General features: G+C 66.3%; 53 protein-coding genes (2 of these 53 cut by a window edge). 30 read left to right on the top strand and 23 right to left on the bottom strand.

The genetic code is table 11. The features are described from left to right. Together P1U75_RS13310 and P1U75_RS13305 are read right to left on the bottom strand one after the other, a co-directional pair. Positions 1-480, bottom strand: partial view of a rod shape-determining protein gene (locus P1U75_RS13310; protein WP_300244189.1) — the beginning only. 567 nt of this gene lie to the left of the window's left edge; only the first 480 of its 1,047 coding nucleotides appear in the window; the start codon lies at positions 478-480; the stop codon falls past the left edge of the window. A 178-nt stretch (positions 481-658) separates the two neighbouring features. After that, positions 659-2,233 carry a 2-isopropylmalate synthase gene (locus tag P1U75_RS13305; protein ID WP_300244187.1) on the bottom strand — a complete coding sequence of 525 codons (1,575 nt, stop codon included), beginning with the start codon at positions 2,231-2,233 and terminating at the stop codon, positions 659-661. A gap of 479 nt (positions 2,234-2,712) precedes the next feature. On the opposite strand from P1U75_RS13305, the gene P1U75_RS13300 reads away from it, so the two are divergent. Together P1U75_RS13300 and P1U75_RS13295 are read left to right on the top strand one after the other, a co-directional pair. Further along, positions 2,713-3,993, top strand: a complete 1,281-nt coding sequence (locus tag P1U75_RS13300; RefSeq protein ID WP_300244185.1) for an FAD/NAD(P)-binding oxidoreductase — start codon at positions 2,713-2,715, stop codon at positions 3,991-3,993. A gap of 209 nt (positions 3,994-4,202) precedes the next feature. After that, positions 4,203-5,030, top strand: a complete 828-nt coding sequence (locus tag P1U75_RS13295; RefSeq protein WP_300244183.1) for a class I SAM-dependent methyltransferase — start codon at positions 4,203-4,205, stop codon at positions 5,028-5,030. Between the two features lie 94 nt (positions 5,031-5,124). Here P1U75_RS13295 and P1U75_RS13290 read toward each other — a convergent pair whose 3' ends face one another. Further along, the gene (locus tag P1U75_RS13290) at positions 5,125-6,471 is read right to left on the bottom strand and encodes a 2-isopropylmalate synthase (protein WP_300244309.1); all 1,347 of its coding nucleotides are present in this window, start codon (positions 6,469-6,471) and stop codon (positions 5,125-5,127) included. Positions 6,472-6,694: 223 nt separating this feature from the next. Here P1U75_RS13290 and P1U75_RS13285 point away from each other — a divergent pair, with 223 nt between their 5' ends. From P1U75_RS13285 to P1U75_RS13275, 3 genes are all read left to right on the top strand, one after another. Then, positions 6,695-8,353, top strand: a complete 1,659-nt coding sequence (locus tag P1U75_RS13285) for an NAD+ synthase (protein WP_300244181.1) — start codon at positions 6,695-6,697, stop codon at positions 8,351-8,353. A 103-nt stretch (positions 8,354-8,456) separates the two neighbouring features. Continuing rightward, positions 8,457-9,389 (top strand): DMT family transporter, encoded by a 933-nt coding sequence (locus P1U75_RS13280; protein ID WP_300244179.1) that lies wholly within the window; start codon positions 8,457-8,459, stop codon positions 9,387-9,389. Positions 9,390-9,422: 33 nt separating this feature from the next. After that, positions 9,423-10,754, top strand: a complete 1,332-nt coding sequence (locus P1U75_RS13275) for an FAD-binding oxidoreductase (protein WP_300244177.1) — start codon at positions 9,423-9,425, stop codon at positions 10,752-10,754. 38 nt (positions 10,755-10,792) lie between these two features. On the opposite strand, the gene P1U75_RS13270 is transcribed toward P1U75_RS13275, so the two are convergent. Then, a complete protein-coding gene (locus P1U75_RS13270) occupies positions 10,793-11,725 on the bottom strand; it encodes an MBL fold metallo-hydrolase (RefSeq protein ID WP_300244175.1) in 933 nt (310 codons plus the stop codon). A gap of 188 nt (positions 11,726-11,913) precedes the next feature. Between P1U75_RS13270 and gltX the strand changes: the two genes are divergently transcribed. After that, positions 11,914-13,239: a glutamate--tRNA ligase gene (gene gltX / locus P1U75_RS13265; protein WP_300244173.1), complete on the top strand. Its 1,326-nt coding sequence runs from the start codon at positions 11,914-11,916 to the stop codon at positions 13,237-13,239. 18 nt (positions 13,240-13,257) lie between these two features. Here gltX and P1U75_RS13260 read toward each other — a convergent pair whose 3' ends face one another. After that, complete coding sequence (locus P1U75_RS13260; RefSeq protein WP_300244171.1) at positions 13,258-13,827, bottom strand: gamma-glutamylcyclotransferase family protein; 570 nt, start codon at positions 13,825-13,827, stop codon at positions 13,258-13,260. Positions 13,828-13,932: 105 nt separating this feature from the next. Here P1U75_RS13260 and P1U75_RS13255 point away from each other — a divergent pair, with 105 nt between their 5' ends. Continuing rightward, positions 13,933-14,379: an Rrf2 family transcriptional regulator gene (locus P1U75_RS13255; protein ID WP_300244169.1), complete on the top strand. Its 447-nt coding sequence runs from the start codon at positions 13,933-13,935 to the stop codon at positions 14,377-14,379. A 4-nt stretch (positions 14,380-14,383) separates the two neighbouring features. Here the strand turns inward: P1U75_RS13255 and P1U75_RS13250 are convergent, their stop codons facing one another. After that, positions 14,384-16,912, bottom strand: a complete 2,529-nt coding sequence (locus tag P1U75_RS13250) for an FtsX-like permease family protein (RefSeq protein WP_300244167.1) — start codon at positions 16,910-16,912, stop codon at positions 14,384-14,386. Then, on the bottom strand, positions 16,909-17,604 hold the full coding sequence (locus tag P1U75_RS13245; protein ID WP_300244165.1) for an ATP-binding cassette domain-containing protein: 696 nt from the start codon (positions 17,602-17,604) through the stop codon (positions 16,909-16,911). The genes P1U75_RS13250 and P1U75_RS13245 overlap by 4 nt, the downstream gene beginning before the upstream one ends. A 48-nt stretch (positions 17,605-17,652) precedes the next feature. On the opposite strand from P1U75_RS13245, the gene P1U75_RS13240 reads away from it, so the two are divergent. Further along, positions 17,653-18,294: an arylesterase gene (locus P1U75_RS13240; RefSeq protein WP_300244164.1), complete on the top strand. Its 642-nt coding sequence runs from the start codon at positions 17,653-17,655 to the stop codon at positions 18,292-18,294. Positions 18,295-18,391: 97 nt separating this feature from the next. On the opposite strand, the gene P1U75_RS13235 is transcribed toward P1U75_RS13240, so the two are convergent. From P1U75_RS13235 to P1U75_RS13220, 4 genes are all read right to left on the bottom strand, one after another. Continuing rightward, positions 18,392-18,598: a cold-shock protein gene (locus tag P1U75_RS13235; protein ID WP_300244161.1), complete on the bottom strand. Its 207-nt coding sequence runs from the start codon at positions 18,596-18,598 to the stop codon at positions 18,392-18,394. 159 nt (positions 18,599-18,757) lie between these two features. Then, positions 18,758-19,291: a DUF4329 domain-containing protein gene (locus P1U75_RS13230; RefSeq protein WP_300244159.1), complete on the bottom strand. Its 534-nt coding sequence runs from the start codon at positions 19,289-19,291 to the stop codon at positions 18,758-18,760. 16 nt (positions 19,292-19,307) lie between these two features. Continuing rightward, positions 19,308-19,874 (bottom strand): L,D-transpeptidase, encoded by a 567-nt coding sequence (locus tag P1U75_RS13225; RefSeq protein ID WP_300244157.1) that lies wholly within the window; start codon positions 19,872-19,874, stop codon positions 19,308-19,310. 99 nt (positions 19,875-19,973) lie between these two features. Next, on the bottom strand, positions 19,974-20,324 hold the full coding sequence (locus P1U75_RS13220; RefSeq protein WP_300244156.1) for a DUF3147 family protein: 351 nt from the start codon (positions 20,322-20,324) through the stop codon (positions 19,974-19,976). 114 nt (positions 20,325-20,438) lie between these two features. Between P1U75_RS13220 and trxC the strand changes: the two genes are divergently transcribed. Then, positions 20,439-20,864, top strand: a complete 426-nt coding sequence (trxC, locus tag P1U75_RS13215; protein ID WP_300244154.1) for a thioredoxin TrxC — start codon at positions 20,439-20,441, stop codon at positions 20,862-20,864. A gap of 164 nt (positions 20,865-21,028) precedes the next feature. Here trxC and P1U75_RS13210 read toward each other — a convergent pair whose 3' ends face one another. The 4 genes from P1U75_RS13210 to ettA all read right to left on the bottom strand — a co-directional run bounded on the left by P1U75_RS13210 (position 21,029) and on the right by ettA (position 25,041). Next, positions 21,029-21,721 carry a hypothetical protein gene (locus tag P1U75_RS13210; protein WP_300244152.1) on the bottom strand — a complete coding sequence of 231 codons (693 nt, stop codon included), beginning with the start codon at positions 21,719-21,721 and terminating at the stop codon, positions 21,029-21,031. Positions 21,722-21,783: 62 nt separating this feature from the next. After that, positions 21,784-22,164 carry a hypothetical protein gene (locus tag P1U75_RS13205; RefSeq protein ID WP_300244150.1) on the bottom strand — a complete coding sequence of 127 codons (381 nt, stop codon included), beginning with the start codon at positions 22,162-22,164 and terminating at the stop codon, positions 21,784-21,786. A gap of 196 nt (positions 22,165-22,360) precedes the next feature. Continuing rightward, positions 22,361-23,491: a DUF4238 domain-containing protein gene (locus tag P1U75_RS13200; protein ID WP_300244148.1), complete on the bottom strand. Its 1,131-nt coding sequence runs from the start codon at positions 23,489-23,491 to the stop codon at positions 22,361-22,363. Then, complete coding sequence (gene ettA / locus P1U75_RS13195; RefSeq protein WP_300244146.1) at positions 23,386-25,041, bottom strand: energy-dependent translational throttle protein EttA; 1,656 nt, start codon at positions 25,039-25,041, stop codon at positions 23,386-23,388. The genes P1U75_RS13200 and ettA overlap by 106 nt, the downstream gene beginning before the upstream one ends. Before the next feature lie 204 nt (positions 25,042-25,245). Between ettA and P1U75_RS13190 the strand changes: the two genes are divergently transcribed. The 3 genes from P1U75_RS13190 to dacB all read left to right on the top strand — a co-directional run bounded on the left by P1U75_RS13190 (position 25,246) and on the right by dacB (position 28,322). Next, positions 25,246-26,070: a siderophore-interacting protein gene (locus P1U75_RS13190; protein ID WP_300244144.1), complete on the top strand. Its 825-nt coding sequence runs from the start codon at positions 25,246-25,248 to the stop codon at positions 26,068-26,070. Positions 26,071-26,131: 61 nt separating this feature from the next. Beyond that, complete coding sequence (locus P1U75_RS13185) at positions 26,132-26,749, top strand: nicotinate-nucleotide adenylyltransferase (RefSeq protein ID WP_300244142.1); 618 nt, start codon at positions 26,132-26,134, stop codon at positions 26,747-26,749. 79 nt (positions 26,750-26,828) lie between these two features. Next, positions 26,829-28,322: a D-alanyl-D-alanine carboxypeptidase/D-alanyl-D-alanine-endopeptidase gene (gene dacB, locus P1U75_RS13180; protein WP_300244140.1), complete on the top strand. Its 1,494-nt coding sequence runs from the start codon at positions 26,829-26,831 to the stop codon at positions 28,320-28,322. 22 nt (positions 28,323-28,344) lie between these two features. Here the strand turns inward: dacB and P1U75_RS13175 are convergent, their stop codons facing one another. Next, a complete protein-coding gene (locus P1U75_RS13175) occupies positions 28,345-28,713 on the bottom strand; it encodes a tellurite resistance TerB family protein (protein ID WP_300244307.1) in 369 nt (122 codons plus the stop codon). A gap of 177 nt (positions 28,714-28,890) precedes the next feature. On the opposite strand from P1U75_RS13175, the gene P1U75_RS13170 reads away from it, so the two are divergent. After that, a complete protein-coding gene (locus P1U75_RS13170; RefSeq protein WP_300244138.1) occupies positions 28,891-30,465 on the top strand; it encodes a lysine--tRNA ligase in 1,575 nt (524 codons plus the stop codon). 468 nt (positions 30,466-30,933) lie between these two features. Further along, entirely contained in the window at positions 30,934-33,219 is a 2,286-nt protein-coding gene (locus tag P1U75_RS13165) for a glycosyl hydrolase family 28-related protein (RefSeq protein ID WP_300244136.1), read from the top strand. 6 nt (positions 33,220-33,225) lie between these two features. Here P1U75_RS13165 and P1U75_RS13160 read toward each other — a convergent pair whose 3' ends face one another. Then, complete coding sequence (locus tag P1U75_RS13160; RefSeq protein WP_300244134.1) at positions 33,226-33,711, bottom strand: pyridoxamine 5'-phosphate oxidase family protein; 486 nt, start codon at positions 33,709-33,711, stop codon at positions 33,226-33,228. A 40-nt stretch (positions 33,712-33,751) separates the two neighbouring features. Beyond that, positions 33,752-34,417, bottom strand: coding sequence for a hypothetical protein (locus tag P1U75_RS13155; protein WP_300244132.1), 666 nt, complete (start codon positions 34,415-34,417; stop codon positions 33,752-33,754). Between the two features lie 128 nt (positions 34,418-34,545). Here P1U75_RS13155 and parA point away from each other — a divergent pair, with 128 nt between their 5' ends. From parA to P1U75_RS13130, 5 genes are all read left to right on the top strand, one after another. Continuing rightward, the gene (gene parA / locus P1U75_RS13150; RefSeq protein ID WP_300244130.1) at positions 34,546-35,205 is read left to right on the top strand and encodes a ParA family partition ATPase; all 660 of its coding nucleotides are present in this window, start codon (positions 34,546-34,548) and stop codon (positions 35,203-35,205) included. 29 nt (positions 35,206-35,234) lie between these two features. Next, a complete protein-coding gene (locus P1U75_RS13145; protein WP_300244128.1) occupies positions 35,235-35,555 on the top strand; it encodes an antibiotic biosynthesis monooxygenase family protein in 321 nt (106 codons plus the stop codon). Between the two features lie 178 nt (positions 35,556-35,733). Further along, positions 35,734-36,141: a universal stress protein gene (locus P1U75_RS13140; RefSeq protein WP_300244125.1), complete on the top strand. Its 408-nt coding sequence runs from the start codon at positions 35,734-35,736 to the stop codon at positions 36,139-36,141. 36 nt (positions 36,142-36,177) lie between these two features. After that, entirely contained in the window at positions 36,178-36,762 is a 585-nt protein-coding gene (locus tag P1U75_RS13135) for a rhodanese-like domain-containing protein (protein WP_300244123.1), read from the top strand. Between the two features lie 298 nt (positions 36,763-37,060). Next, positions 37,061-38,125, top strand: coding sequence for a Hint domain-containing protein (locus tag P1U75_RS13130; protein WP_300244121.1), 1,065 nt, complete (start codon positions 37,061-37,063; stop codon positions 38,123-38,125). Between the two features lie 108 nt (positions 38,126-38,233). Here P1U75_RS13130 and P1U75_RS13125 read toward each other — a convergent pair whose 3' ends face one another. Beyond that, positions 38,234-39,088, bottom strand: a complete 855-nt coding sequence (locus P1U75_RS13125; protein ID WP_300244119.1) for a class I SAM-dependent methyltransferase — start codon at positions 39,086-39,088, stop codon at positions 38,234-38,236. Positions 39,089-39,504: 416 nt separating this feature from the next. Here P1U75_RS13125 and rpsD point away from each other — a divergent pair, with 416 nt between their 5' ends. Then, on the top strand, positions 39,505-40,125 hold the full coding sequence (rpsD, locus tag P1U75_RS13120) for a 30S ribosomal protein S4 (RefSeq protein ID WP_300244116.1): 621 nt from the start codon (positions 39,505-39,507) through the stop codon (positions 40,123-40,125). Between the two features lie 88 nt (positions 40,126-40,213). On the opposite strand, the gene P1U75_RS13115 is transcribed toward rpsD, so the two are convergent. Continuing rightward, complete coding sequence (locus P1U75_RS13115) at positions 40,214-40,675, bottom strand: Lrp/AsnC family transcriptional regulator (RefSeq protein ID WP_300244113.1); 462 nt, start codon at positions 40,673-40,675, stop codon at positions 40,214-40,216. 102 nt (positions 40,676-40,777) lie between these two features. On the opposite strand from P1U75_RS13115, the gene P1U75_RS13110 reads away from it, so the two are divergent. The 7 genes from P1U75_RS13110 to P1U75_RS13080 all read left to right on the top strand — a co-directional run bounded on the left by P1U75_RS13110 (position 40,778) and on the right by P1U75_RS13080 (position 49,608). After that, positions 40,778-42,211 carry an aminotransferase class V-fold PLP-dependent enzyme gene (locus P1U75_RS13110; RefSeq protein WP_300244111.1) on the top strand — a complete coding sequence of 478 codons (1,434 nt, stop codon included), beginning with the start codon at positions 40,778-40,780 and terminating at the stop codon, positions 42,209-42,211. 62 nt (positions 42,212-42,273) lie between these two features. Further along, on the top strand, positions 42,274-43,356 hold the full coding sequence (gene hisC / locus P1U75_RS13105) for a histidinol-phosphate transaminase (protein WP_300244109.1): 1,083 nt from the start codon (positions 42,274-42,276) through the stop codon (positions 43,354-43,356). Beyond that, entirely contained in the window at positions 43,353-44,282 is a 930-nt protein-coding gene (locus P1U75_RS13100; protein ID WP_300244106.1) for a prephenate/arogenate dehydrogenase family protein, read from the top strand. The genes hisC and P1U75_RS13100 overlap by 4 nt, the downstream gene beginning before the upstream one ends. Further along, positions 44,279-45,157 carry an extensin family protein gene (locus P1U75_RS13095; protein WP_300244103.1) on the top strand — a complete coding sequence of 293 codons (879 nt, stop codon included), beginning with the start codon at positions 44,279-44,281 and terminating at the stop codon, positions 45,155-45,157. The genes P1U75_RS13100 and P1U75_RS13095 overlap by 4 nt, the downstream gene beginning before the upstream one ends. A gap of 62 nt (positions 45,158-45,219) precedes the next feature. Then, the gene (locus P1U75_RS13090) at positions 45,220-45,750 is read left to right on the top strand and encodes a gamma-glutamylcyclotransferase (protein ID WP_300244100.1); all 531 of its coding nucleotides are present in this window, start codon (positions 45,220-45,222) and stop codon (positions 45,748-45,750) included. Positions 45,751-45,819: 69 nt separating this feature from the next. Next, a complete protein-coding gene (locus tag P1U75_RS13085; protein WP_300244098.1) occupies positions 45,820-47,013 on the top strand; it encodes a biopolymer transporter ExbB in 1,194 nt (397 codons plus the stop codon). A 3-nt stretch (positions 47,014-47,016) separates the two neighbouring features. Next, positions 47,017-49,608 carry a peptidoglycan -binding protein gene (locus tag P1U75_RS13080; RefSeq protein WP_300244096.1) on the top strand — a complete coding sequence of 864 codons (2,592 nt, stop codon included), beginning with the start codon at positions 47,017-47,019 and terminating at the stop codon, positions 49,606-49,608. A 16-nt stretch (positions 49,609-49,624) separates the two neighbouring features. On the opposite strand, the gene P1U75_RS13075 is transcribed toward P1U75_RS13080, so the two are convergent. From P1U75_RS13075 to gloB, 3 genes are all read right to left on the bottom strand, one after another. Beyond that, complete coding sequence (locus tag P1U75_RS13075; protein WP_300244094.1) at positions 49,625-50,587, bottom strand: M23 family metallopeptidase; 963 nt, start codon at positions 50,585-50,587, stop codon at positions 49,625-49,627. Further along, complete coding sequence (clpA, locus tag P1U75_RS13070; protein WP_300244091.1) at positions 50,587-52,911, bottom strand: ATP-dependent Clp protease ATP-binding subunit ClpA; 2,325 nt, start codon at positions 52,909-52,911, stop codon at positions 50,587-50,589. The genes P1U75_RS13075 and clpA overlap by 1 nt, the downstream gene beginning before the upstream one ends. Before the next feature lie 218 nt (positions 52,912-53,129). Further along, positions 53,130-53,897 (bottom strand): hydroxyacylglutathione hydrolase, encoded by a 768-nt coding sequence (gene gloB / locus P1U75_RS13065; RefSeq protein ID WP_300244089.1) that lies wholly within the window; start codon positions 53,895-53,897, stop codon positions 53,130-53,132. A gap of 74 nt (positions 53,898-53,971) precedes the next feature. Between gloB and P1U75_RS13060 the strand changes: the two genes are divergently transcribed. From P1U75_RS13060 to atpA, 3 genes are all read left to right on the top strand, one after another. After that, complete coding sequence (locus P1U75_RS13060) at positions 53,972-54,706, top strand: class I SAM-dependent methyltransferase (RefSeq protein ID WP_300244086.1); 735 nt, start codon at positions 53,972-53,974, stop codon at positions 54,704-54,706. Positions 54,707-54,997: 291 nt separating this feature from the next. Next, positions 54,998-55,558, top strand: a complete 561-nt coding sequence (locus tag P1U75_RS13055) for a F0F1 ATP synthase subunit delta (protein WP_300244084.1) — start codon at positions 54,998-55,000, stop codon at positions 55,556-55,558. Then, a protein-coding gene (atpA, locus tag P1U75_RS13050) for a F0F1 ATP synthase subunit alpha (protein WP_300244081.1) crosses the window boundary here: on the top strand, positions 55,559-56,212 show its 5' portion. Its footprint extends 885 nt past the window's final position; the window shows 654 of its 1,539 coding nt (coding positions 1-654); its start codon is at positions 55,559-55,561; its stop codon lies off the right edge, out of view.

Genomic DNA, 56,212 nt, shown 5'->3' with positions numbered 1-56,212 from the left:
CGAGCCGGTCGGATCGGTGATCGGCATGCCGGCGCCGATGGCGGCGGCGATGGGCTCGGCGATCAGTCCCGCGCGGCGGGCGCCCGCCGACAGCACCGACTGGCGGATGGCGCGTTTTTCCACCGGGGTGGCGCCATGCGGCACGCAGACGATGATCTTGGGCTTGGAGAAGGTCGAGCGTTTGTGCACCTTGCGGATGAAATGCTTGATCATCTCCTCGGCGGTGTCGAAATCGGCGATCACGCCTTCGCGCATCGGCCGGATCGCCTGGATCGAGCCGGGCGTGCGGCCCAGCATCAGCTTGGCATCCTCGCCGACCGCCAGCACCTTCTTGACGCCGTCCTTGATGTGATAGGCGACCACTGATGGCTCTGACAGGATGATGCCGCGGCCCTTGACATAGACCAGGGTCTTCGCCGTACCGAGGTCAATGGCCATGTCCGAAGAGAACAAGCCGCCGAAATTTCCGAACACCGACATTTATGTGCGATCCTGTAGAGTACTGCGCATTGGTCCACGACTCCCCGAGGGGGGTGGACCACAGCCTTATAGGCCTCCGCACGCATGGGTGAAAGGGCGGATTTCGGACGCTACAGCGCCTTTCCGCCTGCGACCGCCGGCCCCGGCACGGGCGCTGCCTGCGCCAGGGCCGGCGGGATCAGTCCACGTCCTTGTAGGAGACTTCGCGCGCATCGGCGCCCGGGCCGGCCTTTTCCCGCCGCACCAGCAGCCGGTTCAGGGCGTTGACATAGGCCTTGGCGCTGGCCACCACGGTATCGGTGTCGGCCGATTGCCCGGTGCCGATGACCCCGTCCTCTTCCAGCCGTACGCTCACCGTGGCCTGGGCGTCGGTGCCCTCGGTCACTGCGTGCACCTGGTAGAGCTGCAGTCGCGCCTCGTTCGGATAGAGCGCGCGCACCGCCTTGAAGGTGGCGTCGACCGGCCCGTCGCCGTTCTCGGTCGCGATCGCCTCCTTGCCGTCGATCTCCATTTCCAGCACCGCCTCGGCCGGGCCGCCGGTGCCGCAGAGCACCTTGAGCGACACGATCTGGAGCCGGTCTCCGGCCTGGTCCGCGGTGGTGCCGACCAGGGCAACGATGTCCTCGTCGTAGACCTCCTTCTTGCGGTCGGCCAGTTCCTTGAACCGCACGAAGATGTCCTTGAGCTGGTTGTCACCCACCTCGTGGCCGAGCTGCTTGAGCTTGTCGCGCAAGGCGGCGCGGCCGGAATGCTTGCCCAGCGGCAGGCTGGAGCCGGACAGGCCGACGTCCTCGGGGCGCATGATCTCGAAGGTTTCGACGTTCTTGAGCATGCCGTCCTGGTGGATGCCCGATTCATGGGCAAAGGCGTTCTTGCCGACGATCGCCTTGTTGAACTGGACCGGGAACCCCGACACCGTGGAGACCCGGCGCGAGATGTGCATGATCTTGGAGCTGTCGACCCCGGTGGACCACGGCAGGACGTCGTGGCGCACCTTGAGCGCCATCACCACCTCTTCCAGCGCGGTGTTGCCGGCGCGTTCACCCAGTCCGTTCACGGTGCATTCGATTTGACGCGCGCCGCCGGCCACCGCCGCCAGCGCGTTGGCTGTCGCCATACCAAGGTCGTTGTGGCAATGGGTGGCAAAGACCACGTCGTCGGCGCCGGGCACAGTTTTGATCAGGCGCCGGATCAGGTTGGCGCTCTCCTCCGGGGCGGTGAAACCCACCGTGTCGGGGATGTTGATGGTGGTGGCGCCGGCCTTGATCGCGATCTCGACCACCCGGCAGAGGTAATCCCACTCGGTCCGGGTGGCATCCATCGGCGACCATTGCACGTTGTCGCACAGGTTGCGGGCGTGGCTCACGGTCTCGTGGATCTTCTCGGCCATCTCGTCCATGCTCAGGTTCGGGATGGCGCGGTGCTGTGGCGAGGTGCCGATAAAGGTGTGGATGCGCGGCTGTGCGGCGTGTTTCACGGCCTCCCAGCAGCGGTCGATGTCGGTCGCGCTGGCGCGGGCCAGCCCGCAGATCACCGCGTTTTTCGAGTTTGCCGCGATCTCGCGCACCGCCCTGAAATCTCCCTCCGAGGCGATCGGGAAACCCGCCTCGATGATATCCACCCCCATCTCATCGAGCAGGCCGGCGATCTCCAGCTTCTCGTCATGGGTCATGGTGGCGCCGGGGCTCTGCTCCCCGTCGCGCAAGGTGGTGTCGAAAATCAAGACACGGTCTTGTTTCGGTGCGTTGGTCATGTCGGTATCTTTCTTGTCTGTCCTAAAGCCTATGGCGCGCAGGCATCCTCCTCTGAGCGGGCGCGCCGATTGGCACGCTCAGAGGCGGATTAGGATCAGTAGGCCACGCAGCGACGCACCGCGGAACGCGGGGGCGGTCGGGATATGTGCCTGGCTGGTCATGAGGCGCAATCTATACCCGGACCTTGGCGAAAGAAAACCCAAAATGATGGGCGAACCCCTAATTCTCGCTCGGGGCGTGGGGAGGGTGGCAACGCGGGCACAGTGCCGATTCTGCCTTGTGTGCCAATGCGTGCAATTTGATCCATGTCAGATCTATCGATTTTTGAATATGTTAATGTGACCGATATCTTTCCCGGCTTGGTTGCGCCGACTGTGACCTGCGCGGCCATCGCGGGAAGGTGCGCGCTGCCCTGCGCGGCGCTGCATGACGGCCCGGGAGGGGGAGCCGGGGCCACCATTCAGGAGGAAAGACAGATATGGCGCATGTGGTTGTTCTGGGGGCCGGTTTGGGCGGCACGATCCAGGCCTATGAGCTCAAGGAAACGCTGGGCCGGGATGACAAGATCACCGTGATCTCGAACAAGCCCTACTTCCAGTTCACACCGTCCAATCCATGGGCCGGGGTCGGCTGGCGCAAGCAGGACGAGATCACCATCGACCTCGCCCCGGTGATGGCGCGGCGGAAGATCGACTTCATCTGCGATGCGGCGGTCAAGCTGGATCCGAAGGCGAATGTCATCCACCTCGAAAGCGGCCGCGAGGTCAGCTACGACTACCTGGTGATCGCCACCGGACCCGACCTCGCCTTTGACGAGATCGAGGGCTTTGGCCCCGATAAGCACACCCATTCTGTCTGCCATATCGAACATGCGGCGGCCTCTGGCGACAAGTGGGATGCGTTCTGCGCCAACCCCGGCCCAATCGTGGTGGGCGCGGTGCAGGGGGCGTCGTGTTTCGGGCCAGCCTATGAATACGCCATGACCATCGACACCGATCTGCGCCGCCGCAAGATCCGCGACAAGGTGCCGATGACCTTCGTCACGCCGGAACCCTATATCGGCCATCTCGGCCTGGGCGGGGTGGGCGATACCAAGGGCATGCTGGAAAGCATCATGCGTGAGCGGTCGATCCGTTGGGTCACCAATGCCAAGACCGAGAAGTTCGAGGCCGACAAGGTCCATGTCGTGGAGCATGACGAGGACGGCAACCCGAAGAAGACGCATGAGATCCCCTTTGCCTATTCGATGCTGCTGCCCGCGTTCCGCGGCATCCCGGCGCTGATGGGGATTGAGGGGCTGGTCAACCCGCGCGGATTCGTCATCGTCGACGAGTATCAGCGCAACCCGGCCTATCCCAATATCTTCGGTATCGGCGTCTGCATCGCCATCGCGCCGAAGGAGCCCACCCCGGTGCCCACCGGCGTGCCCAAGACCGGCTTCATGATCGAATCCATGGTCACCGCCACGGCCCACAACATCCCGTTGGTCATGAAGGGCGAGGCGCCGCGCGAGGTGGCGACCTGGAACGCGCTTTGCCTGGCCGACTTCGGCGATGGCGGCGCGGCCTTCCTTGCGATGCCGCAGAACCCGCCGCGCAACGTCAACTGGGCCGCCAAGGGGCGCTGGGTGCACTGGGCCAAGCTGGCCTTCGAGTGGTACTTCATGCGCAAGGTGCGCCGCGGCGTGAGCGAGCCGTTCTACGAGAAGTTCATCATGCGGTTCATGAAGCTCACCAAGCTGAAGGAGGGCAAGGGCTGAGGCCGAGCCCGCTTGCGGCGGTGCAAGGTGGCGGAAAAGCGAATTCCGGCATGCCGCGTTGCGCGCGTGCCGGGAGCTGCTCCGCTTTGCAACCGCTCCCTTTCAGTCATGGTCAGCTTTGAGCCCAGAGCGGACTGGAATGTAAAGATTGCTTTTCGGCAAGCTACCCAGCAGTCTGCATTATCCGTCATATGTGGGGAGCAGCCTAGATGGACTGGAACGCTCTTGCGCATCCGTGGATCGAACACGAAGACCCCATCGAAGCGGCGCATAGTCCCATAAAGGACGGTTTGCTTGGCCGTGCGGCACTTAAGGTTGGCGAGAGGGTTCTTGACATCGGTTGCGGCTCCGGCGCTCTCTCACTTGATGCCGCGGATCAAGTTGGTCCCGATGGAAGCGTGATCGCATTCGATATTGCCGAGGCCTTTATTTCTCACTTGACGGAACGTGCTAGCGACCGGGTTCACGTAAAGCCGGTTCAGGGTGATGCGCAGCACTATGATTTTTCCGGCGCCGACTGCGACGCTGTCGTATCTCTTTTTGGAACCATGTTTTTTGAGGATCCGAAAACAGCCTTCGCAAACATCTGCAAAGCACTTTCGGCAGGTGGTCGGATGGTGTTTGTCACGTGGGCAGGCCCACAGCACAATCCTTGGTTCTCGGTTCCTGGGCGCGCTTTAGCGAAGGCTCTGCCTGAGATGCCCAAGCCCGACCCGTCAGCGCCCGGTCCGTTGGCGTTCGCCAATATCGAAATGGTGACGAACCTATTGTCTGAGTCCGGCTTTCAAAATGTGTCAGCGGAGGAAGTCGACACTCACCTAACGCCGATTGGTGCCGCGGCAGACATCACCGCGATGATGCTCGCAATAGGTCCATTTCGAGGGGCAATCTCCAAGTTTGGCGAGCCGGAAGCCGAAAACGCCCTACTGGAGATCATCGAGGCAAGCATGATCGACGGTTATGGCGCCTTTGCCGCCGAGGACAGTATTAAGGTGCCTGCCCGTGTAATTTTCTACACGGCGTCGCGGGTGGCGTAGCAAAGCTCGCTTTGTCCGCATTGCGGACGTTGTTCATAAGGCTGCATTGGAGCCCCCCAGCGTCCCTGCTTGTGCCTCGGGCGCGCGCCAAACCTCACCCGTCGGTTTTCAGCGCCCCGTTCTCCCACTTACCGCTGGCCTCCTGCCCGGTGGCATAGCGCATGGTGCCCTGGCCCTGCCGCTTGCCGTTCTTGAAGGTGCCCTCGTAGATATCGCCGTTGGCATAGGTGGCCATACCCTGGCCGCTGATCTCGCCCTCGGCCCATGTGCCCTTGTAGCGGAACCCGTCGGCCATCACGATCTCGCCCGTACCATCGCGCTGACCGTCGACGAACTGGCCGGTATAGACCGAGCCGTCGGCATAGGTCGCGGTGCCCTGGCCGTGGCGCTGGCCGTCCTGCCATTCGCCCTCGTAGCGGTAGCCGTCGGCATAGGTCATTACGCCGAAGCCGTGGTTTTTGGCGTTCTTGAACGCCCCCTTGTAGACGATCCCGTTGGCATAGGTGGCGGTGCCCTCGCCGTCGATCACCCCGGCGGTCCAGGCGCCCTCGTAGGTCGAGCCGTCGGGATAGGTGATCTTGCCCTCTCCATCGGCCAGGTCGGCGCGGAACTGCCCCTCGTAGACCGAGCCGTCGGGATAGGTCACGCGACCCTCGCCCTCGATCTGCCCGGCAACCCAGGAGCCGGTATAGAGATAGCCGTCGGCGCCGGTGAAGGTGCCTTGTCCGTGGCGGCGGTCGTCGGCGAAGGCGCCCTCGTAGGCATCGCCGTTGGCATAGGTCACCTTGCCCGTGCCCTCGCGCCGCCCGGCGACCAGATCGCCCGTATAGACGTCGCCATTGGGCTGGGTCAGCGTGCCGGTGCCACTGATCTGCCCGTCGGCCCAGGTGCCGACATAGGTCAGCCCGTCCGGCATGGTCAGCTTGCCCTCGCCGTGGCGCTGGCCGGCGACGATCGCGCCGTCATAGATGGCGCCGTCGGGATAGGTGATCACGCCCTTTCCCTGTTTCTCGCCATCGACCCAGTCGCCCCGGTATTCGTAGCCGCCGGGGCTGGTCATCACGCCGAAACCGTTGTGCTGGGCGTTCTGGAACCCGCCCTCGTAGCGCACGCCATTGGCATAGGTGGCCACGCCCTGGCCATTGATCACCCCGTCGACCCAGTCGCCCTCATAGGTGCCGCCGTCGGAAAAGGTGATCTTGCCCAGCCCGTTCGGCTTGCCCTTGGCGAACTCGCCCTCGTAGACCGAACCGTTGGGGAACCGCGCCACGCCCTGGCCGCGGATCTCGCCATCGACCCAGTCGCCGGAGTATTCGTAGCCGTTCGGCAGCCGATAGGTGCCGGTGCCGTGCTGTAGCCCGCCGCGAAAGGTGCCCTCGTAGACGCCGCCGATGTCGTCCTCGGTGGTCAGAACCTGAGAGTCCTGCGCCGACGCCGGCATCGGTGCCGTCAGCGCCAGACCGGATGCCAGCGCAAATATCGAGCCAAGATGTTTCATAAGATGTCCTGCCGCCCCCTCGTGCCGCAACGCGCCGCTGCGCCCCGCAAAGCCATTAGAAACTAGGCGAGGGTGCGGGTTCAAGCAACGTCTTTTGCGCCTCATGGCTTTCCCTCGGCACCCGATCTGGTAAACGGCTTCAAACAGCACTTGGACCGAGGGCAGGATGACCGACCGTTTCCGCGTGACGCTGGCGCAGCTGAATCCCGTCATGGGCGACCTGGAGGGCAACGCGGCCAAGGCGCGCGACGCCTGGGCGCAGGGGCGCGATGCCGGCGCCGACCTGGTTGCGCTGCCCGAGATGTTCATCGTCGGCTACAACCCGCAGGACCTGCTGCTGAAGCCGGCCTTTCAATCGGCGGCGATCGAGGCGGTGCGCAGGTTGGCGGCGGACTGCGCCGACGGCCCGGCGCTGGCCGTCGGTGGCCCCTGGATCGAGGGGACGCAGCTGTTCAACGCCTATTTCATCCTCAAGGGCGGCAAGATCGCCAGCACCGTTCTCAAGCACAACCTGCCGAACGAGATGGTGTTCGACGAGGTGCGCATCTTTGACTCCGGTCCGCTCGGCGGGCCCTATTCGGTCGGCAACACCCGGATCGGCAGCCCTATATGCGAGGATGCCTGGCACGAGGAGGTTTCCGAGACCCTGGTCGAGACCGGGGCCGAGTTCCTGATCGTGCCGAACGGTTCGCCTTACTATCGCGGCAAGCATGATACGCGGCTCAATCACATGGTCGCCCGCGTGGTCGATACCGGCCTGCCGGTAATCTATCTCAACATGGTGGGCGGGCAGGACGACCAGGTGTTCGACGGCGCCAGCTTCGGCCTCAACCCGGGTGGCGAGTTGGCCTTCCAGATGCCGCAGTTTGACGAGGCGGTGACCCATGTGGACCTGCACCGCACGCCCGAGGGCTGGCGCATCCTGCCGGGCGAGGAGCATGTCCATGCCTCGGAATGGGAACAGGATTACCAGGTGATGGTGATCGCGCTGCGCGATTACATGGCCAAGACCGGATTCTCCAAGGTCCTGCTCGGCCTATCGGGGGGCATCGATTCGGCCATCGTCGCCGCCATCGCCGCCGATGCGCTGGGCCCCGAGAACGTGCGCTGCGTGATGCTGCCCTCGGAATACACCAGCCGCGAGAGCCTGGAGGACGCCGAGGCGGTCGCCATGGCGCTGGGCTGCCATTACGACTATGTGCCGATTTCCGAAGGGCGCGCAGCGATCACCAACACGTTGGCGCCGCTGTTCGAGGGGCGCGACGCGGACCTGACCGAGGAAAACATCCAGTCGCGCCTGCGCGGGCTGCTTCTGATGGCGATGTCCAACAAGTTCGGCGAGATGCTGCTGACCACCGGCAACAAGTCCGAGGTCGCGGTCGGCTATGCCACCATCTACGGCGACATGGCCGGGGGGTACAATCCGATCAAGGATCTGTACAAGACCCGCGTGTTCGAGACCTGCCGCTGGCGCAACGAGACCCACCGCGACTGGATGAAGGCCCCGGCCGGCGAGGTGATCCCGCAGCGGATCATCACCAAACCGCCAAGTGCCGAGCTGCGCCCGGACCAGAAGGACAGCAACAGCCTGCCCGAGTATGACGAGCTGGACGCGATCCTCGATATCCTGGTCGACCGCGACGGCTCGATCGCCGATTGCGTCTCTGCCGGCTTTGACAGGGCCACCGCGAAAAAGGTCGAGCATCTGCTCTACATCAGCGAATACAAACGCTTCCAGTCCGCCCCTGGCGCGCGGCTGACCAACCGGGCGTTCTGGCTTGACCGGCGCTATCCCATCGTGAACCGCTGGCGCGACCCGTCATGAGGCGGGTGCGTCGCGCTTGACTCGCGCGTTGGGTTGCCTATCACTTTTGGCACCACTGGCACTGGTTGAAAGGGCCCTGAACCTCTGCAGGAGTCCTTTTCCCGTGACCCAGATCCCCGAAATAATCCAACCCGCCCCGCGCCCGGCACCCGCACCGTCGGCGGCGCTGCTGTGGTTGGCGGTGGTGTTGATCGGGCTGTGCTGGGGGTCCACCGGACCGCTGTCAAAGCTGGCGGTCTCCACCGGGCACAGCCCGGTCGGGATCACCTTCTGGAACACCGCCATCGGCGCCACGCTGCTGACCGTCCTGCTGATCCTGCGCCGCCGCAAGCTGCCGCTGGACCGGCGCCATCTGGTGTTCTACCTCGGTTGCGGGCTGCTGGGCACCGCGCTGCCCAACAGCCTGTCCTACGGCGCCTACAGCCATCTTCCGGTCGGCATCATGGTGATGCTGATCTCGCTGGTGCCGATGATGACGCTGCTGGTCGCCTGGCCGTTCGGGATCGAGCGTCCGACGCCGCGCCGCCTGCTGGGGCTGGCGCTGGGCGCATTGGCGGTGGGCATGATCGTGCTGCCGGGCAGCAGCCTGCCCGATCCGTCGCAAACAGTCTGGCTGATCGCCCCGATTGTCGTGGCCTTGTCCTATGCCGGCGAGAATGTCTTCATCGCCAGGTCCGACATGCGCCACCTCGGCCCCTTCACCACCATGTGCGGGCTCAGTTGGGGCGCGCTGTTGCTGCTGGTGCCGACGATGGTGGTCTCCGGTGGCTGGTTCGACATTACTGCCTTCGGCCCGCCGGAGCTGGCCACCTTCGGCATCTCGTTGCTCCACCTGGTGGCCTATTCCGGCTTTATCTGGCTGATCGGCCACGCCGGGCCGGTGTTCGCCGCGCAGGTGGGCTACGTGGTGACCGGCACCGGGGTGCTGCTGGGTGTCATGATCTACGGCGAGACGCATTCAGCCTGGGTCTGGGCGGCGCTCGCGGTGATGGTGTCGGGGCTGGCGCTGGTGCAACCGCGCCGGCAAGAAACCTGATGCGGCCATCACCGTTGGCGCTATAGTCCGGCCATGCCCGGACCGACCCTCGATCCCGTTCAATCCGATATGCGTCTGCCTGACCGCACCGACGCGGTGGTGATCGGCGGCGGCATCATCGGGGCCTCGACCGCGCTGGAACTGGCCGAACGCGGGCTGTCGGTGCTCTTGTGTGAAAAGGGCCAGATCGGCGGTGAGCAATCGAGCCGCAACTGGGGCTGGGTGCGGCTGTCGATGCGCGACCCGCGCGAGATCCCGCTGATGCTCGAGGCGATCCGCCTCTGGGAGGGGCTGGAGGCGCGCACCGGGCGGCGCACCGGCTACCGAAAAAGCGGTATCCTCTACACCTCGAGCAGCGCCAGATCCGTTGGCCAGCGCGCCCGCTGGGCCGAGAACCTCGCCCCATACCGGGCCGAGGCGCGGATGCTGTCGGGGGCGGAACTGGACGCGCTGCTGCCCGGTCACCGGATGGCGCTGAAAGGCGCGCTTTACACCCCCGGCGATGGCCGGGCCGAGCCGCAATGGGCCGCGCCCGCGATCGCGGGGGCAGCGCGGGACGCGGGGGCCGTGGTTATGACCGGGTGCGCGGTGCGCAGCCTCGACATGGTGGCGGGACGGGTTGCGGGCGTGATCACCGAGCGCGGGCGGGTGGCCTGTGACGCGGTGGTGCTGGCGGGCGGGGCATGGTCTCGGCTTCTTGCCGGTAATGCGGGGGTGCATCTGCCGCAACTCAAGGTGCTGAACACGGTGATGCGGACGACGCCGGTCGAGGGTGGGCCGGAAACCGCGCTCTGGACCGACGGGTTCGCGATGCGCAAGCGTGCCGATGGCGGCTTTACCGTGGCCTCGGGCACCGAGAACACCGTCGATCTGGTGCCCGACAGCTTTCGCCTCGCCCGGGCCTTCCTGCCGGCGCTGCGCCATGAATGGTCCAGCCTGCGGTTCCGCCTGTCCGGGCGTTGGGGCGAAGAGGCGGGGCAGGCGCGGCACTGGCGCCCCGACGAGATCACGCCATTCGAGGCCTGTCGCATCCTTGACCCGGACCCGTCGCCGCGCGCGCTGCGTGCCAGCTGGGCGGCGGCGCGGCGGGCCTTTCCTGTGCTGGAGCGGGCGGAGGTGGCGCAAAGCTGGGCCGGGCTGATCGACGTCACCCCGGATGCTATCCCGGTGATCTCGGGCGTCGATGCTCTGCCGGGGCTGCACATCGCCACCGGATTTTCCGGTCACGGCTTCGGCATCGGGCCGGGGGCCGGGCGGCTGATGGCCGATCTCGTCACCGGCGCCGTCCCGGTCGTGGACCCCTCCGCGTTTCGCCTGTCGCGGTTCACCGATGGCAGCCGGGTGCGCCCCGACCCCGGGTATTGAGGGGCGCCTGCGCGGCGCCCCCGGCGTGGAAAGACCGCCTACATCATCTGGTAGCTCACCGGCACGAAGCGGAACCCCTCGCCGCGGGTCTCGACGTAGCCGGCGGCGGGGAAGGGCATGTGATAGCCGATCATCGGCACCCGGTCGGCGGCCAGCATACCCAGTACCTTGCGGCGCGCGGCGGTGGCGGCGGCTTTGTCCATGTCGAATTGCACCTCCCACTCGGGGTGGGCGAAGGACCAGACGTAGTGGTTGGCGAGGTCCGCGGCCAGCACCAGCCGCTCCCCCGCGCTATCCAGGTGGAACGACATATGCCCCGGCGTGTGGCCGAAGCTGGCCAGCGCGGTGATCCCCGGCACCACCTCGGCCCCGTCCTCGACAAAGGTCATCTTCTCGGCCAGCGGTGTGACGTTGCTGGCCACCAGGTCGCCGACCCGGTTGCCGGCCTCCATCCTGGCCCAGAAATCGTATTCCACCCGGCCGGTGACATAGCGCGCGTTGGCAAAGGTCGGCGCGCCATCGGTCATCATCCCGCCGATGTGGTCGGGGTGCATGTGGGTCAGCACCACAACGTCGATCTGGTCGGGGGTGACCCCGGCCTCGGCCAACGCCCGGGCGATGCCGCCCTGTCCCAGCCCGGTGTCGAACAGGATCTTCTGGCCGCCGACCTCGACCAGGGTTGGGGTAAAATAAAACTGCGCCATGTTGGCGGGAATGAAATTCTCGGCCGATACCTTGGCAAACTCCTCATCGCTGGCACCACCGCCAAAGATCGCCTGGGCGCCCTCGCGCGGCAGGCTGCCGTCCAGAAGCGTGGTCACCGACATTTCGCCCAGGCGGAACGCCCGGGCGTGCGGCATCGCGGATTTGCCGGCATGGGATCCGGCTGCGGCGGGGAGGGTCGCGGCGGCGGCCAGCGGAAGGGCGGCGGCCCCGGTCAGGGCGGCGCGGCGGGTCAGTCTGATGGTCATGAAACGTCTCCTTGTTGAAATCTCCCGAACAAAATAGCGCGAAAGCCGGGCAAGACCTGTGCAAATCCGCACGCGAAATTGTGTGAAATTGCATAAGGGCAGGTATGGGCGCCCTATCCCAGCCGGGCGCTGGCAACTGGACAATTCCGCGCCCCTGTGACAAACGCGCGGCAACAGGAGACGCCCCCATGACAACCACCCGTTTCGCCCCGTCGCCCACCGGCTATATCCATGTCGGAAACCTGCGCACCGCGCTGATGAACTTCCTGATCGCCCGCAAGGCCGGCGGCACCTTCATCCTGCGCATCGACGACACCGACCAGGAACGCTCCAAGCAGGAATACATCGACGGAATCCAGCAGGATCTGGAATGGCTGGGGATCACCTGGGACCGGATCGAATACCAGTCCAGGCGCCTTGACCGCTATGCCGAGGCCGCCGATCGCTTGCGCGAGATGGGTCGCTTTTACGAGGCGTTCGAAACCCCGACCGAGCTGGACCTCAAGCGCAAGAAGCAGCTCAACATGGGCAAGCCGCCGGTCTATGACCGCGCCGCGCTGTCGCTGTCCGATGCCGAGAAGGAGGCGCTGCGCGCCGAACGCGGCAACGGGGTCTGGCGTTTCAAGCTGGATCACCAGCGGATCGAATGGACCGACGGCATCCTCGGCGATATCTCCATCGACGCCGCCAGCGTCAGCGACCCGGTGCTGATCCGGGGCGACGGGCAGGTGTTGTACACCATCGCCTCGGTGGTGGACGATACCGAGATGGGGGTGACCAACGTGGTGCGCGGATCGGACCACGTCACCAACACCGCCACCCAGATCCAGATCATCGAGGCGCTGGGTGGCGCCGTGCCCCATTTTGCCCATCACAGCCTGCTGACCGGCCCGCAGGGCGAAGCGCTGTCGAAACGACTGGGCGTGCTGTCGTTGCGCGATCTGCGCGACCAGGGGGTCCAGCCGATGGCGCTGCTGTCGCTGATGGCGCGGCTGGGCTCCTCCGACCCGGTGGAATTGCGCAGCGACATGGACGAGCTGATCGAGGGGTTCGACATCGCCCGCTTCGGCGCGGCGCCGACCAAGTTCGACGAGAACGACCTGTTCCCGCTGACCGCGCGGTATCTGCAATCGCTGCCGCTCTCGGCGGTGAAGGACAGTGTCGCGGCGGCGGGTGTGCCCGAGGATCTGGCCGAGCCGTTCTGGCATATGGCGCGGGAGAACATCACCACCCTGAACGACCTGGAAGAGTGGTGGACCCTGTGCCGCGACGGCGCCGAGCCGCTGATCGACGAGGCCGACAAGGATTTCATCGCCGAGGCGATGGAGATGCTGCCCGAACTGCCGTTCACCGAAACCACATGGTCGGAATGGACCGGGGCGGTGAAACAGGCCACCGGGCGCAAGGGCAAGGGGCTGTTCATGCCCCTGCGCAAGGCGCTGACCGGCCGGGAACGCGGCCCGGAAATGGCCACGCTGATGCCGCTGCTGCAAAAGGTTCGCGGGCGCGGGTGATCTGCCGAAGGGGGCCGGTCAGGCCCCCTCGACGATGCGCGCGCCGATCTTGCCCAGCCGGTCGTCGACAAAACCGGTTTCCTCGGCGCGCAATTGCTGGTGACGCGGATAGCGCGGTGCGGCCCGGTCGTTCAGGATCGGCGCATCCCAGCCGTCGGTGGTGGAAAAGAACCGCACGGCGCCCGCTTCTCCGAACTCGCGCAGATAGCCCTGAACCACCACGTCGAGATAGCTCAGCAGGATCGGATAGGCCCGGCTGGGCGGCTGGTGGCGATGCGCGGGCACGGCATAGACCGCGATCTCGATCTCGTGCTTGACGAAATGGGTCACGCTTTCAGTCGCGGGCACCCGGTCATAGGCCCATTCGCGTTCGTCCAGCTTGCCCCAGTCGCCGCCCGGCACATGGGCGATCATCCCCTCGATCTCGGTCCGCGGATCGGGAATCGCGGTCAGAAAGGCCACCTCGCGCAGGTCGGTATGCCGCCAGGCCCGCCGCCAGCCCTTCAGCCGTGCCGGGCGCGGATCGGAAAAATCATGGGTGGCGGCGTTTACAAGGCTTCCGTAGCCGAAGAAGTAGGGGTCTGCCATGTGCGGTCGTCCAGTTTGCCGAGTATTCCAATTGATGTATGTCAAACCGGTTTTTTCGAAAAGGTGCAATAACACCGGAACATTTCTGCAGAGGGGGCCACGATTGTGCGCATCACCAAACGGACCAACATCGCCATTCGGCTCTTGATGTATTGTGCCACCCATCAGGAGCGTCTGGTGACCAAGGCCGAAATCGCCGGGAGCTGCAACGTGTCGGAAAATCATCTGGCGCAGGTGATCAACCAACTCAGCCAACTCAACTACTTGCGGACCCAGCGCGGCCGTAACGGCGGCATGAGCTTGGCGCGCCCGGCCGAACAGATCCGCATCGGCGAGGTGTTCCGCCTGCTTGAGGGCGGTCTGCCGCTGGCCGAGTGTTTCGCCGATGCCGACAACACCTGTCCGCTGGTGTCGGCCTGCCGGTTGCGGCTGGCCCTGATCGACGCGGCGCAGGCCTTCTATGCCTCGCTGGACGAGGTCACGCTGGATGCGCTGATCTGCGACAACATCGACCTGATGAAGCTGTTGCAGCCGGTCACCTGCGGGCGGTAACCGCTCACTCCTGCGCGCGGAGCACGCGCGCCGGGCGCGCGGCCAGGGGGCGCCAGGCGAACAGCAGCCCGGCGGCCAGCGTGGTCAGAACCCCGCCCAGCACGATGGCCAACGCGGCTGGCCAGATCACCGTGAAATCGGTTTCCAGAACCTGTCGGGTCACTGCCCAGGATCCGGCGATGCCCGCCCCCAGCGCCACCAGACCGGCGGCGGCCCCCAGGAGCGCGCTGCGCAGGGCGAAGCTCAGCAGGATGCGGCGGCGTGACGCGCCCAGCGTCTTCAGCACCGCCGCCTCGTAGGTGCGCGCGCCGACGCCGGCCGCCGCCGCGCCGATCAGCACCAGGAACCCTGTGACCAGCGAAATCCCGGCCCCCCATGAGGTCGCGGCGGCAATGCCCGCCAGCACGCCCGACACCCGGTCGATGGCGTCGCGGACGCGAATCGCGGTGATGTTCGGAAACCGCCCGGCCAGATCGCGCAGGATCGCGGCCTCGGCCTGCGGTTCGGCGTAGACCGTGGCGATGAAGCTGTGCGGCGCGCCGGCCAGCGCGGCGGGGTTCATGGTGAGGATGAAGCCCATTCCGGCGGTCGAGAAATCGACCTCGCGAAAGCTGGTGACGGTCGCGGTGATGTCGCGGCCCAGCACGTTGACGGTCATCGTATCGCCCAGCGAAAGGCCGATCTCGGCGGCCTCCTCGGCGGCAAAGCTGATCTGCGGCGGGCCGGTGTACCCCTCGGGCCACCATGCCCCGTCGGTGATCCGCGTGGTCTGGCCGGGCCGGTCGGCATAGGTCACGCCCCGGTCGCCGCGCACAACCCAGTGATCGCCGGCCACCTCGCGCGCGGGCCGGTCGTTGATCCGGGTGATGACCCCGCGCAGCATCGGCGCGGTCTCAAGACGCGAGACGGCCGCATCGTTTTCCAGCCGCTCGCGGAAACCGGGCATCTGGTCCTTCTGGATGTCGACGAAGAAATAGGAGGGGGCGACCTCGGGGAGGTTGCCCGAGATCGCGTTGCGCAGGTTGCCGTCGATCTGCCCGACCGCCGAGAGTACCGACAGCCCCAGCCCCAGCGACAGCACCACCGATCCGGCGCCCTCCTGCCGCGAGGCGATGGCGGCCAGCGCCCAGCGCAGCGCCGGGTGGCCGTGCGCGACGTGCGCGCCCCTGCGGGCCAGGTGCCGCATCAGACGCGCCGCGAGGGTGAGAAGCGCCAGCGCCCCGGCGATGCCGCCGGCGGTCCAGAACGTCAGCCTCGGCGCGCCGTTGAACCAGGCGGCCAACCCGATCAGCAGCGCCAGCGCGGTGCCGATCACCAGCAGGTATCGCGGCGCGGGCAGCAGCCGCGCCGAGGAGAGCGCCTCGCGGAACAGCGTGGCGGCGCGCACCTCCTCGGTGCGGGCCAGCGGCCAGAGGGTGAAGATCAGCGCGGTGAGAAACCCGTAAAGCGCGGCCTCGCCCAGCGGGCGGGGGTAGAGGGTGAAGACCGCCGGCACCGGCAGTTGCGCCCCGATCAGCGGGCCGAGCAGCACTGGCACTCCGCCGCCCAACACCAGCCCCAGCGCGATGCCCAGCACCGACAGCGCGCCGATCTGGATGAAATAGGTCTGAAAGATGGTGGCCCGGTCCGCCCCCAGCGTGCGCAGCGTGGCGATCACCTGCGTCTTGTCCGCGAGGTAGGCGCGCACCGCCGCCGAGACGCCGACGCCCCCGACGGCAAGGCCCGAGAGCCCCACCAGCACCAGGAAGGCGCCCAGTCGCCGGACGAACTCGGCGACGCCCGGCGCGCCGTTGCGGGCATCGCGCCAGCGCAGGCCCGAGGCCTCGAACCGCGCCTTCGCCGCCGTCTCCAGCGCCGGCAGGTCCGCGCCCCCGGGCAGGTCGAGCCGGTACTTGGTCGAAAAGAGCGTGCCCGGCGCCAGCAGGCCCGAGGCGTCGAGCGCCGGGGTGGCGACGATCGTGCGCGGGCCGAGCGAGAATCCCGCCGCCGCGCCGTCAGGCTCGCGCTCCAGCGCCGCCATCAGAACGAACTCCTGCAGGCCGAGCTTGAAACGGTCGCCGGGCGCCATCCCCAGCCGGTCGATCAGCACCCGCTCCATCACCGCGCCCGGCACGCCGTCGCGCCCGGCCAGTGCGGCGTCCAGCGGCATCTCGGGCGTGAGCGTCACCGACCCGATCAGCGGATAGGCCCCGTCCACTGCCTTGACTTGGGTCAGCGCCCGGTCCGCCTGTCCGTCTTGCTCCACCACCGCCATGGAGCGGAAATCCACGATCTCGGAGGTGCGGGCGGCGGTCCCGGCTATCCAGGCCCGTTCCGCGTCGCTGGCGAACCGATAGGTGAACTCCATCTCGGCGTCGCCGCCCAGAAGTGCCGCGCCCTCGCGCGCCAGCCCCGCCTCGATCGCGGCGCGGACCGAGCCGACGGCGGCGATGGCAGCCACCCCCAGCGCGAGACAGGCGAGGAAAATGCGAAAGCCCCGTAGCCCCCCGCGCAGTTCTCGCCGGGCAAAGCGGGCCGCCAGCGACAGGCTCATTCCGCGGCGTCCCGCGCGGCATCCCCGTCGATCCGCCCGTCGCGCAACCGTACCACCCGGTCGCAGCGGGCGGCCAGGTCCGGCGCATGGGTGACCAGTACCAGCGTCGCGCCGTGACGGTCGCGCAGATCGAACAGCATGTCCATGATCGCGCGGCCGTTGGCCTCGTCGAGATTGCCGGTGGGCTCGTCGGCGAGAAGGATCTTTGGCCGTGGTGCTGCGGCGCGGGCCAGCGCCACGCGCTGTTGCTCACCGCCCGACAACTCCGACGGGTAATGCCCGGCGCGTTGGGCCAGCCCCACCGCCGCCAGTTCCGCCTGCGCCCGGTCAAAGGCGTCGCGATGCCCGGCCAGTTCCAGCGGCGTCGCCACGTTCTCAAGCGCGGTCATGGTCGGGATCAGGTGAAACGACTGGAACACCACCCCCATGTTGTCGCGGCGAAACCGCGCCAGCGCGTCCTCGTCCATCGCGGTCAGGTCCCGGCCCAGCGCGGTGACTGTTCCGCCGGTGGCCTGCTCCAGCCCGCCCATCAGCATCAGCAGCGAGGATTTGCCCGAGCCGGAGGGGCCGATCAGCCCCAGCGTCTCGCCCGGATGCACGTCAAGGGTGATGCCATGCAGGATATCGACCCGCCCGGCATTGCCATTCAGCGACAAAGAGGCATCTTTGAGCGAAAGCACGGGGTCGGTCATGGGCCATCCTGTCCTGGGTGTCATTAGGGATATGGAGCGTGGGGCGTCATGCGCAAGTTCTTCGTCGGATTGATCTTTTGTCTTTCAGCCCCCTGGGCCATGGCGGCGCCGGTGACCATCGCCGCGCTGGGCGACAGTCTGACGCAGGGGTACGGGCTGCCGGAGTGGGAAGGCTTTGTGCCGCAATTGCGGGGCTGGCTGGCGGACCACGGTGCCGATGTCCGGCTGATCAATGCGGGCGTTTCCGGCGACACGACGGCGGGGGGCGCCGCGCGGGTCGGCTGGACGCTGACGCCCGAGGTTGACGCGATGATCGTGGCGCTGGGCGGAAACGACCTGTTGCGCGGCATCGCCCCCGAGGTTGTGCGCGCGAACCTCGAGGTCATCCTGCAAGAGGCGCAGCAGGCGGATGTGGCGGTGCTGCTGATCGGCATGCAGGCGCCGGGCAACTACGGCCCGGACTACAAGGCCGCCTTCGACGCGGTCTATCCGGACCTGGCCGAGACCTATGGCGCGCTTTACGCCGAAAGCTTCTTTGCCGGGCTGGAGGGGCTGCGCGACGATCCCGGCGCACTGACCCGCTACATGCAGCCCGACGGCATCCACCCCAGCGCCGAGGGCGTGGAAAGGATCGTCGCGGCGCTGGGGCCGAGGGTGCTGGAGCTGGTGGCGCGCGCCGCGGAGAAGTGACGGCGGGAACCGCGCGGCGCAAACGAAAACCCCCTCCCGGCCTGCGCCGGAAGGGGGCTGAATTCCTGTCGCCGGCCCCGGGGGCCGACCGTCAGGCTCAGGCCAGGGCCAGGTTGATCGCCGATTCGCGGCCGTCACGGCCAGCTTCGATGTCGTAGGTCACTTTCTGGTTGTCGGCCAGGCCGGTCAGGCCCGAACGCTCAACGGCCGAGATGTGCACGAACACATCCTTGCCACCGGATTCCGGTGCGATAAAGCCGTAGCCTTTGGTGGTGTTGAACCATTTGACGGTGCCGTTTGCCATCGTCTTTTCTCCTGTTTTTGTCTGCCCGCGGGATGCGGCAGGTCGGCTCGGTCGTAGCAAGATCGAAGACTGAGCCTTGGAAGAGGAGCAGTAGTGTCGATAGCGTAACGTTGCGCAAACACCATTATGCTTGTTGAGATTCGGTTCAAGAAAAATCAGTTATTCCCATGCATCCAGCGCCAGAAGTTGCGCGTAGGACAGCCGTTCTGCGATCTCCCCGTCGTCGCCGGCGTGAAAATCCGGGTCCTGCGGCAGACAGCCCGGACCGCAGATCTCAACCGCCAGCATCGCCTTGCTGTCGATGTACCAAAGCCGCCCGCCGGGCGTTGCGACATAGCCAACGACCCCCTCGCGCCGGTCGCTGCGCATGTCGAGCGCGGTGGGAAACTCCGCCGGAATCGAGGGGTCGTAGGCGCCGTGGGTATGCAGCGAGGCGATCAGGCCGAACCCCTCGCCGGGCACCTTGGGGGTGCAGCCGTTGTGGTGGCCGCGCAGGATCTTGGTGAAACCCGGCGCGCCATTCCCCCGCCGCCCGAGATAGCCGCAATACTCGTAGCCCGCCGCAAAGGACAGATGCTGGATCGGGGCCAGCCGCTGTTTCAGCATCTCGATCTCCGCCGAAGACGGCGGGGAATAGGGCGGCAGCGGCTCCAGCACGATGGCGAGCACAACCAGGGCGGCGGTCAGGATCACCGCGGAGTCCGGGCGGTCACAGCACCGTCACCACGGTACCCACCGGCACCCGGAGGTAGAGGTCCGCAACATGCGAGTTCAGCATTCGGATGCAGCCGTTGGACCAGGATTGGCCGATGCTCTCGGGCTGGTTGGTGCCGTGGATGCGGAAATAGGTATCGACCCCGTTCTGGAACAGGTAGAGCGCCCGCGCCCCAAGCGGGTTTCCCGGCCCGCCGGGCTGGACATAGTCGTTGTTGGCAAAGCGCGCGAAGGTGCGCGGCGAGCGTTCGATCATCTCGTCGGTGGGGCGCCAGGTCGGCCACTCCTTCTTGACGTCGATGGTGGCGGTGCCCCGGAATTCCAGCCCGGCCTTGCCGACGCCGACGCCATAGCGGATCGCCTTGCGCTCCTCGGTCACCCAGTAAAGGTAGTAGGAACGCGGCAGGATCAGCATTTGCCCTGGAGCGAAGTCGCGCTTGATGCGGACATATTGCGGTGTGGGATCGAACCCGTTTGCCTGCGCCGGGGCAGCTTCGGGCCAGAGCATCGGAAGCGTGGCGGCGGTGGTCGCGGTGGTCAGAAAGGTGCGGCGTGTCAGCATGTTTCAATCACTCAAACAAAAAAGGGTTTCCCACCATTCTTCCGCAGTGGGCGGACAGGTCAATCGCTTTGCGCGGGTCTCACGCGGATGTAAGCGCGGTCAGAGCCGGATGCCCAGCCGTGCAGCGGCCATCGTGGTGATCAGGTAGAGCACGACGGTCAGCAGGCAACCCGCCGCCAGCGCCCACCAGAACCCCCAGCCGCGGTTGAGCAGCGCCGGGATCAGCAGGAACATCGGCAACGAGGGCAGGACGTACCAGAAGGTGGCCTGGGCGTGCGCGGCCATGTGCTGCGGGTCGGGCTTGTCGCGCCAGAGCCAGATCATGCCCAGAACCGAGATCAGCGGCAGCGAGGCGATCAGCGCTCCAAGCCCCGGCGCGCGCTTGGCCACCTCGGAGACGATCATGATAATTAACCCTGAAATCAGGGCTTTGGCGATCAGGTATCCCATGGGATGACTGTGCCGCAGGAGGTGCCGAGAGGCAACCCAAAGCCGCGCTCTTGTCACCGGAGGCGCGAAAACCCATATCGGTTCTTGAATGTGAATTTCGTCAAGGAGGCAAGGATGGCGGGCAAGAAACTGACCTGTCTGGAATGTGGTCAGGTGAACCGGGTGCCGGAGGAGAAGCTGGCGGCGGGGCCGAAATGCGGCACCTGCGGTGCGGCGCTGATCTCAAGCAAGGCGGTGGAGGTCGATGCGGCGACGCTGGCCAAGGCGGCAAGGAACGACGAGCTGCCTCTGGTGGTGGATTTCTGGGCCCCCTGGTGCGGCCCCTGCCGCATGATGGCACCTGAATTTTCCAAGGCTGCCAACAGCTTGGCGGGAAAGGTGCGGCTGGTGAAGCTGAACACCGAAGAGCACCAGGCCGCCGGCATGACATACGGCATTCGCGGCATTCCGACGATGGTGGAATTCACCGGCGGGCGCGAGGTGAAGCGGCAGTCGGGGGCGATGCGCGAGGACCAGATCGTAAATTGGATCGGCGCCTGATCGTCCTCGAACGGGGGAGTTTGACGCCCGTTCTGTACAATTCGGCCCCCTGCGCGACCCGCGTCCCCGGCCGGATTGGGGAGTTTGCGGGCGGTTTTGTACGATCGGACCCGCGTCCCGGTCGCGCAACGCGGGAAAGCGTTTAAATACGGTAAATCCGCCCCTCAGAACGAGACCGCCGCGACCAGTGCGGCGGGCGCGACCGGCACCATCCGGCCGTCCGCTCCCCGCCGCAGGAGTCCGCGCAGCGATTTGCCCGATCCGGGAATCCCGGCCTCGGCGGCGGCGCGGTCGGCCTCGGAGACCCGGTCGGTTTTGCATTCCCCCTGCACCGTCCAACGCTGGTAAGAGATCGGCCCGGCCACCGCGCCGGCTATCACCCGCGGGGCGACATCGTTTTCCCGAACTTTGCCGCTGGCGATCAGCGCCTTGATCGCCTCGGCGATGATTTGGGCGCTTTCAATGAATTCCATCTCCGCGATCCGGCGCTCTTCCTGCGTCGGGGTGCCGTCGGTCAGGCAGTGGCGGGCGACGAAGAGCCAGTCGTGGATCATGTAGGCGGGCGCGTAGCCCCAGGGCGCGAAGCCGCGAAAGAGCTGCCCGGCGCGCGGGATCGAGCCGCCGTCGGTATAGATCATCTCGGGCTGGATCACGCGCGGCGTGCCGGTGGCGCGGACCAGCCGCAGCGGATCGCGCGGATTGGGGACATAGACGAATCGCCCGTCGCCCGATGATCCGCCCTCACCCACCCACATGACGAAGAGCGAGCCCTTGAAGCGGCCCGCCGGGGTGGCGCCGTAATCGACCTGCCCGCAGGCGGCGAACAGCAGGCAGAGCAGGAACGCAAGGCGGGGCATGGCGATCTCCGGCGGGTGTCGGACAACTGTGCCGCAGATCGGGGGCCGGTGAAAGGGGGCGGTCAACCCCGCGCGCGGCCGGGATAGGCCAGCGAGGTCAGCGCCGCCAGCAGCGCGGCGGCCCCGGCGGCGGTGCCGATCCAGCCCAGGAACCAGAGCCGACCGGCCATCACGTTTTCGGCGTAGGAGGCCGCAAACTCGGCCTTGCCCCAGGTGGCGGCGGCAAAGGCCGCGGCGGCGATCAGCGCGAAGAGGATGATGCGCGGCCCGGCAGCGAGGCCGGACAGTGCTGCGAGCGCGGCCAGCAATAGCCCGGCAGGGGCGCCGAGCAGGATCACCTGCGCGGCCCACCACGGGTGGGCGCCAAGGCTTTCGGTCAGGCCGGTCTGGGCGGCGAGCGCCATCAGCAGGGCGGCGGGGATCAGGGCGGGGAGATGTCGCATGGGTCGGCTCCGTCTGTGGTTCAGTGGAGATAGGCGGTGCGGATGACGGGCGAAACCGGGCTCACGCAGGGGTGAGGGGATGTGTGGGGGGAGGCCGGGTCTTCGGCGGCCCCGCTTGGGCCATGTTTCCGGCGCGCCCCAAGCGAAAGAAGTCAATTGGCTTTCCAGTTCCGCAGAACTGGTCATGCGGTAGGTGCTACGCGGAAAGAAATCCGCTGACAGAATCCTTGATTGTCGAAGTGATAATGTTGCCGACGTTTCTGCCGATAAATTTCGTACGTCTTCTTAGGAACTTTTCTTCGGAAGGGTATACAAAGAACTCATATGAGCAAGAAATAGGCCCGGCCAATGGATCAAGTTTTCGGATGTCTATTGGGAAAGGGGAGTTGACGAGTAAGAGCTCCGGCGAGATTGGGAGGATTGTTGCGACTTTCGCTGGAGACCAAGAAACGCCGCCAATCGCACGTAGGCGATTATCCAAATAGTACACCATGCAGTCACCTAAAACGGATTTACGATTTGATAACCTAACCAGTTTAAAATTGTTCTTTCCAAATTTTTCAGCTAATGCGTCAGGTGCAGACGTTTTTCGTAGGGCTTTGAGGTGGGCGTTCCGGGAAAAATCCTCGGGACGATGCTGAACCATATCTATCATTGCAGAAAGCGCTGGAATCTCTCCGATATTGAAATACTCAAAAAACTTCTTTGGATTCTCGTGTAGCATATCGGCAACCCAAGAAAAATCTTCGCCGGGAGGGGTGTGTTTTCTAATGTCGTCATAGAGGAAGTTTGGGTTATCTCTAATTAGTGCTTCCAGAAGGGTGAAAATTGAGTGTTTTGAGTTAACTATACTCTTCATCTCTTCCCAAAATAGATCCATCGCCATTGCGATTTCCATTCTTAGAAGTTTGGATCTAACACTACAATGAGCCAAAAGATATGCGGCGATCTCGTGATCGTTTTTTTCGTCATAGTTGCCTTGGGTCAGGCGATTGTGGAATGGTGCGAACTCATGCTCTAACTTCGAGATCTCGATTTCCACTGAGTTCTCATCGGGTTTCGTATAAAAGTGCTTTTCACCGCCAATGCCCTTAATATTTGCTCCAAAAACACGATCTTTTTGGTAGGAGAACGCATAGCGTTCCCCTTTCTTGTTCTCATTCGAAAAGCCTCGCATTAAAAAGCGAGGAAGATGGTGTTGGTTCGTTGGTATTGGCGTGCTCAGCGTGAAAACTTCTTGTATTTCAGCCGCTTGGGTTCCAGCGCATCGGCCCCCAGTCGGCGTTTCTTGTCCTCCTCGTAGTCGGTGAAGCCGCCTTCGAACCATTCCACATGGGCGTCGCCCTCGAAGGCGAGCATATGGGTGCAGATCCGGTCGAGGAAGAAACGATCGTGCGAGATCACCACGGCGCAGCCGGCGAAATCGACCAGCGCGTCTTCGAGCGCGCGCAGGGTTTCCACGTCGAGGTCGTTGGTCGGTTCGTCGAGCAGCAGGACGTTGCCGCCCTCTTTCAGCAGCCGCGCCATGTGGACCCGGTTGCGTTCGCCGCCCGACAGCAGGCCGACCTTTTTCTGCTGGTCGCCGCCCTTGAAGTTGAAGGCCGAGCAATAGGCGCGGGAATTCATCTGGGCGTCGCCCAGTTCGATCACCTCGGCGCCGCCGGTGATCGCCTCCCACACGGTGTCCTCTGCCTTGAGGTCGTCGCGCGACTGGTCGACGTAGGACAGCTGCACCGTGTCGCCGTAGGTGACGGTGCCGGCGTCGGGCTCCAGCTGGCCGGTGAGCATGCGGAACAGGGTCGATTTACCCGCACCGTTGGGGCCGATCACGCCGACGATGCCGCCGGGCGGCAGCGAGAAGCTCAGATCCTCGATCAGCTGCTTGTCGCCCATGTGTTTCGACAGGTGCTCGACGTCGATCACCTTGGAGCCGAGTCGCTGGCCGTTGGGGATGACGATCTGGGCGCGGGCGATCTTTTCGCGCTCGGACTGACCGGCCATCTCGTTATAGGCTTGGATCCGGGCCTTGGATTTCGCCTGCCGCGCCTTGGCGCCCTGGCGCATCCAGTCCAGCTCGCGCTCCAGCGTCTTTTGCCGGGCCTTGTCCTCGCGCGCCTCGTGCTGCAGGCGCTTGGCCTTCTGTTCCAGCCAGGCAGAGTAGTTGCCCTCGTAGGGGATGCCGCGGCCGCGGTCGAGCTCGAGGATCCAGGAGGTGATGTCGTCGAGGAAGTAGCGGTCGTGGGTGACGATCAGGATGGTGCCCTTGTACTCGACCAGGTGCTGTTGCAGCCAGGCGATGGTTTCGGCGTCGAGGTGGTTGGTCGGCTCATCGAGCAGCAGCATGTCGGGCGCCTCGAGCAGCAGCTTGCACAGCGCCACCCGGCGGCGTTCGCCGCCCGAGAGGGTGGCGACATCGGCGTCGTCCGGCGGGCAGCGCAGCGCCTCCATCGAGACGTCGATCTGGCTGTCGAGATCCCACAGGTTCTGGCTGTCGATCTCGTCCTGCAGCTGGGCCATCTCGTCGGCGGTCTCGTCGGAGTAGTTCATCGCCAGGTCGTTGTAGCGGTCGAGGATGGCCTTTTTCCCGGCCACGCCCAGCATCACGTTGTCGCGCACCGAGAGGCTTTCATCAAGCTGCGGTTCCTGCGGCAGGTAGCCGACCTTGGCGCCCTCGGCGGCCCAGGCCTCGCCGGAGAAATCGGTGTCGATCCCGGCCATGATGCGCATCAGGGTGGATTTACCCGACCCGTTGACGCCGACGACGCCGATCTTCACCCCGGGCAGGAAGTTGAGATGGATGTTCTCGAAACACTTCTTGCCCCCGGGGTAGGTCTTGGACACCCCGCTCATGTGATAGACGTATTGATAGGCGGCCATGGGGGTACTCCGGTATTGGAATGGGAAGAGCGCGCGGTGCGCGGTTTGGCCCTAGATAGTGGTCCGGGGCGGCGCGGGCAAGCGCTGAGCGCAGGGGCTGTGCGGGCGGTTCTGCGCGGCGATCCGCGCGCGGGGGTTGAAGTCTGACAGATTTAATCGGAAATAAGGGCGAGGCGCAGGTTCGCGCCACAGGAGATATGCCCCATGCCCGCCGCCCCCGGTCCCGTCCTGCCCGATCTCAAACGTCCCGCCCGGGGCAAACCCGGGCCGCGTCTGGTCACGGTGGTGGCGAGCCGCCGGATCACGCCCAACATGATCCGGCTGACCCTGACCGGGCCGGAACTGGCCGACGTGCGCCCGAAGTGCGAGGGGGCCAACTGCAAGATTTTCCTGCCCGGGGCGGGGCAGGGGCGCGACGATTTCGCCCGCCAGCTCAAGGACGGGCCGCGCCCCGTCGTGCGGACCTACACGGTGCGGCACTGGCGGCCGGACGTGCAGGAGCTGGACGTGGATTTCGTCGATCACGGGCTGGAAGGCCCGGCGAGCGCCTTTGCCAACAGGGCGCGGCCGGGGGATTTCTGCGGCTTTGCCGGGCCCGGGCCAGTCAAGCTTTCGGAGTTTTACGCCGACTGGTACCTGGTCGCTGCCGACATGTCCGCGCTGCCGGTGGCGGCGGCGGCGCTGGAGGCAATGCCGCGCGATGCGCGCGGCGTGGCGGTGTTCGAGGTGACCTGTGCCGAAGACCGGCAGCAGATCGACGCGCCGGAGGGGATCGAACAGCATTGGCTGGTGCATCCGCACCCGCACCGCCCCTCGCCCGCGCAGGAGGGGATGATCCGCGCGCTGGACTGGCCGGAGGGCCGGGTGCAGACCTGTGTCGCGGGAGAGAGCGGGGTGATCAAGGCGCTGCGCGGGTATCTTCATCAGGAGCGCGGGCTGGCGCGCGGCGACGCCTATGTCTCGGGCTACTGGAAGATCGGGCTGGTCGAGGACCAGCACCAGCAGGAAAAACGCCGGGAGAGTGCCTGACCGGTTTGCTATGGACCCTTTGTCGCGCGGCACATAGGGTCGCGCGCCAGAGGAGACAGGGATGCGAACCGGATTTCCGCCCGCCGCGCGGGGCCAGTCTGTCGGGCTATTGGGCGGGTCGTTCGATCCGGCCCACGCGGGGCATGTGCACATCACCCACGAGGCGTTGCGGCGGTTCGGGCTGGACCGGCTGTGGTGGCTGGTCAGCCCCGGCAACCCGTTGAAGGCGCATGGGCCGGCCCCGATCGACGACCGGCTGGCGCGGGCGCGGGCGCTGATGCGGCACCCCCGGGTGACGGTCACGGATATCGAGGCGCGGCTGGGCACACGGGCCACCGCCGACACGCTGAGCGCCCTGCGGGCGGTCTATCCCGGGGTGCGCTTCGTCTGGCTGATGGGGGCGGACAACCTGGCGCAGCTGCACCGCTGGCAGAACTGGGAGACGATCATGCAGACGGTGCCGCTGGGGGTGCTGGCGCGGCCGGGCGACCGGATCTCGGCGCGGATGTCGCCGGCGGCGCGGATCTATCGCCGGGCCCGGCTGCCGGGGCAGGCGAGCCAGTTGCTGGGCCGGGCCGAGGCGCCGGCCTGGTGTTTCGTCAATGTTCCGATGCTGGATGTCAGTTCAACCGCGATCCGCGCCAGTGGCGGCTGGCGGGGGGATGAGCGCCAATTGTGACGAGGCTGCGCCGCATGGTCGCTGAAATTTCCAATTTCTCCCGCTTGTTTGCCCGAATGAGCTGCGATCTTATGCGGCCATGAGCATCAGGGTTTCACGACGTTGGATTTTGGCGGGTCTGGGCGCGGCGGCGGTTCCGGGCGCCGTTTCCGGCGGGCCGCCGGCGGCCTCGCTGCGGCCAAGGATGCGCGGTGCCGATTTCACCGTGCGTGTCACCGGCGGCGCCGAGGCGCTGATCGCGCGGTTCGGCCTGCCCGGCGAGGTGGCCTGTACGGTGGCCGACGTCAAGACCGGCAAGCGACTGGATTCGATCCGGGGTGCTGCGGGGATGCCGCCGGCGAGTGTTGCCAAGATCGTGACTTCGCTCTACGCGCTGGACCGGCTAGGGGCGGGGCATCGCTTTGTCACCCGCGTGATTGCGGCGGGGCCGGTGAGCAACGGCGTGGTGCAGGGTGATCTGGTGCTGGCCGGGGGCGGCGATCCGACGCTGGATACCGACGGGCTGGCCGATCTTGCGGCGCAGATGAAACGGGCCGGAATCCGCGAGGTGCGCGGGCGGTTGCTGGTCTACGACGGGGCGTTGCCCTATGCGCGCAGCATCGACGGCACCCAGCCCGATCACCTGGGCTACAGCCCGGCGGTGTCGGGGATCGCGCTGAATTACAACCGGGTGCATTTCCAGTGGACGCAGGGCGCCAAGGGCTATGCTGTGGCGATGGATGCACGCAGCGAGCGGTATCGTCCGGCGGTCGAGATGGCGCGGATGCGCGTCGCCAACCGGCGGTTGCCGGTCTATACCTACCGCGACCAGAACGGTATCGACGACTGGACCGTGGCGAGCACGGCGCTGGGCAAGGGCGGGTCGCGCTGGCTGCCGGTGCGCAAGCCGGCGCTTTACGCCGGCGACGTGTTCCGCACCATGGCGCGGGCGCATGGGATCGTGCTGCGCCCGGCGGAGGTGACGGACCGGCTGTCCGGCGGCACCGAAGTGGCGCGCCAGACCAGTGCGCCGCTGCGCGAGGTCCTGCGGCTGATGCTGAAGTATTCCAACAACCTGACCGCCGAGATGGTCGGAATGAGCGCCACTGCCGCGGGGGGTGCTGCGCCGCGCTCGCTGCGCGCCTCGGCCGAGGAGATGAGCCGCTGGGCCGGGCGGGAGCTGGGCATGGGCGCGACCCGGCTGGTGGACCACTCGGGGCTGAGCGATGCCTCGCGGATGACGCCGGACGATCTGGTGACGGCGCTGGTGGCGGTACGGCGGCAGGGGGTCCTGCGGCCTTTGCTGAAGCCGTTCCCGATGCGCGATGCGCGCGGCAATCTGATCAAGAACCACCCGATCCGGGTCGATGCCAAGACCGGGACGCTGTATTTCGTATCCGGGCTGGGCGGGTTCCTGACCGCGCCGGACGGCACCGAGCTGGCCTTTGCGATCTTTACCGCCGACCTGCAGAGCCGGGCGCGCAGCAAGCGCGCCGAGGAGGAGGTGCCGCAGGGCGCGCGCCCGTGGAACCGCAAGTCGAAGCAGCTGCAGCAGAAACTGATCGAGCGTTGGGGCGCGGCCCATCGGGGGTGACCGGGCCAATGGCCCGGAGCACTCAGGTCAGGTGGCGGGCGCGGGCGCCGCGTTCGATGGCGGCGGCGTGCAGCCGGTCGAGGTTCAGCTCATACCGGATTTCCTCGAGCAGGCGCAGTTCCGCCGCGGCCAGCTTGCCGTCGGCGGCGGCCACGTCGCAGGCCAGCGCATAGGCGGTTTCATGCAATCGTTCGGGCAGGTCGTCGCGAATGAGGCCGAACAGGGCATCCAGCCCGTCCTCCTGCTCGAACAGGTCGAACACCATCTGCGACACCACGTTCATGCGGTCGATGTCATAGCCGGCGAAGACCGGCAGGTGATTGACCGCCGACTGGATCTTGACCAGTTCGGCGGTGCGGATGTTCTCGTCGGAGGCGGAAACGGCGATCATCAGGGCGACGAGGCAGTCTTGCGCGCTGAGCACATGTTGGTCTGGGCTGGTCACGGGGAACGCTCCTTTGGCTTGCGCATGTTGCGGTGCAGAATATTGACGCGCCTGCGGCAGCACAATAGGTAGCGGCGCATGGTCGCGCGCCCGATGCGCGGCGTTGACCCTTCGGAGAATGACATGTCGGAATTGCGCGAAGCCGCCCTGCAATCGAAAGCCTGGCCTTTTGAAGAAGCGCGCCGCGTGCTCAAGCGCTATCAGAAGACTCCGCCGGAAAAGGGATATGTGCTGTTCGAGACCGGCTATGGCCCCAGCGGCTTGCCGCATATCGGCACCTTTGGCGAGGTGCTGCGCACCACGATGATCCGCCGCGCCTTCGAGGCGATCAGCGACATTCCCACCCGGATGATCTGTTTTTCCGACGATCTGGACGGGATGCGCAAGGTGCCGGGCAACGTGCCGGACCAGGAGATGCTGAAAGAGCATCTGCAAAAGCCGCTGACCAGCGTACCGGACCCGTTCGGCACCCACGAGAGTTTTGGCGCGCACAACAACGCCATGCTGCGGCGGTTCCTCGATACTTTCGGGTTCGAGTATGATTTCTACTCGGCGACCGAATTCTACAAGTCGGGGCAGTTCGACGAGGTGCTGAAGCGCGCGGTCGAGAAATACGACGAGGTGATGAAGGTCATGCTGAAATCGCTCCGGGAGGAGCGGGCGGCGACCTATTCGATCTTCCTGCCGATCCACCCGGAGACGGGCCGTGTGCTTTACGTGCCGATGAAGGAGGTGAACGCGAAGGATTACACCATCACCTTTGACGACGAGGACGGCAAGGAATGGACCCTGCCGGTCACCGGCGGCAACGTGAAACTGCAATGGAAGCCGGATTTCGGCGCCCGCTGGGCGGCGCTGGGCGTGGATTTCGAGATGTACGGCAAGGACCATTCGACCAATACGCCGATCTATGACCGGATCTGCGAGATCCTGGGCCAGCGCAAGCCCGAGCATTTCACCTATGAGCTGTTCCTGGACGAGACCGGGCAGAAGATATCGAAATCCTCGGGCAACGGGATCAGCATCGACGAATGGCTGAGCTATGCCAGCACCGAGAGCCTGAGCTATTTCATGTATCTCAAGCCGAAGACGGCCAAGCGGCTGTATTTCGACGTGATCCCCAAGGCGGTGGACGAGTATCACCAGCAGTTGCGCGCCTATGCCGGGCAGGACCTGAAGGCGCGGCTGAACAACCCGATCTGGCATATCCACGGCGGCGCGGTGCCGGTCTCGACACTGGTGGTGCCCTTTGCAATGCTGCTGAACCTGGCCTCGGTCGCCTCGGCGCATGACAAGGAGACCCTTTGGGGGTTCATCCGCCGCTATGTGCCCGAGGCGACGCCCGAGTCGCATCCCGATCTGGACGCCGCCGCGGGATTCGCGGTGAAGTATTACGAGGATTTCGTGCGGCCGCACCGGGTGTACCGGGCGCCGAGCGAGTTGGAGCGCGCGGCGCTGCTGGAGTTGCGCGACGCGCTGGCCGGCTACGACGGGCCGGTCGAGGACGAGGCGCTGCAATCGGTGGTCTACGCAGTGGGCCGAGAGAAGTTCGACCCGCTGCGTGCCTGGTTCACCGCGCTTTACGAGGTGCTTCTGGGGGCGTCCCAGGGGCCGCGCTTTGGCGGGTTCATCGCGCTTTACGGCGTCGCGGAGACCGTGGCGCTGATCGACAAGGCGCTGGTAGGCGAGCTGACCTGAGCGCGGAGGGCTTCAGCCCGCGGTTTTCCGGAGCGTCGGCTGGCGGTGGCGGGCTGAAGCCCGCCCTACGGGGGCGATTGCGGGTTCATCGCGCTTTACGGCGGCGCGGAGACCATGCCGCTGATCGACAAGGCGCTGGCGGGCGAATTGGCGTGAGGGGCGTAGGGCGGGCTTCAGCCCGCGGTTTTCCTGAGTGTCGGTTGGCGGTGGCGGGCTGAAGCCCGCCCTACGGGGAAAGTGTGGGTTCAGTCCTTGTGGCGGTGCGGACCTGAGCGATCGACGCGGTGGAGATTCTGAGGATGCCCGAAGGTAGCGCCTGAAGCCAGGTGCCCCCGCCCGCCCCCTGTTCTGCCGTGTTGCCGCGCGGCGCGCCTGCGCGCGGTGGTCTCAGCCGGTGTTAACTCCGCCGGGATACCCGTTTGCGCCGACCGGAACGGCCCGGCGCGGGGCGAAGAAAAGGGGTGTCTCATGAACAAGGCGATTACCGAGGGCGTGGTGCTGATGCCTCCGAGTTTTGCGGAGGGGCTGGACCAGTGGTCGAGCGGCAACGGCACGCCGGGCTCGGACACATACGACGGGGCGGTGAACGCGGCGCTGGTGGCGGCGGACCAGGATTTCGCCGGCTGTCTGGAGTTGCAGAAGACCGACACCACGCAAAAGCTGCGTTCCATGGGCAAGACGCCGCTGTTGCCGGGTTGCTACCTGCAGATCATCGTGCGGATCAAGGCGATGAGCGGTGCGCTGCCGACGGTGCGCATTGCCGGCTGGGCCGGCGATTCCGCGGACAATCACGTGGGCGGCGTGACCGAGACCGCGGCGGCCACCACCCTGACCAGCTATGGCGAGGTGGTGGAGCTGCGCGCCATCGTCGGCACCGGCGATCGCGGCGGGGTCGATATGGTCTGGGGCGTGGCAGCCGAATACGGGCATTTCGGACTGGACCTGACCGGGGCCAACGGCGGGGTGGTGCGCATCGACGATGTCGAGATCAACGACATCACCGGCGTGTTCCTGCGCGACATGCTGAGCCAGGTGGACGTGCGCGATTACGGTGCGCTGGGCGACGGGGTGAGCGATGACAGCGCCGCCTTTGACGCCGCCGATGCCGATGCCGACGGGCGCCGGGTGTTCGTGCCGGCGGGGGTCTATCACCTGGGTTCGTCCGTGACGCTGGACTCCGAGGTGGCCTTCGAGGGCACGGTGACGATGCCCGACGACAAGATGCTGCTCTTGACCAAGAGTTTCGATCTGCCGCACTACATCGATGCCTTCGGCGACGAGGAGCTGGCCTTTCGCAAGGCGTTCCAGGCACTGCTGAACAACGCCGATCACGAGAGCCTCGACATGGGCGGGCGCAAGGTGACGGTGACCGGCCCGATCGACCTGCAGGCGGCGGTGCCCAACAAGGGCAGCTATTCCACCCGGCGGGTGGTCCGCAACGGCCAGCTGGAGGCCAGCCCGGGCGCGGCCTGGGACACCGATGTTGTCACCTCTCAGGCGAGTTACAGCCTGTCGGACCCCAAGAAGCTGACCGGGGTGAACAACGTGGCCAATGTGCCGGTTGGGGCGCTGGTCGAGGGCGTGGGCGTGGGGCGCGAGGTTTACGTGACCGACAAGAAGACCGGCGCGCAGGAGATCACCCTGAGCGGGCCGCTTTACGACGCGGTGGGCACGCAGAATTTCACCTTTCGCGATTTCAAGTACCTGCTGGATTTCAGCGGGTTCACCAACCTGAGCAAGTTCTCACTCTCGGATCTGGAGGTGCAGTGCGAGGGGGTGTGCAGCGGCATCCGGCTGGCGGTGACCGGGGTGGCGTTTCACCTGCGCGACTGTTTCATCAGCCGGCCGAAGGATCGCGGCGTGACCTCGATCGGGTCGGGCTGCCAGGGGATGCTGATCGACCGCTGCCAGTTCCTGTCGGACGAGAACGACCTGGACGTGGACGAGCGGACCAGCATCGCGATCAATGCCAATGCCAACGACGTCAAGCTGCGCAACAACCGGGCCGAGAAGTTCCGCCATTTCGCGGTGCTGGCGGGCAGCAACAACGTGGTGATGGCGAACCATTTCTTTCAGGGCGACGGGGTCTCGGGCGGGGTGCGCACGGCCGGGCTGGTGCTGAGCGCGAGCTATTGCAGCTCGACCGTGACCAGCAACTATGTCGACAATTGTTTCATCGAGTGGACCAACGAACACGACCCGAGCCCGGATTTCGTCAGCGGCTTTTCCTTTGCCGCGATGAGCATTGCCGACAACATCTTTCTGTCCGGCGACGTGGCGCCCTGGTTCAGCTATATCGTCGTCAAGCCGCATGGCAGCGGGCATTTCCTGAACGGCGTCAACGTGACCGGCAACATGTTCCGCAGCATCAACGGCACCATCGACCGGGCCGAGCGGGTCGATACCACCTTTTCGGATCTCGATTACACCCGGTTCAAGAACGTGACATTCGCCGGCAATACCTTTCACGCGGTCACCTACCAGGTGATGAACCCGCTGCGGCTGCGCCACAGCGAGGGCAGTGCCGCGGCGACCTGGACGGTGGAGGCGGGCGGTGAATTGCCGTTCGAGGGGCGCGCGCGCGGGGTCGACGGGATCGTGCCGCTGGCGGCAATCAAGACCGGTGGCGGCACGGTGGTGCACGATCTGCCCTATGTCCAGCTTGAACAGGGATCGAAGGGCGACAAGGTCAAGCTGGTGTGGTCCGAGGCGGTCAAGGGTGAGGTGGCGCTGAGCCTGCGCATCGACACCTGAGCCGGATCAGCCGGGCAGGCCCATGTCGGCGGCGGTCAGGCGGAAGGCCTTGCCGAAACCGCCGTTGAGGTGGCCCGCCCGGACCGTGAACAGGGCGAAGGCGAAATCGGCGAAGCCGATATAGAGCCGGGCCTTGGGGTGGTCGCGCAGGTAATGCGCGGCCAGCGCATCGTGGCCTGCGTCGCCCTTGCCGGTGAAACGGGCGTGGGCCTGGAGCGTGAGGCGCGGGTGGGTCAGCGGATCGCCCTTGGGGCCAGGCTCGCCCACCAGAAGCGAACAGGCCGGGTTGGCGCGCAGCGCGCCGGTATGGGCGGCAAGATCGGAGATCAGTGTCAGCGGCGTGCCCTCGGGCGCGCGGCCAAAGGCGACGCGGGTCACCATCGGCGCGCCATCCGCCAGCACCACGGCCAGCGCGGCAAAGCGGGCGCTATCCAGCAGGTCGCGGGCCAACTGGCGGGCCGCGTCGTCGGTGGGGCGGATCGGGTCGGTCATCGGGCCTGTCTAGGGCCGCGGGGGCGCACGGGCAAGCCGGTCAGAACCGGTGCCAGAGCGCGAACTTGATCCCGACGGTATCGCGGCCCGCCGATTTGCGCTCCAGCCCGACCAGCCAGGTGGTATCGTGACCGGTGTCGATCAACACCCCCGGCGCGACCGCCCAGAACAGCGGCTGGCCGGGGATATGCGCGGTCTCCAGTTGCAGGATCGGGCGGATGCGACCGGGGGCGGAGAGGCCGAGCGTGGCGTCGAGCTTGTAGATCGGGGTGCTGTTGCCGAGCCGGCGCTCATACCCGGCGTCGATGGCGTACCAGCCGGCACCGCGGCGGGTGAGGAACCCGCGACCGAGCGACAGCGTCAGCCGGTACATCGGATCCCAGGCCCCGCGCCAGTGATGACCGCCGAGCGCGGCCTCGATCGCCACCCGGGTGTGCGCAGCGGGGCGGCTGAGCGGCAGGCGGGCGAAGAGCAGCGCATGCCCGGCGACGCCCGGCCGTTCGTTGACGTCGATCCCGAGGCTGAGGCGCGGCGACAGTCCGAAATCCGCGTAGACCGACAATTCCCGGCGCGCGTCGGGATCGCCCTGCCGCAGGGTGCCGGAGACCGAAAGAAACCCGCTCCCGGTTTCGCGCATCCAGGCCCCGGCCCCGGCGGGCGGGGCGGTGCAGAGCAGGGCGAACAGCAGCGGGACGAGGCGGCGCATCGCGGGCTCCTTTCCTGGCAGGGTCGGGGAGCAAGGTTAACGAACCGTTATTCACGCTGATTCCGGATTCTCGTTGCGTTGGCGGGCGGCTGCTTTATGCTGCGATGCGGCATGAAGCGGAGGCCCGGATGGCACATGTGATCACGGTGGCGCAGCAAAAGGGCGGTTCGGGCAAGACCACGCTGGCGGTCAACCTCGCGGTCGGATTCGCCCGCGCCGGCAAGTCGGTGGCGCTGATGGATACCGATCCGCAGGGCAGCGCCGGGCGCTGGTTCATGACCCGGCTGGAGGCGCTGGAGGCGGGCGCGGGCGGCGCCCTGGCCGCGACGCCGGAGATCAGTTTTTCCACCGCCTCGGCCTGGGGGGTGAGTTACGAGCTGCGCAAGCTGTCGCAGGCGCATGACATCGTGATCATCGATACCCCGCCCAAGGCCGACAGCGATCTGCGCCCGGCGTTGCGGGCCAGCGATCTGGCGCTGGTGCCGGTGGCCTCGTCGCACCTGGATCTCTGGGCGGTCGAGATGGTGCTTTATCTCGCCACCCGCGAGGAGGTGCCGGCGATGATCGTGATGACCCGCGCGCGCCCGGGCACGCGGCTGTCCGCGGACGTGGCCGAGAAGGCCGGAGAGCTTGAGGCCGAGGTTGCCGAAACGGCGATGGCCAACCGCGTCGTCTATGCCGAGACGCTGGGGCAGGGGCGCGCGGCGCTGGAGGCGCCGAAAGGGCCGGCCCATGACGAGGTGACGCGCCTGGTGCAGGAGGTGCAGACGGCGCTTGATCGGCTGTGATAGGCTGGATTTCGGAGAAGGAGGAGACCATGCCGAGAATTTCCAAGGATGCCAGTGTTCAGACTGTCATCACCACCTTCGAGATGACGCCGGGCACCTGTCAGGACCTGCTGGATGCGCTGACCGCTGCCTATGCCGAGTTTATCTCGAATCAGCCCGGGTTTATCGCCGCCGGGTTGCATGTGAACGATGCCCAGACGCGGATCGCCAATTATTCCCAGTGGGCGCGGCGGGAGGATTTCCAGGCCATGCTGCGCACCCCTGAGATGCGCAAGCGCAACCGCGCCATCAACGAGCTGTGCAAGAGCTTTGAGCCGGTGATGTACGAGGTGGCGGCGGCCTTTGGCTGAGGCGCGCCGGTGCCGATGGGCCGGAGAATGAATTTGATTTCAATCCCGCCTGTTTTCAATACTCTGGGTCGGGACGGGTCAGCGCGCGCGGTGTCGCCGGGGTGCCGGAATGATGTGGATCAAGGCCGGTCCCCGACCGCGCGTCCAGAGTACCCGGGACGTACAGAGGAGAGACAACATGTACCACAACATCCTGATTCCGGTGTCCTTCGATGCCGACCGCGACGTGAGTGCGCCGATGAAGCTGGCCGAGATGCTGAGCACGCCGGAGGCGCAGGTGACGCTGCTGCACGTGGTCGAGCATATTCCGGGGTACGCGATTTCCTACATGCCCGAGGACTACATGGCCGAGGCGCGCCAGGCGATCCAGCAGGAGCTGGAGGATATGGCGGCCAAGCTGCCGAACGCCAGGGCCGTGGTGATCGAGGGGCATTCGGGCCGGTCGATCCTGGAATGGGCCGAGATCAACAAGCCGGACCTGATCATCATCGCCTCGCACCGGCCGGGGATGCAGGATCTGCTGCTGGGCTCGACCGCGGCGCAGGTGGTGCGGCACGCGCAATGCGCGGTGCACGTTGTGCGCTGAGCCGGGTCTCGGATCTGGCAAGAAAGGGAGATTGTCATGAAAACCGCTTTGTCCATGCTGACGGCGTTGGTGCTGGCGACGCCTGCGATGGCCGATCCGGTCGGGATCACCAAGGAGGTGATGGAGGTGGCGGTGCCGTTGCCCGAGGGCGGCAGCGCCACGATCTCGCGCATTCAGGACAACGATAACAAGGTGACGGGCGACTGGGCGCTGACCTCGCGCGCCTGTCCGCCGTTCTGCATTCAGCCGCATGCGCCCGCCGAGGGGGTGACCACCATCGGCGAGCTGGAGCTGATCGCGATGCTGCAGGACCCGGAGGCGGTGGTTGTCGATGGCCGGGTGCGAAGCAATTTCGAGGGCGGCTCGATCCCCGGGGCGATCAACATTCCCTATACCGAGGCTGCCGACCGGCTGGGCGAGCTGGGCTGCGAGATCGATTTCGACGGCTTCGATTGCGAGAATGCCAGGCCGGTGGCGCTGTTCTGCAACGGGCCGTGGTGCGGCCAGTCGCCTGCCGCCGCGCGGCGGATGATCGAGGCGGGCTACCCGGCCGACAAGATCCACTATTACCGTGGCGGCATGCAGGTCTGGCGGATGCTGGGGTTGACGGTGACGCAGTAACCGCGACCCGGCAGGGTGACAGCCGCCTGCGTTTCGGGACCGGGGGGCGATGGCCCTTCCCGGGTTTTGCTGGCGCGGCGCGCTGACCGGCCTTGGATTCCCGGGGCCTTGATTTCATTGGATTTTCCGGGGCAGCGGGTTTTCGCTCAGCCGGCGGCACGCTGTGGATAATTTCGACGCGCGGTCCGTCCGGTACATAAAGAATACAATCTAACCACTGGAAATCAAAAGGTCTTCCTTTGTCGGGCCGGTTTTGTTAATCTTCAAAAAAACAAGAGCAAGGCAGGCAAACAGGCAAATGGAAACGGGCTTTCGTGGCACGTTCGTCATTTCCTGGTCGCAGACAGAGATCGACGGGCTCGATGACCCGCCGGTGAGGGCGCTCAACACGGGCGCGGCATGGTCCTGGCGCGGCGATATCGTGCGCGTGGATGGGCCGAACGGGCTGTTGCGGCTGGGCGGGGCGGACGGAGAGACCGAGATACGCAAACGCGCGGCCCGCACGGTGCGGCGCCTCGTAGGTGCAGCGGTGCGCAATACCACTGACTTGTCGGTCGTCGATGTCGATGATCCGCTGATGGAGCGGTTCTTCGTCGTCACCGACGGCGCGCGCAGCTATAGCGTGACGGTGATCGAGGCCGGGCCGGGGCGCAGGCCGCTGTTGATGTTCCTGAACGAGATGCCGCCGCGCCATAGCGACCTTTGGGTGGTGCGCCATAGCCTGTCCGACCAGGCGCCGCGCCAGGTGGACGAGACCCGTGGCGGGGTCATCTGTTTCACCCCCGGAACCCGGCTGGAAACGCCCCGGGGGGTGCGCCCGGTCGAGCAATTGCGCGAGGGCGACCTGGTGCAGACCCGCGACAGCGGCGCGCAGCCGGTGCTCTGGATCGGCAGCCGGCGGATCACCGGGGCGCGGCTGGAGGTGACGCCGCAGCTTCGCCCGGTGCGCCTGTGCGCCGGCGCGCTGGGGATCGAACGCCCGGATCAGTCGCTGCTGGTCTCGCCCGAACACCGGATGCTGGTGCGGGGAAGGGCGGCGCAGGCGCTGTTCAATACCGACGAGGTGCTGGTGGCCGCGCGCGATCTCGTCAACGGCACCACGGTGATCGAGGATCACGCGGTGCGCGAGGTGACTTACGTGCACCTGCTGCTACCCAACCACGAGATCCTGACCGCGAACGGCGTGGAAACCGAGAGCTTTCACCCCGCCAACGCCGACCTGGGCACGCTGGGCGCGGCCGACCGCGCGCGCCTGTCGGGGCATCTGCCGGAACTGGAGGCCGATCCGCATCTGTACGGCCCCTTCGCGCGGCGCAACCTCAGCCGGTCGGAGGCCGCGATCCTGATGCACGAGGCGGCGTAGAGGCCCCCGGCCCGCCTTGCCGGGGGGTGCCGTGCGCGGAATGCCACATGCCGGCGCGCCGGCAGGCCATCGGCGGCCACCCCGGCGCCGGATCGCACTGTCAGGAAATCAGGGGGTCTGCCCCGGTCCCTTCTCGCGCAGCACCCGCACGACGCCGGCCCGGCCACCCCGCGCCAGTCGCTGGAATCGGCGGTGGTCGAGCCCGTCGAACACCTCTGTCACACCCGACCAGTGTTCATCGAGATCGTCGAGGAAAAGCAAGCCGCCGGGACGGATCAGCCGGGACAACCTGTCGATTTCCCGGCGCAGGTATCCGCTGTTGTGGTTGCCGTCGATCAGCGCGAAATCGAACCGGGTGCCGACCTTCGCGAGATTGGCCAGCACATGCGCCGCGCCGAAACCGTAATAGCTGGCGAATTTCGTGGTTCCGGCGTTTCTGTTGCTGATGTCGGCAATGCCGGTGCGCTCCAGCGTGAACCCTGTCAGCGGTAGCCAGTTGTCCAGAAGGTCGTATCGCGCCATCAGGCCGGTGACGAGATCCTTGGGGTTGTCCATCCCGCGATGGGGCGCGTTGGGGTCGATGCTCATCACGACGGACCCGGCGTGAACGTTGCGCGCGGCATCGGTCAGGTGGGCCAGCGACAGCCCGACGAAATCGCCGATATGCAGGCCGCGTAGCGGACGCCCCTCCTTGCGCAGCCCGGTCAGATACTTCGCGACGAAGTCCAGTTCTTCCTTGGGCATGCTGCCCTGTACGACGTCCTTGGCACTGCCCCGGATAACGCCCGGGCCTTTGCGCAGGGACGCTTGCAGGAACTGCACCGCGTCCTCGTAGCTGAAGTCCCGGCGCTCAAAGTCCCGGTCCCGCTGTTTCCAGCGGTCGGGCGCATAGCGTCGGCTACCGCCCCAGACCAGCGGCCAGGTGGTGCGCTCCGGCACGCGGCCGGTAACACGTCCGAACATCCGCGCGCCCCAAATCAGGAACTTGAGCCTGTACGCTCGATCAGAAAAAGTACTTTGTTCCATAAACTTCTACCCGCCCTGCATCGCTGGCGCCCGCCGTGCCCCGCCGTCTCGACCCTCAACCCCTGCCATGTCAGGCGAAGGTTATCAATCCTGTTGGTGATGACCACCGCATCTCCGGCACGCTCTGGGGCGGTTCGCCGAGATCCTTTGAGCAGCCATGCGTCCGGCGCGGAGGCGGCCGCAACTGAAGACGGGTGCATCGGCATCACGAAAAGCCGACGGACCGCTGTTGACTCCTCCCGCGCCGCCTATATAAGCGCGGCTTCATTGGTGTTGGTGGCCCCCGCAAGGGGACGCCTGTCGGGCTCCGGCCAGAGGACAACGCCCTTCACATCGTCAGAAGGAGATCAGCCGTGACCAAACGCACGTCTGCCAAGTACAAGATCGACCGCCGCATGGGCGAAAACATCTGGGGCCGCCCCAAGTCGCCGGTCAACCGCCGCGAATACGGCCCCGGCCAGCACGGCCAGCGCCGCAAGGGCAAGCTTTCGGATTTCGGCATCCAGCTGCGCGCCAAGCAGAAGCTCAAGGGCTACTATGGCGACCTGACCGAAAAGCAGTTCCGCCGCATCTTCGCCGAGGCCGAGCGGGTCAAGGGCGACACCGGTGAAAACCTGGTCGGCCTGCTGGAGCGTCGCCTCGACGCGGTGGTCTACCGCGCCAAGTTCGTGCCCACCGTCTTTGCCGCGCGCCAGTTCGTGAACCATGGCCATGTGCTGGTCAACGGCAAGCGCGTGAACATCCCCTCTTACCGCGTGAAAGAGGGCGATGTCGTCGAGGTCCGCGAGAAGTCCAAGCAGATGGCGGCGATCCTCGAAGCCACCCAGCTGCCCGAGCGCGACGTGCCCGATTATATCGACGTCGACCACTCCAAATTGACCGCGACCTTCGTGCGCATGCCCAACCTTGGCGATGTGCCTTATCCGGTGATGATGGAACCGCATCTGGTCATCGAATTCTACGCGCAGAACTAATCCGGGCGGTCCGGTTTTCCGGGCCTTCCGCATCTTTCTGCCAAACCATGCGAAGCCGCCCCGACGGGGCGGCTTTTGTCGTTGTGCCTCACAGCGGCAGCGGCCGGCCCTCGGCGATTGCCTCCATCGCGAAATAGGAGGTCACGCTGTCCAGTTCGACGCCCTCGATCAGCCGCCGGTATACCCGGTCATAGCTGGCCATGTCCTGCGTCACCACCTTGAGCTGATAGTCGTAATCGCCCCCGATGCGGTGGAAATCCACCACCTCCGGTATCGTCAGCACGTGCCGGCGAAAGGTCTGCAGCCAGTCGGCCGAATGGTGACGTGTGCGCAGCATGACGAAGACCACGAGATCCAGCCCCAGCCCCTGCCGGTTCACCCGCGCGGTGCTGCCCTGAAGGATGCCGCGCGCGGTCAGCTGCTTCAGCCGCCGCCAGCAGGCGTTCTGCGAAATGCCCACCCGGTCGGCAAGGTCGCGTTGCGACAGGCCCGCGTCGGCCTGAAGCGCCCGAAGCAAGGCGCGGTCGATATGATCGGTATTTCCCGGCATTTCAGATCATATGACACAAATATTTTTCGAATAATGCAATATATGGTGAACATTTTTCCATTTTGGCGGGTGAGGATCGGTGCATCAATCGTGAGGTGACCGATGTTCTTCGATCCGCTGAAATCCGCGCTGGTCGCGCAGGCCGCCGATGACACCCTGCGCGACGGGGTGATCGGCGAGGGCATGCGAATCCCCGGCCTGGGCGGCGAGGTGCCGCTGGTTTACGCCGATTACACCGCATCGGGCCGCGCCATGCGGCAGGTCGAGGATTTCGTCGCCGAGCGGGTCCTGCCGTTCTATGCCAACAGTCATACCGAGGCCTCTTACTGCGGATCCTACATCACTCGGCTCCGGGCAGAGGCCCGCGCCGAGATCGCCCGGCTGGTCGGCGCCACGGAAGACGATGCGGTGATTTTCGCCGGATCGGGCGCCACGGCGGGGTTGAACCGGCTGGTCAGTCTTTGGGGAGTGAACGAGGCTGACCGGCCGGTGGTTTTTATCGGACCCTATGAACATCATTCCAACATCCTGCCCTGGCGCGAAAGCCGCGCCGAGGTCATCGAGATCGCCGAGGCGCCGGGTGGCGGCGTCGACCTGGATGATCTGCGCGCGCAGCTGGCGGAGCATGTCGGCAGCGATCTGAAGATCGGTGCCTTTTCCGCGGCCTCCAACGTCACGGGGATTGTCACTGATCCTGATCCGGTGACCCGCCTGCTGCGGGCCAACGGGGCCTTGTCGGTGTGGGATTACGCCGGTGGCGGGCCGTATCTGCCGATCGACATGGGGGGTAACGGGGCCGCGCCCAAGGGCGCGATCGTGGTCTCGCCGCACAAGTTTCCCGGCGGGCCCGGCGCCTCGGGCATGTTGGTGGTGAACCGGGCCACGGTACGGCGGCGCGCACCAAGCGCGCCGGGCGGCGGAACCGTCAGCTTTGTCTCGCCCTGGGGGCACAGCTATGCCGATGACCTTGTCGCGCGCGAAGAGGCGGGAACGCCCAACGTGATCGGCGACATTCGCGCTGCGCTGGCCTTTCTGGTCAAGGCGGCGGTCGGGGAAGAGGAGATCGCGGCGCGCGAGGTCCGCTATTCCGACATCGCCCGGGCCGGGTGGGGCGGCAACCCGCATCTCGACCTGCTTGGTTCTCAGCAGGCGCCGCGCCTGCCGATCTATTCCTTTCGGGTGATGGGGCCGGATGGCGTGCCGGTGCATCACCAGCTGTTCACCCGGATGCTCAGCGATATCTACGGCATTCAGGCGCGCGGCGGTTGCGCCTGCGCCGGGCCCTACGGGCATCGGCTGCTGGGGATCGGCCGGCCGGAGTCCGAGGCGATGGAGGCCGATATGCGCGTGGGACGGGAGCTTTCGAAACCCGGCTGGGTGCGCCTCAACCTCTCCTACATGATGTCGGAGGAGACCGTGCGCTATATCGTCGACAGCGTGGCCGATCTGGCAATGCGGGCGCCGCGCCATGCCGCGCTTTATGACGTGGACCGGGGAAGGGCGCAGTTCCGCCTGCGCGGCGCCACCGCGGCGTGAGCATTGCCGCTTTTCTCTCACCGGTGTGAACGATAGAACGGGGCCCAGCAAGGAGCCCTGGAATGAGCAAGATCACACCGCAACCCGGCATCATGGACATCGCTCTTTACGTAGGCGGCAAGGCCACCATTGCCGGGCGGCATGACGTGCTCAAGCTGTCCTCGAACGAGAATCCGCTGGGCGCGCCGCCCTCGGCGCAGGCGGCCCTGGCCGAGGCCGCAAAGACCCTGCACCGCTATCCCTCGACCGATCATGCCGAGCTGCGGCAGGCGATCGGCGAGGTTCACGGGCTCGACCCGGCGCGTATCATCTGCGGGGTCGGCTCGGACGAGGTGCTGCAATTCGTCTGCCTGGCGTTCTCAGGCCCGGGCGACGAGATCATCCACACCGAACACGGGTTCTCCATGTACCCGGTTCTGATCCACATGGCCGGGGCGACGCCGGTCTGCGTGCCCGAGGCCGCGCGGGTGGTCGATGTCGACGCGATCCTTGCGGCGGTGAGCGACAGGACGCGGATCGTGCTGCTGACCAACCCGGGCAACCCGACCGGAACGATCCTTCCCGAGGGGGAGCTTGACCGGCTGGCCGACGGCCTGCCCGCGCATGTGCTGCTGGTGATCGACGGCGCCTATACCGAATACGCCGAAGGATACGACGGCGGCGCGGCGCTGGCCGGGGCGCGGCCCAACGTGATCATGACGCGCACCTTTTCCAAGGTTTACGGGCTGGGCGGGCTGCGGATCGGCTGGGGGTACGGGCCCGGGGAGCTGATCGAGGTGATGACCCGGATCCGCCAGCCCTTCAACCTGTCAGGCGTGCAACTGGCGACGGCCGAGGCGGCGGTGCGCGACCGCGACTGGGTCGAGAGCTGTGCCGCGCTCAACGCGGGACAGCGGGCACGGCTGGTCGGCGCGATCCGGCAGCTGGGCGTGGCCTGCGACGACAGCCACACCAATTTTGTGCTGGCCCGTTTCGCCGGTGCCGAGGAGGCGGCGGCGGTCGACCGGGCGTTTCAGGACGACGGGATCATCGTTCGTAGGGTCACGGGCTATGGTTTTCCCGAGGCGCTCCGCATCACCGTGGGCGACGAGGACCAGACCGGGCGCGTGATCGCGACCCTGACCAAGTGGCGGGAACAGGCATGAGCGACGCACCGATCTATGACCGCGTCGCCCTGATCGGGCTGGGGCTGATCGCCTCGTCGATGTTCTGGGCGATGAAACGCACCGGGCTGGCGGGCGAGGTGACCGGCTATGCCCGCAGCCAGGCCACCCGGGAGACCGCCCGCCGGATCGGGTTGTGCGATCGGGTCTGCGACAGCGCGACCGAGGCGGTTGAGGGCGCCGACCTTGTGGTTCTGGCGGTGCCGGTGGGCGCGATGGGCGGGGTCGCACAGGAGATTTCCGCCGCGCTGAAGCCCGGCTGCACGGTCACCGATGTTGGCTCGGTCAAGAAACACGTGATCGACACGGTCACGCCCGAACTGCCCGAGGGGGTGCATTTCATCCCCGGCCACCCGCTGGCAGGGACCGAGCATTCCGGCCCCGAAAGCGGCTTTGCCGAATTGTTCGACAACCGCTGGTGCCTGCTGGTGCCGGTCGACAGCGGCTCGTCCGAACAGGTGGCGCAATTGCGCGCCCTGTGGGAGGGGATGGGCGCCCATGTCGACGAGATGGACGCCGAGCATCACGACCTGGTGCTGGCGGTGACCAGCCACGCGCCGCACCTGATCGCCTATACGATGGTGGGCGTGGCCGACGATCTGCGCCGGGTTACCGACAGCGAGGTGATCAAGTATTCCGCCGCGGGTTTTCGCGATTTCACCCGCATCGCGGCCAGCGACCCCACCATGTGGCGCGACGTCTTCCTGACCAACAAGGACGCGACGCTGGAGATCCTCGGCCGTTTCACCGAGGAACTGTTCGCGTTGCAGCGCGCCATCCGCACCGGCGACGGGCAGCATCTGTTCGACTATTTCACCCGGACCCGCGCCATCCGGCGCGGTATCATCGAGGCGGGGCAGGATACCGACGCGCCCGATTTCGGCCGCGCCAAAAGGGCCACGAAATGATCGGCGGGCGGCTGGCCCTGGTGCTGGGCCTGTCGCTTCTGGCGTTGCCCGCCATCGCCCGCGCGCCGCATCATTCCCCGCGCCCGCTGGCGCGCGGCAGCTCCACCGACCTATCGACTGCGGCGATCACGCCGAGATTGCGTCCCAAGCCGCGCGCCGCGGTAACGGCGGCGGCAGGCGGTCCGCCGGAGGCGCACCAGCCGCCAAGACCGCGCCCGCCCTCGCCACAGGTCGCCAGCGCGGCGGTGCGCCCGGCCGGCCTTCCGTTTCTTGGCCCCGAAACCTCTCCTATGCCGCTGGCGCGCCCCGAGGGGCTGGAGGAAAAGGTCTTTCTGAAGAAACTCAAGCGGCGCAAGGGCTCGGTCTGCGGCGACATCGACATCCAGGGCGAGCCTGTTGGGCGGGTGCCGGGCAAGCTGCGCGGCTGCGGTATCGAGGACGCGGTGCGCGTGCGCGAAGTGGCCGGGGTGCGGCTGAGCCAGCAGGCCATCATGACCTGCGACACCGCCCGCGCGCTGAACACCTGGGTTGAGCGCGGGGTGAAGCCGGCCTTTCGCCGCCGCGGCCCGGTGGTGGAACTGCGGGTGGCCGCCCATTACGCCTGCCGCACCCGCAACAACAAGCGCGGCGCGAAGATATCCGAGCATGGAAAGGGACGGGCGATCGACATCTCGGCCTTTGTCATGAAGGACGGCGAGGTGATCACCGTGCGTGAAGGCTGGGGGCAGGGCACCACGCTGCGGCCGCTGCGCGATGTCTGGAAGGCCGCCTGCGGCCCGTTCGGCACCGTGCTGGGCCCGCAGGCCGACCGCTATCACCGCGATCATTTCCACGTCGATACCGCGCGCTATCGCAGCGGCCCCTATTGCCACTGAACCGGTCTTTTTCCCGCCGCGGATTTCGGATAGAGCGCCGGCATCAGATTAGGGAGACGCTGATGACCATGTGGGTGTTCGGATATGGGTCGCTGCTGTGGAACCCGGGCTTTGACGTGGCGCGGCGCGAAGTCGCGGTGCTGGCCGATTATCACCGGTCGTTCTGCATGCGCTCGATCCATCACCGTGGCACCGAGGCGGAGCCGGGCCTTGTCCTCGCTCTCGACGCGGCGCCGGGGGCGCGCTGTGCCGGGCTGGCGCTCGCCGTGGCCGAGGGGCAGGAGGACCGAACCCTGGATTACCTGCGCGAACGCGAACTGATTTCCTCGGCCTACCTGGAAAAGATGCTGCCGGTTCGGTTTCAGGATGGCGGCACCGCCGAGGCCGTGACTTACGTGATCGACCCCGATCACGTCCAGTATTGCGGCGGGCTGGCGCTCGAGGAGCAGGCGCAGATCATCGCCCGGGCCGTCGGCGGGCGCGGGCCGAACACCGAATATCTTTTCAACACCGCCAGCCACCTTGCCGAGATCGGGCTCAGCGACCCCGATCTCGACTGGCTGGCGCGACGTGTCCGCGCGCTCGCGGTATAAAGCCTTGGCGTTGCCCGCGATTATTTTGTAGGCTCGCCGCAGAGCAGAGAAAGTCAGGACGCACGCCAGATGGTGCAGCGAGACCGCGAAGCCCGGCCGCAGTTTTCACAGCCGGTGCGCCAGATCATCTTGATGCTGACCGCCTTCGGGCTCGCCGGGTTCGGGGCCTTCGTGGCGCTGCCGCGGGTGTTGCCGGTTTTCCAGGCCAATCTCTACCTCAACGGGTTCATCGGTGCGGTATTCCTGATCGGTGTGCTGGCCTGTTTCTGGCAGGTCTTCCAACTGGTCGGCTCGGTCCGCTGGATCGAACGGTTTGCCGCCGGCGACGCCGGGGCCGAGGCGCAGCCGCCGCAGCTTCTGGCGCCGCTGGCCTCGCTTCTGAGTGCGCGCGGCGCGCGGATGCAGCTCAGCTCAACCTCGACGCGCTCGATCCTCGATTCCGTCGCCGAGCGCATCGATGAAGAGCGCGAGATCACCCGCTATATCGTCAACCTTTTGATTTTCCTCGGCCTTCTGGGCACCTTCTATGGGCTCGCCACGACCGTGCCGGCAGTGGTCGACACCATCCGCAGCCTCGCCCCGCAGGAGGGCGAGGAGGGCATCGCGGTCTTCACCCGGCTGATGACCGGGCTGGAGGCGCAGCTTGGCGGCATGGGGGTGGCGTTCTCGTCCTCGCTGCTGGGCCTTGCCGGCTCGCTGCTGGTCGGGCTGCTGGAGCTGTTTGCCGGGCATGGGCAGAACCGGTTCTATCGCGAGCTGGAGGAATGGCTCTCGTCGATCACCCGTCTGGGGTTTGCCTCGGGCGAGGAGGGCGACAGCGCCCCCAGCGTGCTCGAAGGCGTGATCGACCACATGGCGGAACAGATGGAAGCCCTGCAGCTGATGTTCTCGCGCTCGGACGAAAGCCGCGCCGCGGTGGACGACAAGCTGAGCGATCTGGTCGACAGTATTGGCCAGATGAACGACCGGCTCGATCAGACCGAAACCACCGCCGCCGCGCTGGAGCGGGTCGCGGTGGGGCAGGAAACCCTGATCGAGATGATGCGCGCACAGGGCCCGGGCGAGGGGATTGATGCCGAAAGCCGGATGCGCCTGCGGTCGATCGACGTGCAGATGCTGCGCATCCTGGAGGAGATTTCGGCCGGCCGGCAGGAGAGCATGGCCGAGCTGCGCAAGGACATCGACCTGCTGATCAAGGCGCTTGCGCCGCCGCGGCCCGGCCGTCCGGGGCGTCCGCCCAGAACCGGCAAGACGGAGGACTAGGGCATGGCCCTGTCGCGGCGCACCGGTCAACGTTTCCAGGGGTCGATCTGGCCCGGATTCGTCGATGCGATGACCGGACTTTTGCTGGTTATGATGTTCTTGCTGACCATTTTCATGGTGGTCCAGTTCGTGCTGCGCGAGACCATCTCCGGGCAGGAGACCGAGCTTGACGCGCTCTCCGCCGAGGTCAGTGCCCTTGCCTCGGCGCTGGGGCTGGAAGAACGGCGCAACGCCCAGCTTTCGGCCCGGATGGGGGCGCTGAGTTCGACCCTGAGCGACACCCGCGACGATCTGGAACAGGCGCAGGACGAGCTGGATCAGCGCGCCGCGCTGATCGCCACGCTCACCGCCGACCGCGACCGTCAGGCCGCGGCGCTGGAGGATGCCCGCGGCCGCATCGCCACATTCGAGGAACAGGTGGCCGGGCTGCTGGCCGACCGGGACGCGGCGCTTGGCAGTATCGCGGCGCTGGAACAGGAAAAGGCCGAGCTGCTGTCGGAGCAGGAGGCGCTGAACCTGGCGCTGGCGCAAAGCCGCGACGAGATCGACGCGCAGACCGAGGCGGCGCGGCTGGCTGCGGCCCGGCGCGAGGCGCTCGATGCGCTGATCGCGGACCTGCGTCGCCGCGACAGCGAAAACGCGGCCGAGGCGGCGCGGCTGTCAGGGCAGGTCGCAGAGCTGGAGTCGCGCCTCAGCGACGAGGAGGCGGCCCGGCTGGTCGAGGCCGCCGCCGCCAAGGCGCTGCGCGACAAGCTGGAACAGGCCGATAGCGAGTTGACGGCGATGACCCTCGCGCTGGAACAGCAGCGCCGCGAGGCCGAGGAAACCCTGATCCTGCTCGCCGCCGCCGAGGCCGAGCGCGATACGCTGGATGAGAAGCTGGTCGCCGCGCTGGCCAATCTCGAGGCGGCCAGTACCGAGGCCGCCAAGCGCGACGAACTGGCCGAGCGGCTGACCCGCGTGTTGGCGCAGATGGAGGTGGCAAAGGCCGAGGACGATGAGATGGTCAGCGCGCTCCAGGCCGAGCTTTCAAGGGTCCGGGGCGAGGCGGCGCGCACCCGCGAGACCCTGAGCGCCGAACTGGACGCGGCCCAGGCCAAGGAGATCGAGAACCGCACCGCGCTGGAGGCGCAGCTGACCCGGGTGCGCGAAGAGGCGGCCGCCGCGCGCGCGGCGCTGCAGGCGCAACTGGACAAGGCGCAGGCGGGCGCCGCTGCCACGCGGGAGGAGCTGGAAACCGAACTGGCGCGCCAGCGCGCGCAGAGCGTCGAGACGCAAACGGAATTCCAGGCCGAACTGGCCCGGCTTCAACAGGAGAACGCGGCGCTGCGGCAGGACTATGAGGCCCGGATCGCCGCCCTGACCACCGAGGCCGGGGCGGCGCAGGCGGAACTGACCGCCGCCTTGCAGGCCGCCCGCACCGTCGCCGCCGAGACCCAGGCTGAGCTGGAGGCGCGGCTAGCCCGCGCCAATGTGGAGAGCGACGCGGCGCTGGCCGCGTTGAACGCGGAGCTTGCCGCCGCGCGCACCGATGCCGCCCGCCGGATCGCCGCACTGGAGGCCGAATTGTCGCGGGCGCGCGCCGATCTCTCTGCGGCCCGCAATGCCGCCGAGAGCACCGCAGAGGACCGCGCCTCGGTCGAGGCGCGGCTGTTGCAGGCGCTGGATTCGCTGGAACGCGCCCAGGCCGCCGCCACCGATCAGGAGGATTTGCGCCGCCGGCTGATCGCCGCGCTGGCCGCCCGCGAGGCCGCCGAGAAACGCGCCGAGGACCAGATGACCCTGGCCGAACAGCGCGCGGTGCTTCTGGCCAAGGCACGCGAGACACTGGCCGGCCAGCAAGATGCCTCGACCGAGGCGCAGCGGCAGACCGCCCTGCTCAATCAGCAGGTGGCCGAGTTGCGCAAGCAGTTGGGCGGCCTCCGGGCCCTGCTCGACGACTACAAGGATCGGGATACCGCCCAGCAGGTGCAGTTGCAGAACCTCGGCCAGGACCTGAACACCGCCCTGGCGCGCGCGGCATCGGAAGAGCGTAAGCGGCGGATTCTGGAGGAGGCCGAGCGCAAGCGGCTGGAGGCCCTGGCCTTGGCCCGCGCCGAGGAGGCCGAGAAGCTCAAGGAACAGGCCAAGGATCTGGAACGCTACCGCTCGGAGTTCTTCGGCCGGTTGCGCGAGGTTCTGGGCGACCAGGAGGGGGTGCGCATCCAGGGCGACCGTTTCGTGTTCTCCTCCGAAGTGCTGTTCGCCCCGGGCAAGGCGGATCTGGCCCCCGCCGGCAAGACCGAGATTGACAAGATCGCCCGCATCCTGCGCGGCATTTCCTCGGAGATCCCGGAGGGGATCGATTGGGTGATCCGGGTCGATGGTCATACCGACGACGTGCCGATCCGCCCCGGTGCCGAGTTCGCTGACAACTGGGAACTCAGCCAGGCGCGGGCGCTTTCGGTGGTGCGATACATGGTCGGGGCCCAGGGCATTCCGCCGAACCGGCTGTCGGCCAACGGCTTTGGCGAATACCAGCCGGTGAACACCGACGACACGCCCGAGGCGCGGGCGCAGAACCGGCGCATCGAGTTGAAGCTGACCGAGAAGTAAGGCGGGTCGGCGCGGTTTATCGGATCATGACAGTGACCTGCGCGCGGTCGATCTCTTGGCGGTCGCGCAGCATCCGGACCATTCCGTCATACTGCCCCTTTGGCCAGCCGCCATCGGGCCGCCGTTTGCCCGCCGCGCGGAACAGCTGCGCCTGGGTCTTTTCCAGCTCGACGCTGTGGGCGATGACCCGGCCACCGGGGCCGTCGATCTCGATCTCGATCACGTCCCCCTTCTGTCCGCCGAACGCATAACCGTAGAGCACCAGCGCCGGCGCGCTGCCGTCCATCTCGCGCGTCGCTGCCTCCCCGGATTTGATTGCGTCATAGCTGGGCATCCCCGGGGAAAACCCGGCGGCGATCAGCCCGCCGGGCTGATAACTCGGGGTGTCCTGCCACAGGTCGGCTTCTGGCGGTTGGCCGCAACGCGCCGCCTCGGGGGCAAAGGGATCGATGACCGTCCCGTTTTGGCGCAGCGAGAGGTGGACATGGGGAAACTCGGCCTTGCCGCTCATGCCCACGGCGCCCAGCGGATCGCCACGCGCCACCCGGTCGCCGTTGGACACCTGCACAGTTCCACGCCGCAGGTGGCAATACTGGGTTTCCCAGCCGTCGCCGTGGTCGATCACCACGCCGTTGCCGCATTCGCGATTCTCGGCCGACGCGGTATCGCCGGCGACAAGGGCGCCGTCCGCCATGCCGTCGCGCAGCGCCTTCACGACCCCCGGTGCCGAGGCCAGCACCGCGACGCCCGCCTCCATCGCGGCGAGGGAGGGCAGGGCGAAATCGGTGCCCTTGTGGCCGTCATAGCTGAGCGGACCACATCGGTAATCCTGCGCCCCGGGGCCGGGATCGGCATCGACGTATTGCTGGATATGGCAGGTTTCGCCCAGGTCGCAGGCAATGGGCAGGGTCAGATCCAAAGCGCCCGCCGCGACCGGCGCGGCGAGCGTGAGACAGAGGGCGGCGCAGGCCGCGCGCATCAGTCCGCTGTCAGCAGTGGCGGCTTGTCGCCCGAAAGCTGCGGCTTGTCCGGCCCCTCGATGCGCAGGTTCAGCGCGCCATCCTTGAGGCCGACCTTGACGACACCGCCCTTGGCGAGCTTGCCGAACAGCAGTTCCTCGGCCAGCGGCTTCTTGATGTACTCCTGGATCACGCGGCCCAGCGGGCGCGCGCCCATCTTGTCGTCATAGCCCTTGTCGGCAAGCCATTCGGCCGCCGGCCGGGTCAACTCGATCGAGACGCCGCGATCCATCAGCTGCGCCTCGAGTTGCAGAACGAACTTCTCGACCACCTGCAGGATCACCTCTTTCGGCAGCGGCGCGAAGGAGATCACCGCATCCAGCCGGTTGCGGAATTCTGGCGTGAAGGTGCGTTCGATGGCGGCGGTATCCTCGCCCTCGCGGCGGTCGCGGCCGAAACCGATGGCGCTCTGGGCCTGTTCCATGGCGCCGGCGTTCGAGGTCATGATCAGGATCACGTTGCGGAAATCCACCGTCCGGCCGTTGTGGTCGGTCAGCTTGCCGTGGTCCATCACCTGCAGCAGGATGTTGTAGACATCCGGGTGTGCCTTTTCCATCTCGTCCAGCAGCAGCACGCAATGCGGGTGCTGGTCGACTCCGTCGGTCAGCATGCCGCCCTGGTCGAAACCGACATAGCCCGGAGGCGCGCCGATCAGGCGGGAGACCGCGTGTTTTTCCATGTATTCCGACATGTCGAAGCGCAGCAGTTCCACCCCCAGCGTATCGGCCAGCTGCTTGGCGACCTCGGTCTTGCCCACGCCGGTCGGCCCGGCAAAAAGGTAGTTGCCGATGGGTTTTTCCGGCTCGCGCAGCCCGGCGCGCGCCAGCTTGATTGCGCTGGACAGGGCGGTAATCGCCTGGTCCTGGCCGAACACCACGCGCTTGAGCGATTTCTCCAGGTCCTTGAGCACCTCGGCATCGTCCTTGGAGACGTTCTTGGGCGGGATGCGGGCGATCTTGGCGACCACCGCCTCGATCTCCTTGGTGCCGATGGTCTTGCGCCGCTTGCTCTCGGCCAGCAGATGCTGCGCCGCGCCGGCCTCGTCGATCACGTCAATGGCCTTGTCGGGCAGCTTGCGGTCGTTGATGTAGCGCGCCGAAAGCTCTACCGCCGTCTTGATCGCATCGCCGGTGTATTTCACCCGGTGATGCTCCTCGAAATAGGGTTTCAGCCCTTTCAGGATCTTCACCGTGTCCTCGACGCTGGGTTCGGTCACGTCGATCTTCTGGAACCGGCGCGACAGCGCGCGGTCCTTTTCGAAGTGCTGGCGAAACTCCTTGTAGGTGGTCGATCCCATGGTGCGCAGCTTGCCGCCCTGCAGGGCGGGTTTCAGCAGGTTCGAGGCATCCATCGCCCCGCCCGAGGTCGCCCCGGCGCCGATCACGGTGTGGATCTCGTCGATGAAGAGCACCGCGTCGGGGTGATCCTCCAGCTCGTTGACCACGGCCTTCAACCGCTCCTCGAAATCGCCGCGATAGCGGGTGCCGGCCAGCAACGCGCCCATGTCGAGCGAATAGATCGTGGCCTTGGACAGCACCTCAGGCACCTCGCCCTTGACGATCTTGCGGGCCAGCCCCTCGGCGATGGCGGTCTTGCCGACACCGGGATCACCGACCAGCAGCGGGTTGTTCTTGCGCCGGCGGCACAGCACCTGGATACAGCGTTCCACCTCCTGGTCGCGGCCGATCAGCGGGTCGATCGCCCCCTCGCGCGATTTCGCGTTCAGATCGACGCAGTATTTGCCAAGCGCGCTTTCCTTCTGCTCCGGCTCGGGGGCCGAGGCATGCGTCTCGTCTTCGGCATCGGTCGATCCCTGGACCGGGCGCGGCTCGCCAAAGGCGGGGTCCTTGGCCACGCCGTGGGCGATGAAGTTCACCGCGTCATAGCGGGTCATGTCCTGTTCCTGCAGGAAATAGGCGGCGTTGGATTCGCGCTCGGCAAAGATCGCGACCAGCACGTTGGCACCGGTCACCTCGGTGCGGCCCGAGCTTTGCACATGGATCGCGGCGCGCTGGATCACGCGCTGGAACGCGGCGGTCGGCACCGCCTCGGAGCCGTCGATGTCGGTTACAAGGTTGGACAGATCCTCGTCGATGAAATCGACAAGCGTGCTGCGCAATTCGCCCAGATCGACGCTGCAGGCCTTCATCACGCGGGTGGCGTCCGGTTCGTCGAGCAATGCCAGCAGCAGATGCTCCAGCGTCGCGAACTCGTGGCGCCTGTCATTGGCCAATGCCAGGGCTGCGTGGATGGCCTGTTCAAGGGTGCTCGAGAATGAAGGCACGTTGGTGCTCCTCTGATCTGGGTCGGTGAGGGAAGGGGGCGTTGGCCCAGTCCCCGTGCCAACCGTGTCTTTATACTGTTAGAGTTTGGTTGATCGGCGCCGGGCTTCAAGGTTTTTCTGCAAAATAACCGTCACTTTTACACGCGGTGCGGCGTCAGCGATCCCTCTTGCGGCACCAGATCCTCCGATCGCGGGTCCGCAACGGGGCGCCGGCGGGCTCAGAATCTGTCCTTGCGGAGGCGGATCTCGGCGAAAACCTCGGCCGGGTCGGCGCCCTGCATGCCGAGATGCGCCTGAATCGCGGGGTCGCGCGCGCGCAGGAAGGGGTTGGTCGCCAGCTCCAGCTCCAGCGTCGAGGGAACGGTCGGCATTTCGGCCTCGCGCGCCGCGGCGATTTCGCGGATGCGCTGTTGCAGGGCGGGGTTGTCCGGGTCGATGGTCTCGGCGAACCGGCCATTGGCCTGGGTGTATTCGTGGCCGGAATAGACCATCGTTTCCGGCGGCAGAACGGCCAGTTTCGACAGGGACTCCCACATCTGGGGCATCGCGCCCTCGAACACCCTGCCGCAGCCCAGCGCCATCAGGCTGTCGGCGGTGAACAGCGCGCGGCTGCCGGGGAAATGATAGGCGACATGGCCGACCGTGTGGCCGGAAACGTCGACGACCTGTCCGGTTTCGGCCCCGATCTGTACGCAATCGCCCTCGCGCACGGTCGCGTCCAGCGGCGGCAGGCGATGCGCGTCGGCTTCGGCGCCGGTCACCTTTGCGGGGTGGGTCGCGAGGATCTCGGACAGCCCTTCGACGTGATCCCAGTGATGGTGGGTCAGCAGGACCTGAGTCAGCCGCCATCCCTTGCTCGCCAGCGCCGCCAGGATCGGGGCGGCCTCGGGGGCGTCGATCAGCGCGGTTTCGCCGCTTTCGGCGTCATGCGCCAGAAAGGCATAGTTGTCCGAAAGACAGGGGATTGTCAGGATCTCCAGCGGCATGGTCTTTCGTCCTTTCAATGCAGGATGTCGTTGATAAACTGCGCCCAGCTTGGACGATCACAGGGACGCCCGCAATGCATCTCGACGTGCAGGATCTCCGCAACTTCTACTACCGCAGCACGCTGGGCCGGGCGGCGCAGGCGTCGATCCGTAGCACCATGCTGGAGCTTTGGCCCGAGGCCAAGGGGCAATCGGTTGCCGGATTCGGTTTCGCGGTGCCGCTGCTGCGCCCCTACCTGGCCGAGGCGCGCCGGGTCACGGCGCTGATGCCCGGTCCGCAAGGCGTGATGCCCTGGCCGGCCGGCATGCCCAATGTCTCGGTCCTGTGCGAGGAAACGCTCTGGCCGATCGAGACCGGCCATGTGGACAAGCTGGTGGTGATGCACGGGCTGGAGACATCGGAGCGGCCGTCGCGCCTGCTGGACGAATGCTGGCGGGTGCTGGGGCCGGGCGGCAAGGCCCTGTTCATCGTGCCCAACCGGGCCGGGCTGTGGTCGCGCAGCGACCGCACCCCGTTCGGCTACGGGCGGCCCTACACGCTGGGACAGCTGGAAACCGAGTTGAAGAACCACCATTTCCTGCCCGAGGATCATCGGGCCGCCCTCTATCGTCCGCCATCGACCCGGCGATTCTGGTTGCGTTCCGGCGCGCTGCTGGAGCGGATGGGGATGCAATTGCCGACGGTGCTGGTGGGCGGCGTGCTGATCGTGGAGGCCTCCAAGAGGGTGCAGCCGCCGCGCGGGTCGGTGGTGAAGGATCTGGCACGGCGCCCGATCAAGGCGCTGGACGGTCTGGCCAAGCCGGCGTGATCCGGGGCGCGGCGCCCCGTTTGTCCGCCCGAAGGCGTCAGGAATCGCCCGAATTCGCCCAAAAGCGACGTTTTTTTCTACCTGGTTTTCGTGCAAACCGCCGCAGTTCGGCTAACTGCCTGAAATCAGGGGGATAATGGGATCGGGTGTTATCGCTATAGGTTGTTGCGGGGTCGGGTGCGCTCTGCTATCTCCACGCTGATTTTGATGACCTGCTGAAAGGCGGGTCGTTTTTCACGCCCCGGACGCCGGTCTTTCGGCCGACCGGGGCCCAATGTCGGAAGGGTGGACGTGTCCGAACCAGCTTCGATTTCCGCGGGCATCGCCGAGCGCTATGCCACCGCGATCTTTGAGATCGCGAAAGAGAACAACGACCTTGCCGGCCTCGAGACCGGCCTCAACGATCTGGCCGCCGGATTGGATGACAGCGCCGACCTGCGCAACATGATGTCGTCGCCGATCTACTCCCGCGCCGATCAGGAGGCCGCGATCACCGCCGTGGCCGAGAAGATGGGGATCGCCGAGGTGCTGCGCAAGTCCCTCGCGCTGATGGCGCAGAAACGCCGCCTTTTCGTCGTGCCCCAGCTGATCGCCGCGCTGCGCGGGCTGATCGCCGAGGAGCGTGGCGAGGTGACCGCGGATGTGGTATCGGCCAAGGCACTGACCAAGGCCCAGACCGAGAAGCTGGCCAAGACCCTGACCGCCCGCGTGGGCAAGACCGTGAATTTGAATGCGACCGTCGATGAAAGCCTCATTGGCGGTCTTGTCGTTAAAGTGGGCTCGAAGATGATCGACACCTCGATCCGCTCCAAGCTCGCCTCCCTCCAGAATGCAATGAAAGAGGTCGGATAAATGGGTATCCAAGCAGCAGAGATTTCTGCGATCCTGAAGGACCAGATCAAGAATTTCGGTCAAGAAGCCGAGGTTGCGGAAATCGGTCGCGTGCTCAGCGTCGGTGACGGTATCGCCCGCGTCTACGGCCTCGACAATGTCCAGGCCGGCGAGATGGTCGAATTTCCCGGCGGCATCATGGGCATGGCGCTGAACCTCGAGGCCGATAACGTCGGCGTCGTGATCTTCGGCTCCGATCGCGCCATCAAGGAAGGCGACACCGTCAAGCGCACCAACTCGATCGTGGACGTGCCGATCGGTGACGAGCTGCTGGGCCGCGTGGTCGACGGTCTGGGCAACCCGATCGACGGCAAGGGTCCGATCGCCTCGACCAAGCGTGGCATCGCCGACGTCAAGGCACCGGGCATCATCCCGCGTAAATCTGTGCACGAGCCGATGGCGACCGGTCTGAAGTCGGTCGACGCGATGATCCCGATCGGCCGTGGCCAGCGCGAGCTGATCATTGGTGACCGTCAGACCGGCAAGACCGCGGTGGCGCTCGACGCGATCCTGAACCAGAAGGTCTATAACGACGCCGCCGGCGACGACGAGGGCAAGAAGCTTTATTGCGTCTACGTCGCCATCGGTCAGAAGCGCTCGACCGTGGCCCAGCTG

Origin of the sequence: Antarcticimicrobium sp. (genome assembly GCF_029212575.1) — a bacterium.
Lineage (GTDB): Bacteria > Pseudomonadota > Alphaproteobacteria > Rhodobacterales > Rhodobacteraceae > Antarcticimicrobium.
This window is presented reverse-complemented; position numbering and strand designations above follow the sequence as displayed.

Coding starts and splice junctions, on each gene's coding strand:
- P1U75_RS13305 (WP_300244187.1), bottom strand. CDS start 2,233: ATGACCAACGCACCGAAACAAGACCGTGTCTTGATTTTCGACACCACC.
- P1U75_RS13300 (WP_300244185.1), top strand. CDS start 2,713: ATGGCGCATGTGGTTGTTCTGGGGGCCGGTTTGGGCGGCACGATCCAG.
- P1U75_RS13295 (WP_300244183.1), top strand. CDS start 4,203: ATGGACTGGAACGCTCTTGCGCATCCGTGGATCGAACACGAAGACCCC.
- P1U75_RS13290 (WP_300244309.1), bottom strand. CDS start 6,471: ATGCCGGCGTCGGCGCAGGACTCTCAGGTTCTGACCACCGAGGACGAC.
- P1U75_RS13285 (WP_300244181.1), top strand. CDS start 6,695: ATGACCGACCGTTTCCGCGTGACGCTGGCGCAGCTGAATCCCGTCATG.
- P1U75_RS13275 (WP_300244177.1), top strand. CDS start 9,423: ATGCCCGGACCGACCCTCGATCCCGTTCAATCCGATATGCGTCTGCCT.
- P1U75_RS13270 (WP_300244175.1), bottom strand. CDS start 11,725: ATGACCATCAGACTGACCCGCCGCGCCGCCCTGACCGGGGCCGCCGCC.
- gltX (WP_300244173.1), top strand. CDS start 11,914: ATGACAACCACCCGTTTCGCCCCGTCGCCCACCGGCTATATCCATGTC.
- P1U75_RS13260 (WP_300244171.1), bottom strand. CDS start 13,827: ATGGCAGACCCCTACTTCTTCGGCTACGGAAGCCTTGTAAACGCCGCC.
- P1U75_RS13250 (WP_300244167.1), bottom strand. CDS start 16,912: ATGAGCCTGTCGCTGGCGGCCCGCTTTGCCCGGCGAGAACTGCGCGGG.
- P1U75_RS13245 (WP_300244165.1), bottom strand. CDS start 17,604: ATGACCGACCCCGTGCTTTCGCTCAAAGATGCCTCTTTGTCGCTGAAT.
- P1U75_RS13240 (WP_300244164.1), top strand. CDS start 17,653: ATGCGCAAGTTCTTCGTCGGATTGATCTTTTGTCTTTCAGCCCCCTGG.
- P1U75_RS13235 (WP_300244161.1), bottom strand. CDS start 18,598: ATGGCAAACGGCACCGTCAAATGGTTCAACACCACCAAAGGCTACGGC.
- P1U75_RS13225 (WP_300244157.1), bottom strand. CDS start 19,874: ATGCTGACACGCCGCACCTTTCTGACCACCGCGACCACCGCCGCCACG.
- P1U75_RS13220 (WP_300244156.1), bottom strand. CDS start 20,324: ATGGGATACCTGATCGCCAAAGCCCTGATTTCAGGGTTAATTATCATG.
- trxC (WP_300244154.1), top strand. CDS start 20,439: ATGGCGGGCAAGAAACTGACCTGTCTGGAATGTGGTCAGGTGAACCGG.
- P1U75_RS13210 (WP_300244152.1), bottom strand. CDS start 21,721: ATGCCCCGCCTTGCGTTCCTGCTCTGCCTGCTGTTCGCCGCCTGCGGG.
- P1U75_RS13205 (WP_300244150.1), bottom strand. CDS start 22,164: ATGCGACATCTCCCCGCCCTGATCCCCGCCGCCCTGCTGATGGCGCTC.
- P1U75_RS13200 (WP_300244148.1), bottom strand. CDS start 23,491: ATGGTTCGAAGGCGGCTTCACCGACTACGAGGAGGACAAGAAACGCCG.
- ettA (WP_300244146.1), bottom strand. CDS start 25,041: ATGGCCGCCTATCAATACGTCTATCACATGAGCGGGGTGTCCAAGACC.
- P1U75_RS13190 (WP_300244144.1), top strand. CDS start 25,246: ATGCCCGCCGCCCCCGGTCCCGTCCTGCCCGATCTCAAACGTCCCGCC.
- P1U75_RS13185 (WP_300244142.1), top strand. CDS start 26,132: ATGCGAACCGGATTTCCGCCCGCCGCGCGGGGCCAGTCTGTCGGGCTA.
- dacB (WP_300244140.1), top strand. CDS start 26,829: ATGAGCATCAGGGTTTCACGACGTTGGATTTTGGCGGGTCTGGGCGCG.
- P1U75_RS13175 (WP_300244307.1), bottom strand. CDS start 28,713: ATGATCGCCGTTTCCGCCTCCGACGAGAACATCCGCACCGCCGAACTG.
- P1U75_RS13170 (WP_300244138.1), top strand. CDS start 28,891: ATGTCGGAATTGCGCGAAGCCGCCCTGCAATCGAAAGCCTGGCCTTTT.
- P1U75_RS13165 (WP_300244136.1), top strand. CDS start 30,934: ATGAACAAGGCGATTACCGAGGGCGTGGTGCTGATGCCTCCGAGTTTT.
- P1U75_RS13160 (WP_300244134.1), bottom strand. CDS start 33,711: ATGACCGACCCGATCCGCCCCACCGACGACGCGGCCCGCCAGTTGGCC.
- P1U75_RS13155 (WP_300244132.1), bottom strand. CDS start 34,417: ATGCGCCGCCTCGTCCCGCTGCTGTTCGCCCTGCTCTGCACCGCCCCG.
- parA (WP_300244130.1), top strand. CDS start 34,546: ATGGCACATGTGATCACGGTGGCGCAGCAAAAGGGCGGTTCGGGCAAG.
- P1U75_RS13145 (WP_300244128.1), top strand. CDS start 35,235: ATGCCGAGAATTTCCAAGGATGCCAGTGTTCAGACTGTCATCACCACC.
- P1U75_RS13140 (WP_300244125.1), top strand. CDS start 35,734: ATGTACCACAACATCCTGATTCCGGTGTCCTTCGATGCCGACCGCGAC.
- P1U75_RS13135 (WP_300244123.1), top strand. CDS start 36,178: ATGAAAACCGCTTTGTCCATGCTGACGGCGTTGGTGCTGGCGACGCCT.
- P1U75_RS13130 (WP_300244121.1), top strand. CDS start 37,061: ATGGAAACGGGCTTTCGTGGCACGTTCGTCATTTCCTGGTCGCAGACA.
- P1U75_RS13125 (WP_300244119.1), bottom strand. CDS start 39,088: ATGTTCGGACGTGTTACCGGCCGCGTGCCGGAGCGCACCACCTGGCCG.
- P1U75_RS13115 (WP_300244113.1), bottom strand. CDS start 40,675: ATGCCGGGAAATACCGATCATATCGACCGCGCCTTGCTTCGGGCGCTT.
- P1U75_RS13110 (WP_300244111.1), top strand. CDS start 40,778: ATGTTCTTCGATCCGCTGAAATCCGCGCTGGTCGCGCAGGCCGCCGAT.
- hisC (WP_300244109.1), top strand. CDS start 42,274: ATGAGCAAGATCACACCGCAACCCGGCATCATGGACATCGCTCTTTAC.
- P1U75_RS13100 (WP_300244106.1), top strand. CDS start 43,353: ATGAGCGACGCACCGATCTATGACCGCGTCGCCCTGATCGGGCTGGGG.
- P1U75_RS13095 (WP_300244103.1), top strand. CDS start 44,279: ATGATCGGCGGGCGGCTGGCCCTGGTGCTGGGCCTGTCGCTTCTGGCG.
- P1U75_RS13090 (WP_300244100.1), top strand. CDS start 45,220: ATGACCATGTGGGTGTTCGGATATGGGTCGCTGCTGTGGAACCCGGGC.
- P1U75_RS13085 (WP_300244098.1), top strand. CDS start 45,820: ATGGTGCAGCGAGACCGCGAAGCCCGGCCGCAGTTTTCACAGCCGGTG.
- P1U75_RS13080 (WP_300244096.1), top strand. CDS start 47,017: ATGGCCCTGTCGCGGCGCACCGGTCAACGTTTCCAGGGGTCGATCTGG.
- P1U75_RS13075 (WP_300244094.1), bottom strand. CDS start 50,587: ATGCGCGCGGCCTGCGCCGCCCTCTGTCTCACGCTCGCCGCGCCGGTC.
- gloB (WP_300244089.1), bottom strand. CDS start 53,897: ATGCCGCTGGAGATCCTGACAATCCCCTGTCTTTCGGACAACTATGCC.
- P1U75_RS13060 (WP_300244086.1), top strand. CDS start 53,972: ATGCATCTCGACGTGCAGGATCTCCGCAACTTCTACTACCGCAGCACG.